The 57671-nt window shown below is 70.2% G+C and carries 24 protein-coding genes (1 of these 24 cut by a window edge); 16 read left to right on the forward strand and 8 right to left on the reverse strand.

All coding sequences use genetic code 11. The features are described 5' to 3' along the window. On the reverse strand, positions 1–221 hold a 221-nt coding region (locus C7C45_RS34545; RefSeq protein ID WP_208641393.1), incomplete at its 3' end, for a hypothetical protein. A gap of 357 nt (positions 222–578) precedes the next feature. On the opposite strand from C7C45_RS34545, the gene C7C45_RS28275 reads away from it, so the two are divergent. Next, the gene (locus tag C7C45_RS28275; RefSeq protein ID WP_110567117.1) at positions 579–1772 is read left to right on the forward strand and encodes a glycosyltransferase; all 1194 of its coding nucleotides are present in this window, start codon (positions 579–581) and stop codon (positions 1770–1772) included. A gap of 94 nt (positions 1773–1866) precedes the next feature. Here the strand turns inward: C7C45_RS28275 and C7C45_RS34550 are convergent, their stop codons facing one another. Further along, complete coding sequence (locus C7C45_RS34550; protein WP_208641394.1) at positions 1867–3801, reverse strand: hypothetical protein; 1935 nt, start codon at positions 3799–3801, stop codon at positions 1867–1869. Positions 3802–4111: 310 nt separating this feature from the next. Here C7C45_RS34550 and C7C45_RS28285 point away from each other — a divergent pair, with 310 nt between their 5' ends. The 10 genes from C7C45_RS28285 (at position 4112) to C7C45_RS35915 (ending at position 44920) form a co-directional block, all read left to right on the forward strand. Next, positions 4112–11053, forward strand: coding sequence for a non-ribosomal peptide synthetase/MFS transporter (locus C7C45_RS28285; RefSeq protein ID WP_110567119.1), 6942 nt, complete (start codon positions 4112–4114; stop codon positions 11051–11053). A gap of 26 nt (positions 11054–11079) precedes the next feature. Further along, positions 11080–11991, forward strand: a complete 912-nt coding sequence (locus C7C45_RS28290; RefSeq protein WP_208641398.1) for a pyridoxal-phosphate dependent enzyme — start codon at positions 11080–11082, stop codon at positions 11989–11991. Positions 11992–12021: 30 nt separating this feature from the next. Next, a complete protein-coding gene (locus C7C45_RS28295; protein WP_110567121.1) occupies positions 12022–12957 on the forward strand; it encodes a fatty acid desaturase family protein in 936 nt (311 codons plus the stop codon). A 350-nt stretch (positions 12958–13307) separates the two neighbouring features. Next, positions 13308–28220 (forward strand): non-ribosomal peptide synthetase, encoded by a 14913-nt coding sequence (locus C7C45_RS28300; protein ID WP_280101407.1) that lies wholly within the window; start codon positions 13308–13310, stop codon positions 28218–28220. Beyond that, positions 28220–28429 carry an MbtH family protein gene (locus C7C45_RS28305; RefSeq protein ID WP_110567124.1) on the forward strand — a complete coding sequence of 70 codons (210 nt, stop codon included), beginning with the start codon at positions 28220–28222 and terminating at the stop codon, positions 28427–28429. The genes C7C45_RS28300 and C7C45_RS28305 overlap by 1 nt, the downstream gene beginning before the upstream one ends. Before the next feature lie 81 nt (positions 28430–28510). After that, entirely contained in the window at positions 28511–41044 is a 12534-nt protein-coding gene (locus C7C45_RS28310) for an amino acid adenylation domain-containing protein (RefSeq protein ID WP_110567126.1), read from the forward strand. Next, a complete protein-coding gene (locus C7C45_RS28315) occupies positions 41041–42306 on the forward strand; it encodes an MFS transporter (RefSeq protein WP_110567128.1) in 1266 nt (421 codons plus the stop codon). The genes C7C45_RS28310 and C7C45_RS28315 overlap by 4 nt, the downstream gene beginning before the upstream one ends. Next, complete coding sequence (locus C7C45_RS28320) at positions 42306–43052, forward strand: thioesterase II family protein (protein WP_110567130.1); 747 nt, start codon at positions 42306–42308, stop codon at positions 43050–43052. Before C7C45_RS28315 ends, C7C45_RS28320 begins: the two co-directional genes overlap by 1 nt. A gap of 432 nt (positions 43053–43484) precedes the next feature. Next, positions 43485–44024, forward strand: coding sequence for a GNAT family N-acetyltransferase (locus tag C7C45_RS28325; RefSeq protein ID WP_110567161.1), 540 nt, complete (start codon positions 43485–43487; stop codon positions 44022–44024). Between the two features lie 47 nt (positions 44025–44071). After that, entirely contained in the window at positions 44072–44920 is an 849-nt protein-coding gene (locus C7C45_RS35915) for an RCC1 domain-containing protein (protein ID WP_110567163.1), read from the forward strand. Positions 44921–45183: 263 nt separating this feature from the next. Here the strand turns inward: C7C45_RS35915 and C7C45_RS28335 are convergent, their stop codons facing one another. Then, entirely contained in the window at positions 45184–45444 is a 261-nt protein-coding gene (locus tag C7C45_RS28335; RefSeq protein WP_091632556.1) for a hypothetical protein, read from the reverse strand. 733 nt (positions 45445–46177) lie between these two features. Then, positions 46178–46462: a hypothetical protein gene (locus tag C7C45_RS28340; protein ID WP_110567133.1), complete on the reverse strand. Its 285-nt coding sequence runs from the start codon at positions 46460–46462 to the stop codon at positions 46178–46180. A gap of 435 nt (positions 46463–46897) precedes the next feature. Here C7C45_RS28340 and C7C45_RS33740 point away from each other — a divergent pair, with 435 nt between their 5' ends. From C7C45_RS33740 to C7C45_RS34555, 3 genes are all read left to right on the forward strand, one after another. Next, positions 46898–47365: a hypothetical protein gene (locus C7C45_RS33740; protein WP_146247425.1), complete on the forward strand. Its 468-nt coding sequence runs from the start codon at positions 46898–46900 to the stop codon at positions 47363–47365. Between the two features lie 534 nt (positions 47366–47899). Then, the gene (locus C7C45_RS28355) at positions 47900–48487 is read left to right on the forward strand and encodes a DUF4760 domain-containing protein (protein ID WP_110567137.1); all 588 of its coding nucleotides are present in this window, start codon (positions 47900–47902) and stop codon (positions 48485–48487) included. 184 nt (positions 48488–48671) lie between these two features. Continuing rightward, positions 48672–48827, forward strand: a complete 156-nt coding sequence (locus C7C45_RS34555; RefSeq protein WP_208641399.1) for a hypothetical protein — start codon at positions 48672–48674, stop codon at positions 48825–48827. On the opposite strand, the gene C7C45_RS28360 is transcribed toward C7C45_RS34555, so the two are convergent. Both C7C45_RS28360 and C7C45_RS33745 read right to left on the reverse strand, forming a co-directional pair. Continuing rightward, the gene (locus tag C7C45_RS28360) at positions 48824–51343 is read right to left on the reverse strand and encodes a S8 family serine peptidase (RefSeq protein ID WP_167454860.1); all 2520 of its coding nucleotides are present in this window, start codon (positions 51341–51343) and stop codon (positions 48824–48826) included. The two genes, C7C45_RS34555 and C7C45_RS28360, sit on opposite strands and share 4 nt — an antisense overlap. Before the next feature lie 114 nt (positions 51344–51457). Beyond that, positions 51458–51733 carry a MauE/DoxX family redox-associated membrane protein gene (locus C7C45_RS33745; protein ID WP_146247426.1) on the reverse strand — a complete coding sequence of 92 codons (276 nt, stop codon included), beginning with the start codon at positions 51731–51733 and terminating at the stop codon, positions 51458–51460. A 920-nt stretch (positions 51734–52653) separates the two neighbouring features. Here C7C45_RS33745 and C7C45_RS28365 point away from each other — a divergent pair. Then, on the forward strand, positions 52654–55182 hold the full coding sequence (locus C7C45_RS28365) for a LamG-like jellyroll fold domain-containing protein (RefSeq protein WP_110567141.1): 2529 nt from the start codon (positions 52654–52656) through the stop codon (positions 55180–55182). A gap of 106 nt (positions 55183–55288) precedes the next feature. Here C7C45_RS28365 and C7C45_RS28370 read toward each other — a convergent pair whose 3' ends face one another. Next, positions 55289–56068 carry an FkbM family methyltransferase gene (locus C7C45_RS28370; protein WP_110567143.1) on the reverse strand — a complete coding sequence of 260 codons (780 nt, stop codon included), beginning with the start codon at positions 56066–56068 and terminating at the stop codon, positions 55289–55291. Positions 56069–56391: 323 nt separating this feature from the next. Continuing rightward, positions 56392–57351 (reverse strand): AraC family transcriptional regulator, encoded by a 960-nt coding sequence (locus C7C45_RS28375; protein WP_110567145.1) that lies wholly within the window; start codon positions 57349–57351, stop codon positions 56392–56394. Positions 57352–57454: 103 nt separating this feature from the next. Here C7C45_RS28375 and C7C45_RS28380 point away from each other — a divergent pair, with 103 nt between their 5' ends. After that, positions 57455–57671 carry the beginning of a Rossmann-fold NAD(P)-binding domain-containing protein gene (locus C7C45_RS28380; protein WP_110567147.1) on the forward strand. The gene runs 641 nt beyond the window's last position, so 217 of the gene's 858 nt are visible here — the first part of the coding sequence; it begins with the start codon at positions 57455–57457; its stop codon lies off the right edge, out of view.

Here is a 57671-nt window from a genome sequence, read left to right on the forward strand (position 1 = left end):
GGGGCGGTGGCGGTGGGCGGTCGCGCCTGGGGTCCGTCGGGCCGCTGGTCTTTGCCGAGGGAGATCAGCGGCGGGATGGCGATCGCGGCGAGGAGGATGACGACCGCCAGGCCGGTGATCCCGGCCCAGACCGGTGGCCGGAGGGAACGTCCCAGCTCCGGTGTTCCGTGCAGGAGCGGATGGAGCGGATCGCGGGTGTCTGTGATCGGATCGTTGGGCACGCTACTCCCCGAGCCCTTGCCCGTGGTCGAGACAAACGGACGGTTTCGCCGTAGACACGGCTGAGAATCTACCAACCGTGACGGATGTGTGAACCGGGGGTTGGCCAGCTGATGCTGACTTTGCCGAAGTCAGGGGAGTTCCCGGGGTCGTGGTAGAGAGCTGTGGCGATGCGTCTGGCGGGAACCGAGGCGGTGGAGGCGAAGGTCCTCGGTGTGTTCCGGCACCGCCCAGGCCGGCGCCTAGTGACCGTCAACGTCCGGCTTCGGGCGTCCCCGCCCCGGGACTTGCGCCGGAATCCGATAGGTGTCGCAGAATCGCTGACCGAGGGCGACACCTACGGAAGCGGGAGACCCGGAGTGCGCGTGTTGTTGTCGACGTATGGGTCACGCGGGGACGTCGAACCGATCGTGGGGCTCGCGCTGCGGTTGCGGGAACTCGGCGCCGAGGTTCTGGTGTGCGCACCCCCGGACGAGGAGTTCGTCGAGCTGCTGGCCGGTGTCGGCGTACCGCTGGTGACGATCGGCCAGCCCTGGCGCTCGTTGGTGCGACCGTCGTCGGCGGCAGAGGCCTCGCGTGCCGTGGCCGAGATGATGGCCACGCAGTTCGAGACGATCGCGGCGGCGGCCGAGGGATGCGACCTGCTCGTAGCTGCCGGCATGGTGCTCTTCGTGACGCCGTCGGTGGCCGAGAAGCTGGGCATTCGGTACGCGTACGTGTCCTTTTGTCCGATCGTGCTGCCGTCGCCGCATCACCCGCCGTGGCCCTGGGGTCGGCCGTTCCCGAGGGGGGTGACGGACAATCGGACGCTGTGGCGGCTGGAGGCGCGGACCTATGACGCGATGTTCGGCGAGCCGATCAACACCCACCGGGCGTCGGTTGGCCTGTCTCCGGTGGACAGGGTCCGCGACCACGTGCTGACCGACCGCCCGTGGCTCGCGGCGGACCCGGTCCTGGGCCCGTGGCGGGAGACGGCGGACCTCGACGTGGTGCAGACCGGCGCGTGGATCCTGCCCGACGAACGCCCGCTGCCGGCCGAACTGGTGGCGTTCCTGGACGCCGGCGCGCCCCCGGTGTACGTCGGCTTCGGCAGCATGCGCGCCCCGCGGGGCATCGCCGCCGTGGCCATCAAGGCGATCCGGGCGCAGGGGCGCCGCGTACTGATCGGGCGGGGCTGGGCCGGGCTGGCTCCGATCGACGACGCCGAGGACTGCTTCGTCGTGGGCGAGGTCAACCAGCAGGCGCTGTTCCGCCAGGTGGCCGCTGTGGTGCACCACGGGGGCGCGGGGACCCTGACGACGGCGGCCCGGGCCGGTGCGCCGCAGGTGGTGGTGCCCCTGGCGACCGACCAGCCATACTGGGCCGGCCGGGTCGCCGACCTGGGCATCGGTGCGGCGCACGCCGGTCCGACCCCGACCGTCGAGTCGCTGTCGGCCGCACTGAGGGCGGCCCTGGATCCCGAGACCCGGACACGGGCGACCGCCGTCGCCGGCACGATCCGCACCGATGGGGCGGCGAGGGCCGCCAGGTTGTTGCTCGACGCGGCAGATTGACCGAAGCCGGCGTGCCGAGCATCCACACGCCGTCGACCCCTTACGGTGGCGCGGGTTGAACCTGCTGGGACGAGTGGCGGACGGCGCTCGGTCATCACGACGTGAGTGCGGCGAAGAGGTTCGGGATCAGCGCAGCGTTGGGGTGGCTCAGAGGCACGGTCAGCACTGGCTTCTCGACGCCTACCTGATGGATCCAGATCATGCCGTTGCGCAGGGACGCAGGGCTGATCGACGCCCAGGGCAGAGAGAAGCGTGGCTTCGCACACGCGATGCCGTCCCGGCTCACCTGCACGCTTCCGCCGACCGTGACGGTCTCACCACGGCGAACCTGGTTGACCAGCTCGTTGAGTAACCGGGGCTCCAGGTACTGCCTGGCCAGGTTCACCAGGAACGTCCACTCCTGCGGCTGTTCCGCGCGGCGGCCTCCTTTCGAGAAGCGCACGGCGACCTTCGGCCCGCCGTAGTACGGGTAACGCCCCACCTGGAAGTCCCACCTGTTGTCGTAGAAGGTGGGGAACAGGAAGCGCTTCTCGGCGACCTGGATCGACGAATAGCTGACCCACTCCACCTGGTCGAGCGTGATCGATTTCCTGCCGTAGGTGATCACCTGTGGGTCGGCGTGCAGACGTGTCCAGCCGAGGGTGGTGTCGAGGACCGGAACCCCGCCGGGCTGCGGCGGCCCCGCGGACGGCATCGGGTCTTGTGGGGGCGTTGATGTGGAGGGCGCGTTCCGGGGGCTGGGGGCTACCACGTCGGGTCGCGGGGCCGGCGCCTGTCGCGTCGGTGGTGGTGTGGGCTGCCGGACGTCGGGCCTCCGCGTCGTCGCACCAGTCTCTCGCGGTGCCGTACGGCGTGCAGGACCGGACTCGGCGGCACTGGCCGTGTGTTCGGAGAGCCATGCCGGCGTGTGGGCGCGTGGGTAGGCGGCCAGGTCCTCCCGGTAGTACTCGGGGGCCAGCAGATGGTCGTCCGGGAAGGGCCGATCGCCGTAGTCGTAGTCCGTGGTCATCTGGGCGCCTGTTCCAGCGCTGTCGCTGACGGTGACCAGCAGACGCCACCACGGCCCGGCCGGCATCCGTGCGGCGAGATGCCGTTGCCGGCGGACCAGCACGGCTATCTGCTCGGGTACCCGAGCCTCGGTGCTCCGACTACCGGACCAGAACCGCAGCTGGGCGACCTCGCCGGACACCGTGAAGGAGAAGACCGCCGCGAAGCGGTCCCACCCCGGCGGACCGAGCAGGGCCAACTGCTGTGCGATCGGGCCGAGCAGCGCCGACGCCCTGGCCGCGATCACCTCGGCCGGGGTGTCGATGGTGAACGAGGCGATGCCTGCGGAGCCTTCCGACGCGGAGTCAAGCCGCATGACCTCGTTCCTGAGGTCGGCCATGAACCCTTCCCCGGCCAGCCGGCGGCGCACGTACGCCTCCTCGGCGGTGAACATCTCCTCCGCCTGCCGCGCAGGGATCGAGCTCGATATCTCCTTCACTCGCCCCGCATCGCTCACCAGGAAGACCGACCTGCCCACCGGCATGTCCAGAAAGGCCATCGGATCGCTTTCGTCGACGTCCACCGGCGCGTACACGCTCCAGCCCGCTTCGAAGCGATCCGCCACAAGCCCGTCGGTGGGGTAGTCCAAGCGGCGTGCCTGGATCCGCTCCACGACAAGCAAGACGACCCGTGCCGCGTCCATCCGCTCGCTTTCCAGCGTCGAGGCATGGTCGAGAGGGTGGTCGGCACGGCCACTGGTGCTGGCCGACGACGGCCCGCGGTAATGCTGCGTGAGGTCGAACCAGAGGCGCACCTCCTCGGCGGTCTCGATGTCGACACCGGCCGCGATCACCGACCAGGAGCCGCTGACGTCCCGCCCGTAGAGGGTGAGGTGGGCGCGGTCATCGCAGACCGACACGTAGTTCGTCCGACAGCTGTCGCCGAATTCGGCGGCTTCTCCGAGGGTGGGCGCTGTGGCGGCGACACGTTCGCCGAGCCGTTCGCCACCGGCGTCGGAGGCAGCCATCGTGTAGCGGGTCATCGATCCTGCTCCTGTCGCGACTAGCGGGTGGGGGCGGGAGCACCTGCCGCACCAGTAGCTGACGATGTCGGCTTGACACCACTCCCACGTCGTCGAGTTCACGCATGGTTCATCACAGACGAGTGTGTGTCAACGATGTTCCCGCAGGCGGCGGCGGTGTTGGCCGGTAGGCCGTGGCGTTTACCAGGTGAACGCCTGCGTGATCAACGTCCTTTCGGGCGTCGGCCGGTGTTCATCCGCGAACCTCACGTGGTCCCTAGGGTCTTGCGCCGGCACGCCTTTCGCTGTCTGCGACACCCGGGAGCCCTTCATGAGTCAGGCCATCGACATCCGCACCTCGCCGGTGGGGGAGGGTCCACTGTGGCAAGCGATCGTTGCGCAGGCCCGGCGCCAGCCCGCGGCTGCGGCGGTGATCGACGGCGCCGGTGACCTGACCTACGCGGAGCTGGTTGCCCGCGTCGAGGAGCGGGCGACAGAGTTGACGGCGGCCGGGGTATCGGGCGGCGACCTGGTGGGGCTGCGCATTCCGCGTAGCCGGGACGCGGTCGTGGCGATGCTGGCGGTCCTGCGGGTGGGCGCGGGCTACGTGCCCATCGATCCGGCCTATCCGGCGGCGCGTCAGGAACTCATCCTCGCTGACGCGAGGCCCCGCGCGGTCATCACCACGGATGGCGTCACCGCGACGGACACAGTGGTCGGAACGGAAGCGCACGAGGCGGCCGGCGGGAGAGCGGCGTACGTCGTGTACACGTCTGGGTCGACCGGGCGGCCCAAGGGCGTGGTCGTGCCGATGTCCGCGCTCGCCGCGTTCTGCGCCGCCGCCCGGCAGCGCTACGAGCTCACCGCCGCCGACCGCGTCCTGCAGTTCGCGTCGCTGAGCTTCGACGCCAGCGTCGAGGAGATCTTCCCGGCGCTGACCTGCGGGGCGGCCGTCGTGCTGCGCGACGACGACATGATCAGTCGCCCCGACCTGTTCCTGGATCGCTGCGCGGGACTCGGCATCACCGTGCTGGACCTGCCGACCGCGTACTGGCACGACCTGGTCGCCGCCCTGGACCGTGCCGAGGCGACCCTGCCCGCCACGGTCCGGCTGGCGATCATCGGGGGCGAGGCCGCGCGGCCCGACGCGGTGCGCCGGTGGCAGCATGCCGCCGGCCCGGGGGTACGGCTGCTCAACACCTACGGGCCGACCGAGACCACCGTCGTCGCCACCGTCGCCGACCTGACCGGCTGGGCCGGCGACGCCGTGCCGATCGGACACCCACTGCCTGGCGTCACCTGTCGCGTACTGGCCGCGGACGGCGCCGAGACCCCCGACGGTGAAGCCGGGGAACTGGCGATCGGTGGAGCCCAGGTCGCCGCCGGGTACCTGCGCCGGCCGGACCTGACCACCGAGCGGTTCCGGCCGGGGCCCACCGGCCGCGAGTACCGCACCGGGGACCGGGTGCGCCGTGCCGCGGACGGGTCGCTGGAGTTCCTGGGGCGCCTCGACGAGCAGATGAAGATCCGTGGTTTCCGGGTGGAGCCGGGGGAGATCGAGGCGGCGCTGCGGACCGCGCCGGGTATCGAGGACGCCGTCGTGGTGCTCGGTGAGCGGGGCGGCCAGGCGCGGCTGACCGGACACGTGGTCGCCGCCCGCGGGATCGACCTGACCGCGGTTCGCGCCGCCCTGGCCGAGGTGCTCCCCGCGTACCTGGTCCCGGCAGCTCTGGTGCGTCACGACCGCCTGCCGCTCACCGTGCAGGGCAAGGTCGATCGGCGGGCTCTGGCCGCGGTTGTCCCGGACGGCCCGGTCGTGGACACCGGCCTCACCCCGGCGCAGCACGCGGTGGCCCGGATCTGGACGGCGGTGCTCGGCATCCCACAGGTACGCCAGGACGACGACTTTCTCGCACTCGGCGGCGACTCACTCGACGCCGTACGAATGCTCAGCGCCCTGCGGCACGAGCACGGTGTGGAGCTGACGCTGAGCCGGCTGTACGCGGCGCCCACCCTGGCGGAGGTGGCGAACCTCGTCACGAGCGCCGGCACCGGCGGGGTGGCCGAGACGGTCACGGTGGCCGAGGGCGTCCCGGTGGCGCTGAGCTCCCTGCAGCGGGACTTCTGGGTCGCCGAGCAGGTCTGCGCCGACCTGCCCGCGCACACCCTGGGCATCCGCTACCGCTTCGCCGAGCCGGTCGACCCCGCCGCGCTGGCCCGCGCCCTCACCGCGCTGGCTCGTCGACACCCACTGCTACGCGCCCGGTTTCCCGACGACGGTGCCGAGCCGCGGATGGTGATCGGCTCCGACGCCCTACTCGAGCTGGTGCAGGGGGAGCCGGTCAAGGCGAAGTTCGACCTCGCCGCCGGGCCGCTCGCGCGGGCGTACCTGGACACCGACCGTACGCAGCTGGTCCTGGTCGTACACCATCTGGTGTTCGACGGCTGGTCCGCCACGGTCGTCGGGGAGGAGTTGGCCGCGCTGTACCACGCCGCCCGTACCGGTGCGGAGCCCGACCTGGCCCCTGCCGTCGCGCTGCCCGATCTGGCGGCGCGGAACACGGCCGCCCGCTCCGACGCCGAGCTGCGGGAGTACTGGCGACAGCGGTTCACGGACGCGGACCTCGACCTGGAACTGCCCGCCGACCGGCCGCGCCCGGTGGCCCGGTCCTTCGCCGCCGCGCGGCTGACCCGTCACGTCGACCCCGCGCTACTGGAGCGGCTGCGCGCCTACGGCCGAGGCGAGCGCGCGAGCCTGTTCATGGTGGTGCTGGCCGGGCTGCAGACGGTCCTCGCCCGCTACACCGGCCGAACCGACGTGACCGTGCTGACTCCGGTCGCCGGGCGCACCGGACCGGGTGAGGCCGCCCTGGTCGGGCCGCTGCTCAACATCCTGCCCATGCGAGGCGACGTGGCCGGCGCACCGACGTTCGCCCAGTTGGTCGCGCGGGTCCGCGACGCCGTCCTGGCCGACCTCGACCACCAGACGCTCGCCCTGCCCGACCTGGTTGACGCGTTGGCGCGGCCCGGCAGCGGCAACCGGAACCGGGTCAGCCCGGTGATGCTCACCGTGCACAACACGCCGACGCCGCGCGATACGGCCGTCCGGTACACCGGGGAACTCGCGCCCGCCGCCACCATGGTGGACCTCGCCGTCGGCCTGGACTTCCCGGCCGACGGACCGCTGCTGACCATCGACTACGCCACCGAACTGTTCGACGAGCCACGGGTGGCGGCGCTGGCCGACCATCTGCTCACCCTGCTGGCCGCCGCCGCGAGCGACCCGGGCACCGAGGTGCTACGCCTGCCGCTGCTGACCGCCGAGGAGCGGCACCGGATCCTGCACGACTGGAACGACGTGGCGGTGCCCGTTCCGGACGCGACGACGGTCCACGAGCTGTTCGAGCGGCACGCCGCAGCCACACCCGACGCGCCGGCGCTGACGTTCCGCGGCGACACGATGAGCTACGGCGACGTGAACATGCAGGCCAACCGCGTCGCCCGGCGGTTGCGGGCCGCAGGTGTCCAACCCGGCGACCGGGTGGCGATCTGTCTGGACCGGGGCCTCGACCTGTTCGTCGCGATGTGGGGCGTGCTCAAGGCAGGCGCGGCCTACGTGCCGCTCGACCCCGCCTACCCGCGCGAACGGCTCGACTACATGCTCGCCGACAGCGGCGCCACCGTGCTTATCGACGCCGCGTACCTGCACGACCCGCTGCCGGAGGACGGCAGCGACCTGCCGCCGTCCGCCGCGGCCGACGACCCGGCCTACGTCATCTACACCTCCGGCTCCACCGGCAAGGCCAAAGGCGTCGTCGTGACACACCGCAACCTGGTGCACGCCGCCGACATGTGGCAGCGCGCCTACGACCTGCGTCCGGAATGGACGTACCAGCAAGCGGCCAGCTTCTCCTTCGACATGTTCGTCGGGGAGACGCTGCGGGCCCACACCACCGGCGGGCGGCTGGTCGTCGTGCCCCGGGAGACGCTGCTCGATCCGGCCGACCTGTACGAGCTGATGCGCACCGAACGGGTCGAGTGCACCGAACTGGTCCCGGCCGTGCTGCGCGGGCTGCTCGCGCACGCTGACCGTACGGGCACGGGCCTTTCCTGGCTGCGGATGCTCATCGGCGGCGGCGAGAAGTGGCACGTGCACGAGTACGAGCTGGCCCGCCGCCTGGTCGGGCCGCACGGCCGGGTGGTCAACGCGTACGGCGTGACCGAGGTGACCGTCGACAACGTCTGGTTCGACGGCTCCGCGGCGCACCTGCCCGCCGAGGCGCCGCTGCCGATCGGGCGCCCGTTTCCCAACAACCGCGTGTACGTGCTGGACGCCCACGGCGAGCCCGTACCCGCAGGTGTCGTCGGCGAGCTGTACCTGGGCGGAGCCGGTGTCGCCCCCGGATACCACAGGCGGCCCGAGCTGACCGCCGAACGTTTCGTCGACGACCCGTACGCCCCCGAACCTGGGGCGCGTATGTACCGCACCGGCGACGCCGCCCGCTTCCACGCCGACGGCACGGTCGATTTCCTCGGCCGCCTCGACGACCAGGTCAAGGTCAACGGTTACCGGATCGAACTGGGCGAGGTGGAGGCGGCGCTGGGTGCCCTGCCGGGCGTCGCGTCGTGCGCGGTCGCCGTGCACACCCCGACCTCGGGTATCGCCCGGCTGATCGGATACGTGGTCACGGCGACCGGCGAGGAGGCCGACGAAGCCGGGCTCCGCGACGCGCTGGGCCGCTCGCTGCCCGTGCACATGGTCCCCGCCCGCGTGCTGACCCTGAGCGCGCTGCCGTTGACACCCAACGGCAAACTCGACCGGCGCCGTCTGCCCGCGCCGCCGCAGACCGGTGCCGCCGTGACCGGCCCCGCGCCGGGGACGCCACGGGAGAAGGCGATCGCCGAGGCTTGGTCTGTCGTGCTCGGTGTCGCCGACATCGGTCTTGACGACAGCTTCTTCGCCCTCGGCGGGGACTCGTTCGCGGCGCTGAAGGTGGTCCGGCAGATCACGCCGACGCCCACGCTGCTCGACCTCTACCAGCAGCCGACCGTACGCCGACTCGCGGCACTGCTGGACAGCCGCGTGGAGAGTCCGCCCGCCCAGCGGCGGATGCTGCACCGGCTCACCCCGCGCGACGCGGACCTCGCCGCCGGTGGCATGACCGTCGTCGGCGTTCCGTACTCGGGTGGCAGCGCGGTCGCCTACCAGCCGCTGGCCGACGCGCTGCCATCCACCTGGGCACTGCTGGCCGTCGAGTTGCCCGGGCACGACTACGCCCGTCCCGACGAGCCGCTGCTGCCCTCGGCCGAGGTTGCCGAGCGGGTGCTCGTCGAGCTGCAGGAGGTCAGCGGACCGGTGCTGCTGTACGGCCACTGCCTCGGCGTCGCCGTCACCATGCAGATCGCACGGCGCGCCGAGGAGGCGGGCGTCGAGCTCGCGGGTGTGGCGCTCGGTGCGGGCTTCCCGACGGCCCGGCTGCCGGGACGAATCTTCGACTGGTTCTACCGGTTCGTGCCGACCGACGCGCTCACCTCGGACCGCGAGTACCTGGCCTACCTGCGGGGCCGCGGCGGCTTCACCGATGTGGACGACCCGCAGCAGCAGGCGTTCGTACTGCGCAACGTCCGGCACGACGCCCGCGACGCCGAGGAGTTCTTCACCACCGCCTACGAGGGGCAGGCCGCCAAACTGAAGGCGCCCGTGCTGGCTGTCGTGGGCTCGCGCGACCGGGTGACCGAGCACTACCAGGAGCGCTTCCACGAGTGGGAGCACTTCGGCGAGGGCGGTGTGCACCTCGCGGTCCTGCCCAAGGCCGGGCACTTCTTCGTCAAGTCGCACGCGCGGCCGCTGGCCGCCGAGCTCGTGGCGTTCGCGGGTGGCGCGACGACCGAACCGGTGCAACAGAACCACCCGGCGGGGCCGGCGCCAAGTCTCGCGCGCTTCGCGACGGTCGCTGCCGGTCAGTTCCTCTCGATGATCGGCAGTGGGCTCAGCGCCCTCGTACTCAGCATCTGGGTCTTCCAACGCACCGGATCCCTCACCGACTTCGCCGTCGTCAACGCGATCGGTCTACTGCCCGGCATTCTCGTCGGGCCCCTCGCCGGCGCGGTCGCCGACCGCTGGGATCGGCGACGGGTGATGCTCGCCAGCGACGCCGTCGCGGGCCTGTCCATGGCGACGCTGGCCGTGGCGGTGTTCGCCGGTGGCGGCCTGCAACTCTGGCAGATCTACCTGGCGGTGTCGGTCACCTCGGTGGCTGGCGCGTTCCAACGGCCCGCCTACCTCGCGGCCGTTGCCCAACTGGCGCCCAAGCGGTTCCTCGGGCACGCCACCGGGATCAACCAGCTCGGTGTCTCGGTCGGCACGGTGTTCGCCCCGCTGCTCGGTGCCGGCCTGATCGCCACCGTCGGCGTTTCCGGCGTGCTGCTCATCGACACCGCCACCTTCGCGGCCGGGGTGCTGTCCCTCCTGCTCGTGCGGTTCCCGAACCTGATGTTCCATCGGCGGGAGGAGCCGTTCCGCACCGAGATCGCCAACGGCTGGCGCTACATCATCCGCCGCCCTGGCCTGCGGGCCGCGTTGCGGTTCTTCATCGTCGACCATGCCTTCTACACGCTCGGCTTCGCCGTCATCACCCCGATGCTGCTCATCGAGCAGAGCCCGTCGGTGCTCGGTCTGGCCCTGGGCGCCGGAGGCGTCGGAGGGCTCGCCGGCAGTGTCGTCATGGGCGTCTGGGGCGGAACGGTCCGCCGCGCCCACGGCCTCATCCTCTTCATGGGCCTGGCGAGCATCGCGATGACCGTCGTCGGGCTCGGCGCCGGCCCGTTGTGGGTGATCGTGGGCATGTTCCTGCTGACCTTTGGTGAGTCGCTCGCCGAGGGGCACTGGATCGCCGTCGTGCAGACGAAGGTCGGCTTCGAGTTGCAGGGCCGCATCCTGTCGATCTTCATCTCGCTGATGATGCTCACGATGCCGGTCGGTTATCTGGTGGTCGGCCCTCTCGCCGAACGGTACGTCCAGCCGTTGCTCGAACCCGGCGGCGCTCTGGCTGGCAGCGTCGGCGAGGTGCTCGGCACCGGACCCGGCCGCGGACTCGCGCTGCTGGTGACAGTCAGTGGCCTGCTGCAACTCGCGTGGGCCGTTCGGGGCTGGCTCGACCGCCGGCTGCGACTGCTCGAGGACGACCTGCCCGACGCCCTCCCACCCGCCGAGATCGGCTCCCGCGACGACCTGCAGCGCGAGGCCGACGCCGCGCTGCCCACCGCCCGCTGACACCCACCCTCGCGAAAGGCCACCACGTGTTCGTCGACACCCACATCGAGCACCCCATCGATGCGTACGGGACCCCCTTGATCGACGCTCAGGACCTCGTACCCGGCGCCCGGATCCTCGTCAAGGACGAGACCCGGTACGCCTCCGGAAGCCACAAGGAACCCGCCGCACGCCAGGTCGTCGCCCAGGCGATCGCCGAAGGTCGACGGCGCATCGTCATCGCCACCTGCGGTAACTACGGACGCGCGATGGCCATGGCCTGCGGTGCCATCGGCATGCCCTGCACCGTCGTGCTGCCCACCGGCTGGAGCGACGGCGGCGCCTTCATGCGCTCGGCCGGCGCGGACGTGCACCTGGTCGACGGCAATTACGAGGACGCGGTCGACGAGTCCAGGCGACTGGCCACCCTCGACGGCGCGGTCGACGGCAACGTCGACGGTCCCTACGTCGAGGCGGTGTTCACCGGCCACGGCACCGTCGCCCACGCACTGCACGCCGAGCTGGACGAACCGCCAGCGGCGCTGTGGATCCCGGTCGGCAACGGCACCACCGTCATCGCCGTCCACAAGGCGCTGGGTCAGCTCGGGTGGGACGTGCCGCTGCACGGCGTCGGCTCGGCCGGCAACAACCCGCTGGTGACGAGCTGGCCGGGACCGTACCGGATGCTCGACCCGGACGGGGTCAGCACGACCGACCACAACCAGCCGCTGGTCAACTGGCATGCACTACAGGGCCCTGAGGCCCTCGACGCGATCAGAGCCAGCGGCGGTGCCGTACACGCGGCCACCGACGACGAACTGCTCACCGCGCGGCACCTGCTCGCCGGGTACGGAGCCCAGCCCACCGCCGCCGGCTCGGTCGCCCTCGCCGGGCTGCTCGCGCACGCTCGCCGCACCGTGTTGACCGGAACCCACGTCGTCCTGCTCAGCGGCCGCTGAACCCACCCACACCGCCTCCGAGGAAGAACCATGACGCTCACCGCCGTGCCCGCGTCCATCCCCGCCCCCGCGCCCAGCCTGCTGTTCGCTCGCGCCCGCACCACCGGCGCCGACGAACGCGTCTTCCTCGGCAAGCTCGGTGTCCTGGCCCTGATCACCGCGGCCGGGGCCACCCTCGCCCTGCGTCCGGAACCGCTCGCGGTCGTCGCAGGCGTGCTGCTGCTAGCCGCCATGTACACCCACGCGGTCGAACTCCAACACCAGGTACTGCACCACTCCGCGTTCCGCAGGGCCTGGCCGCATCGCCTGGTCGGGGTGCCACTCGGCCTCCCACTGTTCGTCGTCTACAGCCACTACCGGGTACGACACCTGCAGCACCACCGCTTTCTGGGCACCCCGCACGACACCGAGTTCTTCGGGTTCGACACACGCCAATCGCTGACGTTCGCCACGCTGCTGCGCGGTTCGTTCGACTACCACCGCGTCCTGGTCGTGCTACGGGACGTCGTCCGCAGCGCGGCCGGCCGGTGGAACTACGAGTTCGGTGACATCAGCCCGAAGATGCGGCGTCACGTCGTGCAGGAGCACCTGGTCCAGGGCGCCGCAGTTCTCGCCGCCACCGGTCTGGCCCTCGCCGGTCTCGGTGAGTACGTGTTGCTGCTCTGGGTGCTGCCGGTCGTCGCCGCCGTGCCGATGCACTTCCTCGTTGAGCTGCCCGAGCACATTCTCTGCGACACCGAGACGACCAACGTGCTCCACAACACCCGTTCGATCCGTGGCAGCTGGTTGAGTACCTGGTACACCAACGGCAACAACCTGCACATCGAGCACCACGCCGCGATGAGCGTACCCATCAACCAGCTCCCCGCCCGGCACGAGGAAACGAGGCGGCTCGCCACACACGTCGAGCGGACCTACGCCGACTTCTACCGCACGCTATGGCAGGCGCTGCGCGCCCCGAAGTAGCACCCCGAGCGGCCGCGAGAGGACTGTTGGGTTGGCTTTGACCTTTGGGCAGTTGGTCGAGCGTGGCCCGGGGTGTCCCTCGTCGGCCGCTTTGTGGTCATAGGGCACCGCATCGCATCCTCGCCGGGGCGGCAACCAAGTATTGATGCCTCGTACTATTTACGAGGAGGCAAAACTGGAGGCGACAACCAGGAGCTGGATATTCCGGGAAGGGAAAGCAGGCCGGGCCGACGCGCGTTTTCCCAGTGTTCACCTTTCGTCTGTGGTGTTCCGGCTGACCGCTAGAAGGATGGTGGCTTCCGTCTCGTGTCGCCGAGGAGAGTTGCATGCCGGACCGCAATTTCGAGCTCATGGCTGGTCAGCTCGGGATCTGGCATGCCCAGCAAATGCGCCCCCAGAGTAATTTGTATCACATTGCCGAATGCATTGAAATCCGCGGCGATTTGAACGTCGGTATCTTCCGGGATGCGCTGCGCCGGGTGGTCGCCGAGGTCGACGCTTTTCACCTTCGGTTCGACGTGGACGAGTTGGGGCGGCCGCGCCAGCGGTTCGAGCCGCCTGCCGGCTGGTCGCCGGTGCTTGTCGACCTGACCGGCGAAGCGGACCCCGAGGCCGCTGCGCAGGCGTGGATGCGCGCCGACGTGGTGGGTGCCGCCGGTCTGGACGACGGGTCACTGTTTACGCTGGCGCTCCTGAGCGTCGGAGCTGACCATCACTACTGGTATCAGCGCACCCACCACATCATCGGTGACGGGTTCGGTGGGGCCATTGTGGCTGCCCGCGTCGTCGACCTCTACTCGGCGCTGCTCACGGGTGTCGAGCCGGACTCACCGCCGCCGCCCTCGATGCGTGTCCTGGCCGAGATGGACTCCGCCTACCGCAGCTCGGACGCGTTCGGGGCCGACCGCGAGTTCTGGACGAGTGAGCTCATCGGAGCGCCTGAACCGATCAGCATGAGCGGTCGGCGGGTGGTCCCGTTCCCGGACCGGCTCGCGCGGCACACCGACGAGCTGCCGCCTGCGGAGGCGAGCGAGCTGCGGGCCGCGGCGCGCCGTCACGGCACGGCGCTGACCGTGCTGGCGGTAGCGGCGGCGGCGCTGCTGCTGCACCGCTCCACCGGGGCCAGTGACGTCCTGGTCGGGCTTCCGGTCGCCGCGCGTACGGACAGTCTCCAGCGAAGCACGCCGGGAATGGTGGCCAACGTGCTGCCGATTCGCCTCGCGGTCGCCCCCGGTGACACGGCGGCCGAGTTGGTGCGGCAAACCTCGCGGGTCGTCCGCAGCGCGCTGAGGCACCAGCGTTACCGATACGAGGATATGGTGCGCGACCGGCCAGCGGGCAGCCGGCACGGTCTTTACCCGCTGCTCGTCAATGTCATGGAGTTCGATTACGACTTCCGCCTCGGAACAGCTCGCACCGACGCCCACAACGTCGCCGGGCTGCACTTCGACGATGCATCAATCTCCATCTACCGGCGAGCGTCGGACAGCGCGCTGCGCATTGTCGCCGATGTCAATCCCGAACTCTACGACGAGTCGTCGACAAGGCGGCTGACGCGTGATTTCCGGACTGCTCTGTCCTGGCTGGAGAGCAATGACCCGAAGCGGCCGATTGGCCAATTCACGCTCCTGGCGGACGGCGAGCGTGACCTCATCCTGCACGCGTGGAACGACACGGCCCGCGAGGTTCCGTCGGCGTCCCTCGCGGAGATGGTCGAGGCGCAGGTGGCCGCGTCGCCAGGTGCGCTTGCTGTCGATGGCATGTCGTACGCGGAGCTCAACGCGCGGGCGAACCGGTTGGCGCGTCAGTTGGTGGCCGACGGTGTCGGGCCGGAGTCGATCGTCGGGGTCAGGTTGCCGCGGTCGCCGGAGTTGGTCGTGGCGCTGCTGGCGGTCCTCAAGGCGGGCGGCGCCTACCTGCCGATCGATCCGGACTATCCGCCGGAGAGGATCGCGTTGCTCATCGAGGAGGCCCGGCCGGTCACGGTGATCGACGAGGTCGCCGTGCCCGACGGCCCGGACCACAACCTCGACGTACGTGTGCTGCCCGAACATCCGGCCTATGTCATCTACACGTCCGGCTCGACCGGCCGCCCCAAGGGTGTGGTGATCCGCCACGGTGGTGTCGTGAATTACCTGGCCCGGGCGAGCGAGGTCTATCCCGGGCTCTCCGACGACGTGCGGTTCCACTCATCGATTTCCTTCGACACCACTGTCACGTCGGTGTTCGGGGCACTGGTTTCCGGTGGCCAGGTCGTCACCGACGAGCGCACGACCGCCTTCCTCAAGGTCACGCCGAGCCATCTGGGTGGGTTGTCCGAAGCGCCGGGCAAGCTGCTGATGGTCGGTGGTGAGGCTCTGCGTTACGACCAGCTGCCGCCTGGTGTGCCGGTGATCAACAGCTACGGTCCGACCGAGACGACCGTGGCGTGTACCGACTTCACGGTCGATGGCCCTGGTGACGGGGTGGTGCCGATCGGCCGCCCGATGTGGAACACCCGCGTCTACGTTCTGGACGCCGCACTGCAACCCGTCCCACCCGGCGTGCGGGGCGAGCTGTACGTGGCGGGCGCGGGCCTGGCTCGCGGCTATCTCGGCCGTCCGGCGTTGACGGCGGAGAGGTTCGTGGCGTGCCCGTTCGGCGACGGCGGCCGGATGTATCGCACAGGTGATCTGGCCACGTGGCGGGCTGACGGTGTGCTGGAGTTCCTGGGCCGCACCGACGACCAGCTGAAGGTCCGCGGCTATCGGATCGAGCTGGGTGAGGTCGAGGCCGTGCTGGCCACGCACCCGTCCGTGCGCCAGGTGGCGGTCGCCGTGCACGGCCAGCAGTTGGTGGCCTATGTGGTGCCGTCGGTGGACCCGGCCGACCTGCGCGAGCATGTCGCCGGCCTCCTGCCCTCCTACCTGGTCCCCGGCGCGTTCGTCGCTCTGGACGCGTTGCCGTTGACGATCAACGGCAAGGTCGATCGTCACGCCCTGCCCGCCCCCGACTTCACCGCGGCCGTCACCGCGCGTGCCCCCCGCAGCGTGCGTGAGCAGATCGTGTGCGAAGCCTTCGCCGACGTGCTCGGCCTGGAACGGGTCGGCGTGGACGACAACTTCTTCGAGCTGGGCGGCCATTCGCTGCTGGCCGTCCCGTTGGTCGAACGGCTCCGTGGGCGGCAGGTCGCGGTCGACGTGCGTACGCTGTTCCTGCACCCGACTCCGGCCGGCCTGGCGGCAAGCACGGCTCGTGCCGATGTGGCGGTGCCTGCTCGTCGTCAGTTGTCCCGTCCGTTGACGGCGGACATGTTTCCGCTGGTGGATTTGAGCGCCGAAGAGGTGGCGCTGCTGCCCGCCGACATCGTGGACGTCTACCCCCTCTCCTCGCTACAGGAGGGCATCTACTTCCACCACCTGATCAACCCGGACAACGATGTCTACGTCCTCTCGGCCGAGCTGCGGTTCGACTCGTCGGCCCGACTTGACGGCTTCCTCGCGGCGTTGCAGCAGGTGGTCGACCGGCACGAGATCCTGCGCACCTCGATCCACAGCCAGGGCTTCCGCCGCCCGGTGCAGGTGGTGCATGAGCGGGCGATCGTGCCGGTCACCTACGGCGGTGAGCCGCCCGCCTCGATCGACCTGAGCTGGGCACCGTTGCTGCGCGTCCACGTCACCGGAGACCGGGCGCTGCTGCGGATCCACCACATCGTGCAGGACCACACCGCCCTCGACGTACTGCTCGGCGAGGTGCGCGCCGTCCTCGACGGGACCGCTGCCGACCTGCCGGAGCCGGTCCCGTTCCGTGACTTCGTGGCCCTGGCGCAACTGGGACTCACCGAGGAGGCGCACGAGAGACACTTCGCGGCCCTGCTCGGCGACGTGACCGAGCCGACCGCGCCGTACGGGCTGCTCGACGTCCAGGGTGACGGGACCGGCCTCGACGAGGCGTCACTGCCCCTGGACGCCGACCTGTCCGCGCACATACGAGGGGTCGCGCGCCGGCATCGGGTCAGCCCCGCCGCGGTGTTCCACGGCGTGTGGGCGCGCGTGCTGGCAGCGATCACCGGACGCGACGACGTCGTCTTCGGCACGGTCCTGTTCGGACGCAGCGGCGCCGGCGGCGGCGAGCGCGCCCCGGGCCTTTTCATCAACACCCTTCCGGTACGCGTCGACACGCGCACCGCCTCCCTCGAAGACCTGCAACGGCAGCTGACCGACCTGCAGGTGCACGAGCACACCCCGCTGGCCCTCGCCCAGCGCACCGCCGGCGTAGCCCCGCTGTTCACGACCTTGTTCAACTTTCGGCACAGCGCCCGCGACGGCCTTGCCCTCGACGGCGTCGAGGTGCTGCGCGCCGAGGAGCGCACCAACTATCCGATCGCGGTGACCGTCGACGACTACGGCGACACCTTCGCGTTCACCGTCCAGGCAGCTCGGCCTGCGGACGCCGAGAAGCTCTGCGCGATGCTGCACACCGTCGTCGCGGCGGTGGTCGCGGGCACGCCGCTGGGCAGCGCCGACGTGGTCACCGCCGCCGGCCGCGCCGAGCTGGTCGCCGCCGGGCAGGGGACCCGCCGCAACGTGCCGCCGGCCGTCCTGCCCGCCACGGTCGAGCGGCACGCGGCCGCGACGCCCGACGCGACCGCCCTCGTCTGGCCGGCCGGGCGGATGTCGTACGGGGAACTGAACGCCCGGGCGAACCGGCTTGCCCATCGCCTGATCGCCCAGGGTGTGGGCCCGGAGACCGTGGTGGCCGTGCTGCTGCCCCGCTCGCCCGACCTGGTCGTCAGCCTGCTCGCGATCGTCAAGGCCGGCGGCGCCTATCTTCCGATCGACCCCGGCTATCCGCAGGCCCGCATCGACTACCTGCTCGCCGACGCGAGACCGACCGTGGTGATCGACGCGGTGCCCGAACTGGGTGACGAGGACGACGGCAACCCCGGCGTCGACGTGCGGCCCGACCACCCCGCCTACGTCATCTACACCTCTGGCTCGTCCGGGCGTCCCAAGGGAGTCACGGTGCCGCACCGGGGCGTCGCCCGGCTTGTGCGGGACACCGACTACGTGACGATCGGCCCACGCGACGTCGTCGGCCAGCTGTCCTCGGTGTCGTTCGACGCCGCGGTGTTCGAGGTCTGGGGCGCGCTGCTGAACGGCGCGGCTCTGGCGCTCGCTCCGCAGCGGGTGCTCGACGGCGCCGCGCTGCGCGCGTGGATCGCCGGCGCGGGCGTCACCACGGCGCTGCTGCCGACCGGGCTGTTCCACGAGATCGTCGACACCGACGTGGCGGCCCTGACCGGGCTGCGCACCGTGCTGGCCGGCGGCGACACGCTGTCCGGGCCGCGGGCCCGCCGTGCGCTGGCCGCCCTGCCCGGGGCGCGTCTGCTCAACGCGTACGGGCCGACTGAGACCACGGTCATCGTCACCGCTCACGAGGTGCGCGCCGACGAGACGGCGTCCGGCGTGCCGATCGGTCGCCCGATTGCCGACACCCGGGTGTATGTGCTGGATTCGCGTCTGCGGCCGGTGCCGCCGGGGGTGCCGGGCGAGCTCTACGCCGCGGGTGACGGCCTGGCGCGCGGCTATGCGGGCCGTTTCGGGCTGACCGCGGAACGGTTCGTGGCCGACCCGTTCGGCGGCCCGGGGGAGCGGATGTACCGCACCGGCGACCTCGTCCGCTGGGACGACGCCGGCCGCATCGAGTTCCTGGGACGGGCCGACGCGCAGGTCAAGGTCCGCGGCTTCCGCATCGAACTGGGTGAGGTCGAGGACGCTGTTGCCGGGCACCCCGGCGTGCGCCAGGCCGCCGTCGTCGTGCACGGGCAGAACCTCGTCGCGTACGTGGTCCCGGCCGTCGACCCGGCTGAGGTGATCGCGCACGTGGGAAGCGTTCTGCCCGCCCACATGGTGCCCGTCGCCGTGGTCGGGCTCGACGCGCTGCCGCTCACCGTCCACGGCAAGCTCGACCGCAAGGCTCTACCCGTCCCGCAGTTCGCCGCCACCGCCGCCGGCCGGGCGCCCACCACACCGGCCGAGGAACTGCTCTGCCAGGTGTTCGCCGAGGTCCTCGACCGCGACGTCATCGGCGTCGACGACAACTTCTTCGAGCTGGGCGGTCATTCTCTGCTGGCCGTGCGGCTTGTCGAACGCCTGCGCACACGCGGCGTTCCGGTCGACATCCGCACCCTCTTCACCGCTCCGACGCCGGCCGGCCTGGCCGCCACGGCCGGCCACGGCGACATCGACGTACCGCCGAACCTCATCCCGGCCGACGCCGAGCGCATCACCCCCGAGATGGTCCCGCTGGCTGGCCTGAACACCGCCGACCTCGACCGGATCGCCGCCCACATTCCCGGCGGCGCGGCCAACATCGCAGACATCTACCCGCTCGCCCCGCTGCAGGAAGGCATCTTCTTCCACCACCTGATGGGCGGCGGCCGCGACGACGTCTACGTCATCCCGGTGACGCTGGCCTTCGACAGCAGGGCCCGGTTCGACGCCTTCGCCGTGGCCCTGCAACGGGTCATCGACCGGCACGACATCCTGCGCACCGCGATCGTGTGGGAGGGCCTGCCCGAGCCGATGCAGGTGGTGCAGCGCGCAGCCCGCCTCAGCGCCGAAACCGGGATGGACCTCAGCCGGGCGCCGCTGATCCGCATGCAGGCGATCGACGAGCCGGGGACCGGCCGAGTAATCGCCCGGCTGCGGATCCACCACCTCGTCCTAGACCGCACCGGGCTCGACACCGTCCTGGCCGAGGTGCGCGCCTTCCTCGACGGCGAAGCCGACCGGCTGCCCGAGCCGCTGCCGTTCCGCACCTTCGTCGCGCAATCCCGGCTGCGGGTCTCCCCGGACGAGCACCGCCACCACTTCGCCGCCCTGCTCGGCGACGTCACCGAGCCGACCACCCCGTTCGGCCTGACCGACACCAGCGTCGACCCGGCCGGCCTCCGCCACGACAGTCTCGTCCTCGACGCCGGGCTGGCCGCTCGGCTGCGCGAACAGGCCCGACTGCACTCGGTCAGCCCAGCCACGCTCTTTCACGTCGTCTGGGGGCAGGTGCTCGCCGCTGTCTCCGGCCGCGACGACGTCGTCTTCGGCACCGTGCTGCTCGGCCGCCTGCAGGCCGGGGCGGGCGCCGACCGGGTGCCCGGCCCGTTCGCCAACACCCTGCCCGTACGCATGCGGGCCGATGGTGACGTCGCCGGCGCGGTGACCGCGATGCGCGACCAGCTTGCCGCGCTGATAGCGCACGAGCACGCGCCGCTCGCCATTGCCCAGCAAGCCAGCGGGGTCACGCCGCCCGCGCCGCTGTTCACCGCGATCCTCAACTTCCGTCACGCCGGCGCGGCCACCGGCGACGACCGCCACGGCCTGACCGGCGTGGAGATCGTCGAGCGGGGCGGCGGCACGAACTATCCGCTCACCCTGTCGGTGGACGACACCGGGGACGGCTTCACCATCGGCGTGCAGAGCGCCGTCGCAGCCCCGCTCGGCGCGATGGTCGCGAAGGCCGCCGAGGGGGTCGTGGCTCGGCTCGAGGGCCGGGGCACCGGCGACCTCGACGTGCTCGACGAGGCCGAGCGTGCGCTGGTGCTGCACGAATGGAACGACACGGCCGTCGACGTTCCCGGCCGTACGCTGTCGTACCTGATCGAGGAACGGGCGGCCGCCCAGCCCGACGCGGTCGCGGTCGTCTTCGACGGGCGGCCGGTCACCTATCGGGAGCTGAACGAGCGGGCAAACCGCCTGGCCCGCCTGCTCGCCGCGCAGGGTGCCGGCCCGGAGCGCGTCGTCGCGGTCGTGCTCGACCGGTCGGTCGATCTGGTCGTCACGCTGCTGGCCGTGCTGAAGACCGGTGCTGCCTACCTGCCGGTCGATCCGGACCACCCGGCCGAGCGGATCGCGGCGATGCTCGCTGACGCCGCCCCCGCCGTGGTCGTCGACGGACTCGTCGACGCATCCATGATGGACGACGGCAATCTGGCCGTCGAGGTGTTGCCGGAGAACCCGGCCTACGTCATCTACACCTCCGGTTCCACCGGGCGGCCCAAGGGCGTGGTCATCGACCACCGCGGCATCGTCAACCGGCTCGCCTGGATGCAGGCCACCTACGGGCTGACCACCGCCGACCGGGTCCTGCAGAAGACCCCGTACGGCTTCGACGTGTCGGTCTGGGAGTTCTTCTGGCCCCTGATCGAGGGCGCCACCCTGGTGGTCGCGCGGCCCGGCGGGCACCGCGACCCCGCCTACCTGGCGGACCTGATCGTTCGTGCGGGGGTGACCGTCGCCCACTTCGTGCCGTCGATGCTGCGGGAGTTCCTGCACGAGCCGGCCGCCGCGGCGTGCCAGGGCCTGCGTCAGGTCTTCTGCTCCGGCGAGGCGCTGCCGGCCGACCTGCACGGATCCTTCCGCGCGCTGTTGCCCGCGTCGCTGCACAACCTCTACGGCCCGACCGAGGCATCCGTCGACGTCACCGCGTGGACCGCCGCCGCCGGAGAACGGCCCGCGGTGATCCCGATCGGCCGTCCGGTGTGGAACACCCGCGCCTACGTGCTTGACGCCCGGCTGCGGCCCGTCCCGGTCGGTGTGCCCGGCGAGCTCTACCTGGCCGGCGTGCAACTGGCCCGCGGCTATCTCGGCCGGGCCGCGCTGACCGCGGAACGGTTCGTGGCCTGCCCGTTCGGCGACGGCCGCATGTATCGCACCGGCGACCTGGCCCGCTGGGGCGCCGATGGCAACCTCGAATATCTGGGTCGCACCGACGACCAGGTGAAGGTGCGCGGGTTCCGCGTCGAGCTGGGCGAGATCGAGGCCGCGCTGGCCGCCCAGCCCGGCGTGCGCCAGGCCGCGGCAGCCGTGGACGACCAGCGGATCGTCGCGTACGTGGCACCCCCGGTTGACGACGCCGAGCTGATCGGCGCGCTGCGCGCGACGCTGCCCGACTACATGATCCCGGCGACGGTGGTGAGCCTGGACGCGCTGCCCCTCACCGTCAACGGCAAGCTCGACCGGCGGGCGCTGCCCAAGCCGTCGTACGCCGCTGTCACCGCCTACCGGGCACCAGCCAACGCCCGCGAAGAGCTGCTGTGCCAGGCCTTCGCGCAGGTGCTCGGCACCGAACGCGTCGGCCTGGACGACGACTTCTTCGCACTCGGCGGGCATTCGCTCCTCGCCACCCGCCTGGTCAGTCGGCTGCGCGCGATGCTGGGCGTGGAGGTGCCGATCCGCGACGTCTTCGAGGCGCCCACCGTGGCCGGGCTGTCCGCCCGGATCAGCGGGGCGGGCGCGTCCCGCCCGCCGCTGACGGCCCGGCCCCGGCCGGAGGTCGTCCCGCTGTCGTACGCGCAGCAGCGGCTCTGGTTCCTGCACCGCCTGGACGAGACGAGCGCGGCCTACCACATGCCGATCGTCCTGCGCCTCACCGGCTCCCTGGACGAGAGTGCCCTCGAAGCCGCCCTGAACGATGTCGTGGCCCGGCACGAGGTGCTGCGTACGGTCGTCGACGGGCCCGCCAGCCAGCGGGTCCTGGAACCGGCCGTCCGGATTGTGGTCGCCGCGCTCGACGATTCCGCCATCACCGACGCGATCGGCAAGCCGTTCGACCTCGCGCACGATCTGCCGCTGCGGGCGTGGCTCTTCCGCGGTGACGGCGACGAGACCGTGCTGGTGTTGGTGCTGCACCACATCGCCGGGGACGGCTGGTCGATGGGGCCGCTCGCCCGCGACCTGTCCGACGCCTACCGGGCCCGCCTCGCCGGCCACAAGCCGGACCGGGCGCCGCTGCCGGTGCAGTACGCGGACTACGCCCTGTGGCAGCACGACCTGCCCGTCGACGGCCAACTGGAGTACTGGCGCAAGGAACTCGACGGGCTGCCCGAGCAGCTGACCCTGCCGCTCGCCCGGCCCCGGCCCGCCATCGCCTCGCACCGGGGCGGAATCCTGCGGCTGCACCTGAACGCCGACCAGCACGACCGCCTCACCGAACTGTGCCGCGCCCGGGGCGTCACGCTGTACATGGCGTTGCAGGGCGCGCTGGCGGTGCTGCTGTCGCGGCTCGGGGCCGGCACCGACATCGCGGTCGGCACGCCGATCGCCGGGCGCACCGACGAGGCCCTCGACGACCTGGTCGGCTTCTTCGTCAACACGCTCGTCGTGCGCACCGACCTGACCGGGCGGCCCACCTTCGCGACAGTGCTCGAGCGGGTGCGCGAGACAGTGCTTTCCGCGTACGCCAACCAGGACGTTCCGTTCGAGCGCCTCGTCGAGGAGCTGGCGCCGTCCCGGTCGACTGCCCGCCACCCGTTCGTGCAGGTGCTGCTGTCGGTTCGCAACCAGCCCGCGCCGGTCCTCGACCTGCCCGGGGTGCGGGTGTCGCCCATCCCGCTGGAGCAGGTCGGTCCGGTGACGTCGCGGTTCGACCTGTCCTTCGAGTTCGCCGAGGTGCCCGGCGGCGGACTGGACGGCCGGGTCACGTACGCGACCGATCTGTTCGACGCAGCGTCGGCCCAAGATGTCGCCGACCGGCTGACGCGCGTGCTCGACGCCGTGGTGGCCGACCCGGACCGGCCCGTGGACGGCCTCGACCTACTGTCGCCCGCCGAACACGACCAGATCGTGTACGGCTGGAACGACACCGCCCGCCAGGTCGGCGAGACCACCCTGCACGGGATGGTCGAGGCGCAGGCGGCGGCGACCCCGGAGGCTCTCGCGGTCGACGACCTGTCGTATCGGGAGCTCAACTCGCGGGCGAACCGGCTGGCCCGGCACCTGGTGAGCGAGGGCGTCGGCCCGGAGTCGATCGTCGCCGTGCGACTGCCCCGGTCGCCGGAGTTGGTCGTGGGACTGCTGGCGGTACTCAAGGCCGGTGGGGCGTATCTGCCGTTGGACCCGGCCCAACCGGCCGAGCGCATCCTGGACGAGGCGCGTCCGCACATCGTCATCGACGAGGTCCTCGTGCCGGACGAGCCTGATCACAACCTCGACGTGCGGGTGTTGCCGGAGCATCCGGCGTATGTCATCTACACCTCTGGTTCGACCGGCCGTCCCAAGGGCGTCGTGATCCGGCATGCCGGCGTCGTCAACTACCTGGCGAGGGCTTCGGCCGTCTATCCGGGGCTGACCGATGAGGCCCGGTTCCATTCGTCGGTTGGGTTCGACACGACGGTGACGTCGGTGTTCGGTGCCCTGGTCGCGGGTGGCCGCGTGGTGACCGAGGAGCGGCGGACGGCGTTCTTGAAGGTCACGCCCGGTCATCTGGCCGCTCTGTCGGAGATTCCGAGCAAGGTCCTCATGGTGGGTGGTGAAGCGCTCCGCTACGACCAACTCCCCGCCTCGGTGCCGGTGGTCAACAGTTACGGTCCGACGGAGACGACCGTGGCGTGTACCGACTTCATGGTCGACGGCCCTGGCGAGGGCGTCGTGCCGATCGGCCGTCCGATGTGGAACACCCGCGTCTACGTGCTCGATGCCGCGCTGCGTCCGGTTCCGCCCGGTGTGGCGGGGGAGTTGTACGTCGCGGGCGCCGGTCTGGCGCGGGGTTATCTCGGCCGTCCGGCGTTGACGGCGGAGCGGTTCGTGGCGTGCCCGTTCGGGGGTGGCCGGATGTATCGCACCGGTGATCTGGTGACGTGGCGGCCGGATGGTGTGCTGGAGTTCCTGGGCCGCACCGACGACCAGGTGAAGGTGCGCGGCTACCGGATCGAGCTTGGCGAGGTCGAGTCCACGATCGCGAAACACCCGTCCGTTCGTGAAGTCGCGGTCGCTGTTCATGCCCAGCAACTGGTCGCCTACGTCGTGCCCCCGGTCGACGCCGCCGACCTGCGCGCCCACGTGGCCCGCACCCTGCCCGACTACATGGTCCCCGCCGCCGTCGTCGCCCTGACCGAGCTGCCGCTCACGGTCAACGGCAAGGTCGACCGTCGCGCCCTGCCCGCCCCGGACTACGCCGCAGCCGTCACCGACCGGGCACCACGTGGGCACCGCGAGCAGATCGTGTGCGAGGTCTTCGCCGCCGTCCTCGGCCTCGACCGGGTCGGCCTGGACGACGACTTCTTCGCCCTGGGCGGCCACTCCCTGCTTGCGGTCGCCCTGGTCGAGCGGCTACGCGACCGGCAGATCGCCGTCGACGTCCGCACCCTTTTCCTCCACCCGACCCCGGCCAGCCTGGCCGCGAGTTCCGGCCGCGCCGAGGTTCCGGTCCCGCCGCGCCGCCCGCTGTCCCGTCCGTTGACGCCCGAGATGTTTCCGCTGGTCGACCTCACCGGCGACGAGGTGGCCCTGCTGCCCGACGACGTGGTCGACGTCTACCCCCTCGCGCCGTTGCAGGAGGGCATGTACTTCCACCACCTGATGAACCGGGAGAACGACGTCTACGTCCTGCCGGTCGAACTCGCCTTCGACTCGCGCCAACGCCTCGACGCCTTCGTGGCCGCCCTGCAACAGGTCGTGGACCGGCACGAGATCCTGCGCACCTCGATCCGCAGCTTCCGCGAACCCGTCCAGGTGGTGCACGAGAAGGCGACCATCCCCGTCACCTACGGAGACGAACCGTCGGACCCGATCGACCTGAGCCAGCCGCCGCTCGTGCGCGTCCACGTCACCGGTGACCGCGCCGTCGTGCGGATCCACCACATCGTGCAGGACCACACCGCCCTCGACGTGCTGCTCGGCGAGGTACGCGCCTTCCTCGACGGAACGGCCGGTCACCTGCCCGAGCCGGTGCCGTTCCGCGACTTCGTGGCCCGCGCCCGACTGGGCGTCGGCGAGGACGAGCACGAGAAACACTTCCGCACGCTGCTCGGCGACGTCGAGGAACCGACCGCCCCGTACGGCCTGCTGAACGTCCAGGGCGACGGCTCCGGCATCGCCGAATCGTCCGAGACGCTGCCCGCCGAGCTGTCCGCGGCGATTCGCGAGACGGCCCACCGGCACGGGGTCAGCCCCGCCACGCTGTTCCACGCCGTCTGGGCCCGGGTGCTGGCCGTCATTGCCGGCCGCGACGACGTCGTCTTCGGCACCGTCCTGTTCGGGCGCATGGGCTTGAGCGGCGGCGAGCGTACCCCCGGCCTGTTCATCAACACCCTGCCCGTACGCCTGGACACCCGCACCGTGACGGCGGCCGAGGCCGTGGCCGAGATGCGACGGCAGCTCGCCGACCTGCAATGGCACGAACACGCGCCCCTGGCCGTGGCCCAGCGGGCCGCCCCGATCAGCCCGCTGTTCACCACCCTGCTCAACTACCGACACAGCACCCCGGGCAGCGTCAGCGCCGCGCTCGACGGCGTCGAGGTGCGCAGCGTCTATGAACGGACCAGCTACCCGATCACGGTCATGGTCGACGACCTGGGCGACGACTTCGCGGTCACGGTGCAGTCGGCCGACCCCAAGCCGCTGCGCGCCATGTTCGTCGCCGCGGCCGCCCGCCTGGTCACCGCCCTCGACCACGGTGGCCCGTTGCACCAGATCGGCGCGGTCGTCCCGCCACCGGCCGCCCCGGCCACGCCCGAAACCGTACGGCCGGTCGCCCTGCACCGTCTGTTCGAGGAGCGTGCGGCGGCCACCCCGGCAGCGACGGCGCTCGTCGCCGGAGACGAGCGGCTCTCCTACGGGGAACTGAACGTCCGGGCGAACCGCCTGGCCCGCCTCCTCGTCCGCCGCGGCGTCGGCCCCGAGTCGCTGGTCGCGGTCGCACTGCCCCGTACGACCGATCTGATCGTCACCCTCCTGGCGGTGCTCAAGGCCGGCGGCGCCTACCTGCCGATCGACCCCGACTACCCGGCCGACCGCCGGGCGGCGATGATCGCCGATGCCCGCCCGGTCGTGGTCGTCGACGTTCCGCTGGACGCCTCCGGTGAGGACGGCACCGACCTCGGCGTCGCCGTGCGGCCCGAGCATCCCGCCTACGTCATCTACACCTCCGGCTCCACCGGCCGCCCCAAGGGCGTGACCGTCACCCACCACAACGTCGTCCGGCTGTTCGGGCGCACCGAGCAGTGGTTCGGGTTCGGCGCTGACGACGTGTGGACCCTCTTCCACTCGTACGCCTTCGACTTCTCGGTCTGGGAGCTGTGGGGCCCGCTGCTGCACGGCGGCCGGCTCGTGCTCGTGCCCGGCGACGTGGCCCGAACTCCGACCGCGTTCCTCGACCTGCTGGTGCGCGAAGCGGTGACGGTGCTCAACCAGACGCCATCGGCCTTCTACCAGCTCATCGAGGAGGTGCGGCGCCGGCCGGGCGTGGCGGCGGGTCTGCGGCTGCACACGATCGTCTTCGGCGGCGAGGCCCTCGACGTCACCCGGCTGCGCGGCTGGTCGGCCCCGGGGCTTCGGCTGGTCAACATGTACGGCATCACCGAGACCACGGTCCACGTCACGTACGCGCCGCTGACCGCCCACCGACTCGCCTCGCCCGCGGCCGAGAGCCCGATCGGCGTTCCGATCCCCGACCTGGCCACCTACGTGCTCGACCGGCACCTCCACCCGGTGCCGCCCGGCGTGCCCGGCGAGCTGTACGTCGCCGGCGCCGGTCTCGCCCGCGGCTACCTCAACCGGCCCGGCCTGACCGCCACCCGGTTCGTCGCCGACCCGTTCGGGGGCGGCCGCATGTATCGCACCGGTGACCTCGTCAAGCAGGGGCCGGACGGCGAACTCGTCTACCTCGGCCGCACCGACCTGCAGGTGAAGGTGCGGGGCTACCGCATCGAACTTGGTGAGATCGAGGCCGCGATCGTCGCGATGCCGTCGGTGGTCCAGGCCGCCGCGGTGGTCCGCGACGACCGCGTCCTCGGCTACGCCGTGCCGGCCGTGGGAGAGACCGTGACGGCCGACGAGGTGCGAGCCGCTGCGGCGCGGATCCTGCCCGCCCACATGGTTCCCGCGGCGGTGGTCGTGCTCGACCGGCTGCCGCTGACCGTGAACGGCAAACTCGACCGCAAAGCCCTGCCCACGCCCGACTTCCGTGCCACGACGACCGCCCGCCGCGCTCCGGCCACCGACCGTGAACGGCAACTCTGCGCCGCCTTCGAGGAGGTACTCGGCGTCACCGGCGTGGGCGTCGACGACAGCTTCTTCGACCTGGGCGGCCACTCGCTGCTCGCCACGCGGCTCATCGCCCGCCTGCGCACCGAACTCGGCGTCGAGGTGCCCATCCGGGCGCTGTTCGACGCGCCCACCGTCGCCGGCCTGGCCGCGGCCATCGGCGACACCCCACCCGCCCGCACCCGACCCGCGCTGAAGCCCCGCTCCCGGCGCGGCGACACCCCTACCGAAAGGCGACAGTGATGACCAACCCGTTCGAAGACCCCGAAGGCCGCTACCTCGTGCTCGTCAACGACGAGGGCCAGCACTCGCTGTGGCCGGTCTTCATCGACGTGCCCGACGGCTGGAAGGTCGTGCACGGCGAGGCCGACCGCCAGGACTGCCTCGACTACGTCGAGAAGAACTGGACCGACATGCGGCCGAAGAGCCTGATCGCCGCCACTGAGAGCTGACGAAACCCTTTTCCGTCCGGATGGGCGGCCCGGTGGCCGCCCATCCGCTGTGTCGTGCCACTTTCCAGGAGAGCGTTCCCGATGATTCCCCTGTCCTTCGCGCAGCAGCGGCTGTGGTTCCTGAGCCGGCTCGAGGAATCAGGTGCGACCTACAACATCCCGATGGTGCTGCGCCTGCGCGGTGCGCTCGATCCGGGTGCCCTGCACGCGGCGCTGACCGACGTGGTCGCCCGGCACGAGGTGCTGCGCACGATCTTCCCGGAAGCGGCGGACGGTACCCCGTTCCAGCACGTGCTCGAGGACTGGTCGGTCCCGATGCCGGTCGAGGCGGTCACCGAGGCTGCTCTGCCCGCCGCGATCGCCCGCCAGGTCGGGCACACGTTCGCGCTGGCGACCGAGATCCCGCTGTCCGCGAGGCTGTTCACCCTCGCCGTCGACGACCACGTGCTCGCCCTGGTCGTGCACCACGTGGCCGGCGACGGCTGGTCGATGGGACCACTCGCCCGCGACCTGTCGACGGCCTATCAGGCCCGGTGCTCGGGTACCGCGCCCGACTTCGAGGAACTGCCGGTCCAGTACGCGGATTACGCGCTGTGGCAACGGGACCTGCTCGGTGAGGCCGACGACCCGGACAGCGTGCTGACGACCCAACTCGACTACTGGCGGCGCGCCCTCGACGGCATCCCGGACGAACTGACCCTGCCCGGCGCCCGGCCGCGCCCGGGCGTGGCGTCACATCGCGGCGGCGTCGTCGAGGTCACGCTTGACGCCGGTCTGCACGCGCGGCTCGGCGCGTTCGCCCGCGGCGCCTCGGCCACGCCCTTCATGGTGCTGCAGGCCGGGCTGGCCGTCCTGCTGTCGCGCCTGGGCGCGGGCCCGGACATCCCGTTGGGCATGCCGGTGGCCGGACGAACCGACGACGCCCTCAACGACCTGGTCGGCTTCTTCGTCAACACGCTCGTCGTCCGGGTGCGCGTGGCCGGCGCCTTCACGGATGTCGTGCACCAGGTGCGGTCGGCAATGCTCGACGCGATGAGCCACCAGGACGTGCCGTTCGAGCGGATCGTCGAGGACCTCGCGCCGGCGCGTTCGCTCGCCCGGCACCCGCTGTTCCAGGTGATGCTTGGCATGCAGAACACCGCCACTCCGACGCTCGACCTACCGGGCGTCGAGGCCTCGCTGCTGCCAATCGGTTCGGCACCGGCCAAGTTCGACCTCGACCTGTCCTTCACCGAGCCGCCGGGCGGTGGGCTGCGCGGCCGGATCACCTATGCGGCCGACCTCTTCGACGCCGAAGCCGTGCAGGACCTCGCCGATCGGCTCGTGCACCTGCTCGACCGTGCCCTCGACCGGCCCGACCTTCCGGTCGGGGACCTCGACATCCTCACCGTGGACGAGCGCCACCGGATCCTTGTCGGCTGGAACGACACGTCCCGCTCCTATACGCCGTCAACGGTGCCGGGGCTGTTCGAGGCTCAGGCGGTGGCGACCCCGGACGCGCCCGCCGTGGATGCGGTCACCTATCGCGAGTTGAGTGAGCGGGTGGGCCGGCTGGCCGGCATTCTGGCCGCGCGTGGAGTCGGCCCGGAGACACGTGTCGCGGTCGTCTTGCCGCGCTCGGTCGACCTCGTCGTCGTCCTGCTTGCCGTGCTGAAGGCCGGCGGCGCGTACGTGCCGGTCGATCCGGACTACCCGGCCGATCGGATCGCCTTCGTCATCGCGGACGCCCGACCGGTTCTAGTGATCGACTCGTCGTTCGACCTGGGGGCTGACGGGCCCGTTCTCGAGCCGGTGCAGCTACTGCCTTCGCATCCGGCGTATGTCATCTACACCTCGGGCTCGACTGGTCGGCCCAAGGGTGTGGTCGTCAGCCATGCGGCGGTGGTCAATCAGTTCGGGTGGATGCAGCGCACGTACGGGCTGACCGCGACCGATCGGGTGCTGTTGAAGACGCCGGTCGGGTTCGACGTGTCGGTGTGGGAGTTGTTCTGGCCGCTCGTCACCGGCGCGTCGATGGTGGTTGCCCGACCGGGCGGGCACCGTGATCCGGCCTACCTGGCGGGTGTGATCCGGGATGCCGGGGTGACGGTCGTGCAGTTCGTGCCGTCGATGCTGCGCCACTTCCTGGACGATCCGGACGCGGCGTCCTGCCGTTCGTTGCGGGTGCTGATCTGCATCGGTGAGGCACTGCCGGGCGACCTGGCCGACGAGGCGCAACGCGTGCTCGGCTTGCCCGTGCAGAACCTCTACGGGCCGACCGAGGCGACCATCGCCATCACGAGTTGGGTGTGCGCCCAGCCGGCCAACCCGATGCCGATCGGCACACCGATGGACAACTCGCGTGTCTACGTGCTCGACAGGTCGATGCGGCCGGTGCCTCCGGGCGTGCCGGGGGAGCTGTATCTCGCTGGAATCCAATTGGCGCGCGGCTACTGGGCTCGGCCGGGGCTGACCGCCGAGCGGTTCGTCGCCGACCCGTACGGCCGGGGTGGCCGCCTCTACCGCACCGGCGACCTCGCGATGTGGCGGCTGGACGGCGAACTCGTCTACCTGGGCCGCACCGACGACCAGGTGAAGTTCCGAGGCTTCCGGATCGAACTGGGCGAGATCACAGCGATCCTCTCCACCCACGCCGACGTGCGGCAGGCGGCCGTGGCCGTCCACGACGACCGGCTCGTCGCCTACGTCGTCGGCGACCTCGACCCGGCAGCACTGCGCGCCCACGTGGCGGCCGCACTTCCGGAATACATGGTGCCGGCCGCCGTCGTGGCCCTGGACTCGTTGCCGCTGACCGCCAACGGCAAACTCGACCGCAAAGCCCTGCCCGCGCCCGATTTCGCCGCTTCCACGACCCGTCGCGCCCCGGCCAACCGCGACGAGGAGCTGCTCTGCCAGGCCTTCGGCGAGGTGCTCGGGCGCGACGACGTCGGCGTCGACGACAACTTCTTCGACCTCGGCGGCCACTCTCTGCTCGCCACCAAGCTCGTCAACCGCATCCGCTTTCTGCTCGGGCGCGAGACGACGGTGCGGGACCTGTTCAACGCTCCCACCGTCGCCGGCCTGGCGGGCCGGCTCGCGGCCCCCGGCCGTACGGGGATTGCTCGAAGGTCTCGCCCCGAAATCGTGCCCCTGTCGGCCGCCCAGGAACGCCTGTGGTTCCTCAACCGCCTCGAAGGGCCGAGCCCGACCTACCACCTGCCGATGGTGCTGCGCCTGATCGGCCCGCTCGACCGCGACGCGCTTGCCGCCGCGCTGACCGACGTGGTGACCCGCCACGAGGTGTTACGCACGGTCTTCCGGACCGTCGACGGTGTGCCGTGCCAACGAATTCTGCCGCCGTCCCCGGTCGAGTTCACCGACGGCGTGCCGGTCTTCGACCTGACGACCGACATCCCGCTGTGGGCAAACCTCACGTCGACCGTCCCCGACGAACACCTGCTGACGCTGGTCGTGCACCACATCGCGGGCGACGGCTGGTCACTCGCACCGCTGGCCCGCGACATCTCGACCGCCTATCAGGCCCGACTGGGCGGCACCGCACCCTCGTGGAACCCACTGCCGGTGCAGTACGCGGACTACGCGCTGTGGCAACGCGATCTGGACCTGTCGAGCCAGCTGGCTTACTGGCGGGACGCCCTCGCCGGGCTTCCGCTTGAGCTTGCGCTGCCGGCCCGCCGCCCCCGGCCCGCCGTCGCGTCCCACCGCGGCGAGATGATCGACCTGAACCTCAACGCCGCGCTCTACGCCCGCCTCACCGCCTTCGCCCGGGCCGAGAACGTCACGCCGTTCATGGTGATGCAGTCGGCGGTCGCGGTGCTGCTGTCCCGTTTGGGTGCGGGCTTCGACATTCCCCTGGGTACGCCGGTGGCCGGGCGCAACGACGAAGCCCTCAACGACCTCGTCGGCTTCTTCACCAACACCCTCGTGCTGCGCGTCGCGGTCGGCGGCACCTTCGCCGACACGGTGCGTCGCGTCCGGGAGACGAGCCTCGACGCGTTCGCCCACCAGGATGTGCCCTTCGAGCGGATCGTGGAGGAGTTGGCCCCGGACCGCTCGCTCGGCCGGCACCCGCTGTTCCAGGTGCTGCTGGCGTTCCAGAACAACGAGACCCCGGTGCTCGACCTGCCCGGACTCGCCGTCGAGCCGGTCACCCCCGGCTCGCTGCCGGCGAAGTTCGACCTCGACCTCACCTTCGCCGAGACGGCCGACGGCGGGCTACGCGGCCGTCTCGTCTACGCGACCGACCTGTACGACGCCGACGTGGCCCGCGCGCTCGCCGACCAGCTCGTCCGCCTGCTCGACCTGGCGCTCGACCGGCCCGACCGCCCGGTCACCGCGCTCGACCTGCTGACCGACGCCGAGCGGGCACAGGCCGTCGACGACAGCACCTGGCCGGTGCCCGCCGTCCTCGCGCCCCAACTGGTCGAGGCATGGGCCGCCGAGACCCCGGACGCGCCCGCCGTCGACCGGCTCACCTACCGCGAGCTGAACACGCGCGCCAACCGGCTCGCCCACTACCTGATCGGCCGCGGCGTCGGCCCGGAGGCCCTGGTTGCCCTGCGACTTCCCCGCTCGGCCGAGCAGGTCGTCGCGTGCCTGGCGGTCCTCAAGGCCGGCGGTGCCTACCTGCCGATCGATCCCGCCTATCCGGCCGAGCGCATCGCCTTCATGCTCGCCGACGCCCGCCCGGCCGTGATCCTCGACGGCCCGGTTGACACGTCCGCCTTCCCCGCCACTGACCCCGGCGTCGAGGTGCGGCCCGACCATCCCGCCTACGTCATCTACACCTCCGGCTCCACCGGCCGGCCCAAGGGCGTCGTCGTCGCCCACGGGGGCCTGGCCGCCCTCGCCGCCGCCCAGCGCGAGCACTTCGCCGTCGCCCCACGCAGCCGTGTCCTCCAGTTCGCCTCGCCCAGCTTCGACGCCGCCGTCTCGGAATGGGCGATGACGTTGTGCGCGGGCGCCCACCTCGTCGTCGGGACGAAGGACGACCTGATGCCGGGCGAGGCGCTGCGCCGCACCGTCGCCGAGCACGCCATCACCCATGTGACGCTGCCCCCGGCTGTGCTCGCCGTCCAGGACCCGGCCGGCTTCGAAACGGTGACCACGCTGATCTCGGCCGGCGAGGCGCTGCCGGCCGACGTGGCCGAGCGCTGGCGGCCCGGCCGTCGGTTGATCAACGCGTACGGCCCGACCGAGGCCACCGTGTGCGCCACCGCGAGCGAGCCGCTGACGGTTGGGGAGAGGCCCTCGATCGGCGTTGCGATCGCCGGGGTACGCGCGTACGTGCTGGACGCCGGTCTGCGGCCGGTGCCACCCGACGTGCCCGGCGAGCTGTACGTGGCTGGTCTCGGACTGGCCCGCGGCTACCTTGGTCGGCCCGGCCTGAGCGCCGAGCGTTTCGTCGCCAACCCGTTCCGCCGCGGCGAGCGCATGTACCGCACCGGTGACCTGGCCCGCCGTCGCCCCGACGGCATCCTCGACTTCCTCGGCCGCACCGACTTCCAGGTCAAGGTGCGCGGCTTCCGTGTTGAGCCCGGCGAGGTCGAGGCCGCGCTGCTCGGTTTCGCGGGGGTGCGGCAGGCGGCCGTGCTGGCCCGCGCCGACCGGCTTGTCGCCTACGTGGTCGGCGACATCGACGTGGCGGCGCTTCGCGCGCATGCGGCGCGAACCGTGCCGGAGCACATGGTGCCCGCCGCCGTGGTGGTGCTGGAGGCGTTGCCGCTGACCACGAACGGCAAGCTCGACCGCGTTGCCCTGCCCGACCCGACCTTCGAGACTGGCCACCGGGAACCGGCGACGCCCCAGGAGGAACTGCTCGCTCGGGCGTTCGCGGCCGTGCTGGGTCGCGAGCGGGTCGGCGTCGACGACAACTTCTTCACGCTCGGCGGGCACTCGCTGCTCGCCACCCGCCTGGTCGCCCGAATCCGGTCGGTCCTCGGCGTGGATGTGCCGCTACGGCAACTGTTCGAGGCACCGACGGTGGCTGCGCTCGCCGGGCGGCTCTCCCTCGCCGGAGGATCGCGGCCCGCCTTGACGCCGCGAGCCCGGCCCTCGACCGTGCCACTCTCCTTGGCGCAGCAACGGCTGTGGTTTCTCAACCGGCTCGACGGGGCTGCCGCCTACAACATCCCAATGGTGCTGCGCCTGACCGGGCCGCTCGACCGGGACGCCCTCGCCGCCGCGCTGACCGACGTGGTGACCCGTCACGAGGTGCTGCGCACGGTGTTCCCGCTGGTCGACGGGGTGCCGGGCCAGCGCGTCGAGCCGCCGTCGGTCGCCTTCCGCGAGGTGTCGCCGGCCGAGCCGTTCGACCTGACCACGGAAGTCCCGCTGCGGGTCGGGCTGACTTCGATCGGGCCGGACGAGCACCGACTGGCGCTGGTCGTGCACCACATCGCCGGCGACGGCTCGTCGTTGGCACCGCTCGCCCGGGACATCTCGACCGCGTACGCGGCCCGGCTGCGCGGCGCCGTGCCCTCCTGGACTCCGTTGCCGGTGCAGTATGCGGACTACGCCCTGTGGCAGCGCGAGCTGGACCTGTCGGAGCAGTTGGCGTACTGGCGGGACGCCCTTGCCGGGCTTCCGCCGGAGCTGACCCTGCCGGCGAGCCGGCCCCGCCCTGCGATTGCCTCGCACCGCGGGGCAGCGGTCGACTTCGCGGTCGACGTGAACCTGCACGCCCGGCTCACCGAGTTCGCCCGCACCGAAGGTGTCACGCCGTTCATGGTGATGCAGTCGGCGGTCGCCGTGCTGCTGTCGCGCCTGGGTGCAGGGTCCGACATTCCCTTGGGTACGCCGGTGGCCGGGCGCGACGATGAGGCCCTGCACGACCTCGTCGGCTTCTTCGTCAACACGCTCGTCCTGCGGGTCGAGGTCGGCGGCACCTTCTCGCAATTGGTGCGCCGCGTACGTGAGTCCACGTTGGATGCCTTCGCCCACCAGGATGTGCCGTTCGAGCAGGTCGTGGAGGAACTGGCCCCGGCCCGCTCGCTCGGCCGACACCCGTTGTTCCAGGTGATGCTGACGTTCCAGAACACCGAGACGCCCGTGCTCGACCTGCCCGGCCTCGCCGTCGAAGCCATGCCAGCGGGTACGACGCCGGTCAAGTTCGACCTCGACCTCACCTTCGCCGAGAAGACCGGCGGCGGGCTGCGCGGGCGGATCGCGTACGCCACCGACCTGTTCGACGCCGACGTGATCGAGGCGATGGCCGGGCGGCTGGTGCGCGTGCTCGACGCGCTCATCGCCCGGCCGGAGCAGCCCGTGGATGCGGTCGACGTGCTGTCGGCCGGGGAGCGGGAGCAGATCCTGGACGGCTGGAACGACACGGACGTCGCCGTTTCGTGGTCCTCGGTCGCCGAGATGGTCGAGGCGCGGGTCGCGGCGGCGCCGGACGCGCCGGCCGTCGACGGGATCACCTACCGGGAGCTGAACTCGCGGGCCAACCGGTTGGCGCGGCGGCTGGTCGCGGATGGGGCCGGGCCGGAGTCGATCGTCGCGGTGCGACTGCCCCGGTCGGCCGACCTGGTGGTCGCGCTGCTGGCGGTGCTGAAGGCGGGGGCGGCCTATCTGCCGATCGACCCGGACTATCCGGCCGAGCGGATCGGGCTCATCCTCGACGAGGCGCGACCGATTGCGGTGATCGACGAGGTGGTCGTGCCGGACGGGCCCGACCATGACCTCGGCGTGCGGGTGTTGCCGGAGCATCCGGCGTATGTCATCTACACCTCTGGTTCGACCGGCCGTCCCAAGGGCGTCGTGATCCGGCAGGCGGGGATGGTCAACTATCTGGCTCGGGCTTCGGCCGTCTATCCGGGGCTGGCTGATGAGGCTCGGTTCCATTCGTCGGTTGGGTTCGACACGACGGTGACGTCGGTGTTCGGTGCCCTGGTCGCGGGTGGCCGCGTGGTGACCGAGGAGCGGCGTACGGCGTTCTTGAAGGTCACCCCGGGGCATCTGGCTGCTTTGTCCGACATTCCGGAGAAGCTGCTCATGGTGGGTGGTGAGGCGCTGCGCTATGACCAGCTTCCCGCCGGGGTGTCGGTGGTCAACAGCTACGGTCCGACGGAGACGACGGTGGCGTGTACCGACTTCATGGTCGACGGCCCTGGTGACGGTGTTGTGCCGATCGGCCGTCCGATGTGGAATACCCGCGTCTACGTGCTCGATGCCGCGTTGCGTCCGGTTCCGCCCGGTGTGGCAGGAGAGTTGTACGTCGCGGGCGCCGGTCTGGCGCGGGGTTATCTCGGCCGTCCGGCGTTGACGGCGGAGCGGTTCGTGGCGTGCCCGTTCGGCGGAGGCGGCCGGATGTATCGCACCGGTGATCTGGTGACGTGGCGGCCGGACGGTGTGCTGGAGTTCCTGGGCCGCACCGACGACCAGGTGAAGGTGCGCGGCTATCGCATCGAACTCGGCGAGGTCGAAGCGGCGATTGCCGCGCACCCAGAGGTCCGACAGGCCGCGGTGACCGTGCACGGCCAGCAGGTCGTGGCCTACGTCGTGCCGGCCGTCGACCCGCAGGAGCTGCGCCGGTTCGTGGCCCGCACGCTGCCCGACTACATGGTCCCCGCCGCCGTCGTCGCCCTGACCGAGCTGCCGCTCACCGTCAACGGCAAGGTCGACCGTCGCTCCCTGCCCGCCCCGGACTACGCCGCAGCCGTCACCGGCCGGGCACCACGTGGGCACCGGGAACGGGTCGTGTGCGAGGTGTTCGCCGATGTGCTGGGCCTCGAGCAGGTCGGTGCCGACGACGACTTCTTCGCCCTCGGCGGGCACTCGCTGCTCGCCATCACCCTCATCGAGCGGCTGCGCGAGCGAGATGTCACGGTCGACGTCCGCACGCTGTTCCTCAACCCCACGCCCGCCGGTCTCGCCGGCAGTACGGGCCGGGCCGAGGTGGCGATCCCGCCGCGCCGTCCACTGTCCCGTCCGTTGACGCCCGAGATGTTCCCGCTGGTCGACCTCACCGCCGACGAGGTGGCCCTGCTGCCCGACGACGTGGTCGACGTCTACCCCCTCGCGCCGCTGCAGGAGGGCATGTACTTCCACCACCTGATGAACCGGGAGAACGACGTCTACGTCCTGCCGGTCGAACTCGCCTTCGACTCGCGACAACGCCTCGACGCCTTCGTGGCCGCCCTGCAACAGGTCGTGGACCGGCACGAGATCCTGCGCACCTCGATCCGCAGTTTCCGCGAACCCGTCCAGATCGTCCACGAGAAGGCGACAATCCCGGTCTCGTACGGGGAGAACGTGCCGATGGACCTGACCCAGGCCCCGTTGCTGCGGGTCAACGTCGTCGGTGACCGGGCGGTTGTGCGGATCCACCACATCGTGCAGGACCACACCGCCCTCGACGTGCTGCTCGGCGAGGTGCGCGCCTTCCTCGACGGAACGGCCGGTCACCTGCCCGAGCCGGTGCCGTTCCGCGACTTCGTGGCCCGCGCCCGACTGGGCGCCGACGACCACGAGGAGCACTTCCGAGCCGTGCTGGGCGACGTCGAGGAACCGACCGCACCATACGGCCTGCTAAACGTCCAGGGCGACGGCTCCGGCGTCACCGAGGCGTCACGGGCGCTGCCCGCCGAACTGGCCGCCGCCATCCGGGAGGCCGCTCGCCGCCACCGCACCACCCCGGCGGTTGTGCTGCACGCCGCCTGGGCGCACGTGTTGGCCGCGATCACCGGGCGGTCGGACGTGGTGTTCGGAACCGTCCTGTTCGGACGCATGAGCGCCGTGGGCGGGGAGCGGACGCCGGGGCTGTTCATGAACACGCTGCCGCTGCGGATCGACGTCGACGCTTCGAACATGGTGGACCACGTGCGCGAGCAGCTGGCAGACCTGCAGGCGCACGAGCACGCGCCGCTCGCCGTCGCCCAGCGGGCCGCCCCCGCCAACCCTCTCTTCACCACGCTGCTGAACTACCGGCACAACACGCCGGCGCCGGGAACCGGCGGGCTCGACGGCATCCGATTGCTGAGCGTGCGGGAGCGCACCAACTACCCCATCGCCGTGATGATCGAGGACGGCGGAGCAGGATTCATCGTCACCGTTCAGGCGGCTGCGCCCGCCTCGCCGCGGCTGCTGTGCGACATGGTCGAGACCGCGGTCGCCGGGCTGGTCGACGGGAAGCGGCCCGAGACGCTTCCGGCCATACTGCGCGACGAGATCCTGCACGGCTGGAACGACACCACCCGGTCCTGTCAGCCGGCGACCCTGCCCGAGCTCTTCGAGACCCAAGCGGCGGCAACCCCGGACGCGCCGGCCGTGGATGCGGTCACCTATCGGGAGTTGAGCGGGCGGGTGAGCCGGTTGGCCGGTGTGCTGGCCGCGTTTGGAGTCGGCCCGGAGACCCGGGTGGCTGTGGTATTGCCCCGCTCGGTGGACTTGATTGTCGTTCTGCTGGCCGTGATGAAGGCCGGCGGCGCGTACGTGCCGATCGACCCGGACTATCCGGCCGACCGGATCGCCTTTGTCATCGCGGACGCCCGGCCCGTGCTGGTGATCGACGAAGACTTCGACCTGAGTGCTGAAGGCCCTTCGCTCGGCCCGGTGGATCTGCGTCCCTCGCACCCGGCGTACGTCATGTACACGTCGGGTTCGACGGGTCGTCCGAAAGGTGTGGTGGTCACGCATGAGGCGGTGGTCAACCAGTTCGGGTGGATGCAGCGCACGTACGGCCTGACCGCCGACGACCGGATGCTGTTGAAGACCCCGGTCGGGTTCGACGTGTCGGTGTGGGAGCTGTTCTGGCCGCTCGTCACCGGCGCGTCGGTGGTGGTTGCCCGGCCCGGCGGCCACCGCGATCCGGCGTACCTGGCGGGTGTGATCCGCGATGCCGGGGTGACGGTCGTGCAATTCGTGCCGTCGATGCTGCGGTTGTTCCTCGACGATCCGGCCGCGGCGTCGTGCCGCAGCCTGCGAGTGCTGATCTGCATCGGCGAAGCCCTACCGGGCGAACTGGCCGAGGAAGCCCACAAGGTACTCGGTCTGCCGGTGCAGAACCTCTACGGGCCGACCGAGGCGACCATCGCGGTCACCGGCTGGGAATGCGATCAGCCCGGCGCCGCCCCGATCGGCACACCGATGGACAACACCCGCGTCTACGTGCTCGACAAGTCCCTTCGGCCGGTGCCCCCGGGCGTACCGGGGGAGTTGTATCTCGCGGGAATCCAACTGGCCCGCGGTTACTGGGACCGGCCGGGGCTGACCGCCGAGCGGTTCGTCGCCGACCCGTACGGCCGCGGCGGTCGTCTCTACCGCACCGGCGACGTCGCCATGTGGCGGCCGGACGGCGTGCTGGACTTCCTGGGCCGTACGGATGATCAGGTGAAGTTGCGCGGCTTCCGGATCGAGCTGGGGGAGATCGAGACCGCGCTGCGCGGCTTCGGCGAGGTGCGGCAGGCCGCTGTGGTAGTCCGTGACTCGCGGCTCGTCGCCTACGTGGTCGGGGCGGTCGACCCGGTGGCGTTGCGGGCGTACGTGGGATCGACGCTGCCCGAATACATGGTGCCCGCGACCGTGGTCCTGCTGGACGCGCTGCCGCTGACGGCGAACGGCAAACTCGACCGGCGAGCGTTGCCGCTCCCCGACTTCGCGGTGGCCACCGACCGCCGAGCGGCCTCCACGCGCGAAGAGGAAGTGCTCTGTCAAGCCTTCGCTGCCGTGCTCGGGCTCGACGAGGTCGGTGTCGACGACAACTTCTTCGACCTCGGAGGCCACTCTCTGCTCGCCACCCGGGTCGTCCAGCGAGTCCGCGCTAGCCTCGGGGTCGAGCCGTCCCTAGCCGACCTGTTCCGCTACCCGACGGCCGCGCTGCTCGCCCCCAGACTGGGCGCGCACCGCCGGCCCGACCCGTTCCGGCCGGTCCTCCCGCTGCAGACCGAGGGCACTCTCGCGCCGCTGTTCTGCCTGCCTCCGGCGAGCGGTCTGAGCTGGAGCTACGCCGGCCTGGTCGAGCATCTTGACGACCGGCCGATCTACGGGTTGCAGGCCCCGATGCTCGACGGCGAGCACCCCGGCGGCAGCATGGACGAGGCGGTCGCCTGGTATCTCGAGCAGCTGCGATCGGCGCAGCCCACCGGCCCCTACCATCTGCTCGGCTGGTCGGCCGGGGGCAACATCGCCCACGCGCTCGCGGTCGAACTGCAACGCCAGGGCCAAAAGGTCGCGCTGCTCGTGCTCCTCGATTCCTATCCCGGTGCAGAGGGCCACGAGGCAATCGCCGCGTCGGAGCACGATCTGCTGGCGGCGCTGCTGCGCGCAGCGGGGGCGAGCCCGGGGGAGGAGACCCTGACGGTGCCCGGGGCGGTGCGAGCCCTGCGCGACGCCGACCTGCCCTGGCCGGTCGGCGAACAGCACGTTCGCGCCTTCCTGCGCAACACCCGCAGCAATCTGCGAGTGCAGCACAGCATCGTGCCGGGGCTTTTCGACGGCGACATCGTCCACTTCACCGCCCTGCAGGGACGCTTCACCCCCGAGCAGGCGGAGCAGAGCTGGCAGGCGCATGCGACCGGCGGCGTTCAGGCGTACCCGGTCGCCTCCGACCATGCGGGCATGTGCGCTCGCGGTCCGCTCGGCGAGATCGGTGACGTCCTTGCCGGTCTACTGTGAGGGCCTTCCTGGTCATCTGGCTGGGCCGGGTGATCGGCGTCGTCGGAGCCAAGGCGAGCGCGTTCGCCCTCAGCCTGTGGGTCTATCAGCAGACCGGCTCGATCACCCAGTTCTCGCTGAGCCTGTTCGTGAGCTTCGTGCCGGGGCTGCTGCTGTCCCCGGTCGCCGGCGTCCTCATTGACCGCCACAGCCGGCGGACAATTTTGGCGGGCGCCGACACGGCCGTCCTCGCGGCAGGGGTGGCTCTGCTGGCCGCACAGGCCACGGGCCACCTCGCGGTGTGGCAGATCTACGCCGTCGTCGCCGTCCAGTCGGCCTGTGCCACCTTCCAATGGCCGGCGCTCTCCGCCGCCGTCACCGACCTCGTAGCGCCCGACCAGCGCAGCCGCGCGGCCGCCATGACCCAGACCGGACTGTCGGTCGCACAGTTGCTCGGCCCGACCCTGTCCACAGCGCTGATGCACACCGGCGGCCTGTCCGCGGTCCTCGTCGCCGACACCACCACGGCGCTGGTCGGACTGCTGACCCTTGCCGTTGTCCGCATCCCGGGCACCGCCACCAGAGGTCCCAGGGCACGGCCGGGCTATCGGGCCGAGCTCCGGGTGGGCCGCCGACTGATCGGCGCCGACCGCCACCTCACCTACCTGCTGCGCCTGACAGCCGTCCTCTTCGCTTGCCAATCGGCCGCGCCTGTCATCATGCTGCCGCTGATCGTGGCGGGAATCCCGATCGAGCGGCAGAGCCTGTCCGTCGCGGCGGTCAGCACGGCGGCCGGGCTCGGGCTGGCCGCGGCGAGCCTGGCGATGGCCGTCCTGCCGCAGCCTCGCATGCCCCTGGTATGGGCCCGCACGGCCACGGTGGTCAGCGCCGTCGCCGCTTTGGTGGCCGGCTTGGTTCCCGGCGGCACCGCGGTGCTCACCGCCGCCGCGTTCGTCTTCTCGGCCGGGGTGCCCGTGGTCGTTTCCAGCAGTCAAGGCGTCTGGCAGGAGGCCACGGAACCCGGCGTGCAGGGCCGGGTGTTCGCGCTGCGGCGAATGGTGGTCCAGGCCGCGACGATGGCCGGTCTGCCGCTGGCGGGACTGCTGATGGCGTACGTCGGCACACCGCTTGTCACCCACCTGGCCGGACCTCTCCGGGCGGTCTTTCCCACCGGCTCGGGCCTGCTGTTGTGCTGCGTGGGCGTCACTCTGCTCACGGTGTCCCTGCCCAACCCCCACCCCCGGCCAGTTCTGGCCGACGATCCGTTTGGAGTCGCCACGTAATGGCCCTCGGCCCCTGGTTCCGCCGCTTCCAGCCGACCGGGACCCCAGCTCACCGCCTGGTCTGCTTCCCGCACGCGGGCGGCGCGGCGAGCTTCTTCTTCCCCACCGCCCAGGCGCTCGCCCCCGTCGCCGACGTGCTGGCCGTGCAATACCCCGGTCGGCACGACCGCCTGGCCGAGCCCGGCCTGACCGACATCGGCGCGCTGGCTGACGCGGTGTACGCCGCGATGATCGACCTGCCGGCGATTCCGCTCACCCTGTTCGGCCACAGTATGGGAGCCGTCGTCGCCTACGAGGTGGCCCGCCGCCTCCGCCGGGCCCAGCCCGGCGCGGCACTGCACTTGGTCGTCTCGGGCCGCCGAGCGCCGCACCTGGGCCGCCGCGACGATCCCCGCCTGGACGACGACAAGGCCCTGCTGGCTCATGTGCGAGCGCTGGGCGGCACGGCGGACGACCTGCTCGACGACGCCGACCTGTGCGAGCTGATCCTGCCCGCGCTGCGCGCCGACTACCAGGCTGTCAGCGCCTACGAATGGGCCGCCGACGGGCAGCCGCCGCCGTGCTCGATCACCGCACTGACCGGCGACCAGGACCCGTACGCCACGCCCTTCGAGGTCGAGGCCTGGCGGCAGCACTCCAGAGACCCATTCGTCCTTGAGGTCCTTCCTGGCAAGCACTTTTACCTGGTCGACCAGACCGCCGCAGTGCACCGGATCCTACGAGACCGGCTGACCCGGACTGAGTGAGCCCGTTTCATCCGGCGTAGCGGTCTGCTTGGACGCCGTGCCCGCCCGCAGCAATTGGATGATCTCCATGTGGAGATCATCGCGGAGTTCGGCGCGGCAACTTCCGCCAGGGAACCACCGGACGCCGTTTCGATGATCGTCGTCGAGGTGGCATGCTGAGTGGTGGTGGCGTGCGACTGCGGGACGATGTTCTCGATCAGTTACTGCTTATCTGCACTTGGGTGGGGAAGCAACTGAAGACACGATCCGTGTCGCATGAATTGGGTCTGCCTTGGCCCCACGTCATGGTCAGAATCTCAAGCGCGGCGTCACTCAGGGTAGTTGATAGACGCCGAGCGCCACCTCGGTCACCTGCCCGCTTCTGTCGATGTGCGGACGTTCACATGGGCGGCATGGCGGCCTTGGGTGCAACTGCATGAGAGCATAAAGATCATGGAGGTCAGGACCGGAACCGCACAGGACACCTTACGTGTCGCAAGCCTGCACACCGACAGTTGGCAGGCAGCGTATGCCGGACTGATGCCGGCCAGCTACTTGGACGGCCCGCTGCGGGACCAGCAGGCAGACATGTGGAAGAGCCGGCTGGCGGCCGCGAATCAGCGCGACGGAGACACGGATGGCGGCCACCTGCTGATCGCCGAGCACGGCATCGACCTACTCGGCTTCGCCTACCTCATCCCCGGCCCCGACGGACGGATCCTGCTCGACAACCTGCACGTCGATCCGGCATGCACCGGCGGCGGTATCGGACGCTACTTGCTACGGCACGCCTTTACCTGGGCGGCTACCACCCACCCTGGCCAACCCGTGTATCTGGAAGTGCTACGCGACAACACCCGCGCGATAGCCTTCTACACCAAGGCTGGCGGGCACGCCACAGCGGCCCGCATGGTGCGCTTCCCCGCGGGGTTCGAGTTGCCCGAGATTGAATACACCTGGGATGCAGAAGCCATCAGCGCCTACGCTGCATGAAGCGGGCTGGATCTACCCAGGGTCATGTAATCCGTAATGCTGTGCACATGAGTAGTCCTGTCATCGCCGCTGGACGGCGACACTCGTTGGGGCTGTGTGCCGACGGTGCCGTGGTTGCGGCCGGCACGGGGACATCTGGTGAGTGTCGAGTCGAAGACTGGATCCAAGTGGTCGCCGTGGCGGCGGGCAACGTGCATACGGCGTCGAACACTGGACGGTCCCACAGCGTCGGCCTCCGCGCGGACGGCACTGTGATGGCGAGGGGCTGGAACGGTGACGGACAGTGTGACGTCGCGTCATGGCGCGACGTCATCCTTGTCGCCGCGGGCTGGCGCCGCACCTTGGGGCTAGTTGGTGACGGCACCGTGCTGGCTGCCGGACGGCTCCGCGAGGGAGCATGCAACGTGAGCCAATGGCGTGAGATTGTAGCGTTGGCTTGTGGCGACTGGCATTCGGTGGGCCTCAGAGCCGATGGGACCACCGTTGCCGTGGGGAACGATCGCCGTGGGCAGTGCGCGGTCGACACGTGGCGTGACGTTGCCGCCGTCGCCGCCGGCTACCTTCACACGGTCGGTCTCACCAACGACGGACGCGTCTTTGCGGTCGGGGATCAATCGGCGGGCGCCTGTGACGTCAGTGCTTGGAGGGACGTTGTGGCAGTGGCGGCTGGGAGCTACCACACCGTCGGAGTCACCGCAGGTGGCCGAGTCGTGGCCGTGGGCAGCAAAGATTCCGGCCAGTGCGACGTAGCCGACTGGCGTGAGATCGTCGCGGTGGCGGCCGGATCCACCCACACTCTCGGACTACGCGCGGACGGGACAGTTGTCGCCGCCGGAAACAACGAGCACGGTCAGTGCGACATAACCGGCTGGGACGCGATCCGGTCGCCTAACTAGATGCTGCACGGAGGCTTGCACTGCTGCCGGTCCCGGGCCAACATCCTCATCTAGCCGCAATCCGGGTGCTCGCTACCCATACCGCGGTGACACTCGGTAGTCGGGAAATGAGCCGCCTGGTGGGGCCAGATGAGACCGTCACACCAGCCGCCCGACGGGCGGCGGCGGGGCCAGACCGCGCCGTCCGGGTGGGGCCGAGCGGGACCGTCAGAATCAGTGCACAAGCGCCTCAACGCGGCGCTCGCCGCCTGAACACGCCCGGGCTAGTCGTCGTTCGGCAGGTACCAGCCGTGTTCGCGGCGCCTGGTGGTTGCGTCCGGGTTGTCGCGCTCGTAGGCCTCGTTGGCGCGGCGCGTCATCTCTTCGTCGTAGCGGTGCAGCTCGTTGTAGAGGTTCGACGCCTCGCCGACATTGTCGCTGGACACATAGCGCTGTCGCAACGCCTCGCGCTCGTCTTCGAGTTCCGCGTCGGACATTGGGCGGAGGCTACCCAAGCCGCGTGCGATGGAGTCGAAGATGCCCATGCGCAGATGCTGACACGCCGGGGGTTGGCGGGCAAGGAAGCTGCATAGGCCCCACTCCGAATCGGTCCAGCTACGACCGCCAGGTGACGCGCACCGTGTCCGGCTCGAACCCCTTGCGCCCACGTGGCGCGTAGCACTGAGACCGGGACGGGATTGCGCACCGGGCCACGACCGTGACGAGCGTGGAACTGGTAGAACCCGCTGACCACCGATAGCGCGTGGTTGATCGTCGACGGCGTATAGCCCGCCTGCAGAGCCGACTTGCCCGTCTTCGGATTCGCCGACCCGGCAGGCGGCGCACCCGGATCCGACCGCTGCCTCTGCGGATTCTTGGCCGAGCGGAGCCAGCCGACCAACACTGCGACCTCGGCCTCGGTCGCCTCATGCCAGCCCATCTGCAGAGCCCACAACAGCCGGAACCACCGCAGCAACCCGAACGCGTAACTGCGGCAGGTCAACGGGCTGCAATCGCTCAGCGCGAGTTCACGGAGATAGCCAGTCGCCGGCTCGACCGCGGCTCCCCGCGTATCACGTACGACGAACGGCGGATGCAGTAAGGAGGTGTCCACCACCGAACCGACCGGCGGGACTGTGCCGCGCCCCTCTATCAACACCATGGCACAAGCCCCCGTTGACGCCGACCGATGGCCCTCGCCACCGAAATCGGCTCACACATCGTGCTACAGCCGCCACCTTCTGTTGGGGGCGGCGTGTTGGAGGCGGGTGGCCTTGCTCAGGCGGTGTGCTCGGCGACCAGATGCCCGTCGACATAGGCCCTGATCTGCTGCGGCCGGAAGCCGGCGAAGAGAAGCTTGCGCTCCTTCTCGATGAGCACCGAGTGACGTTCCTTCTGGCCGACCACAAACTCGTACCGCTTGACCAGCTCGACCGACAGGACTCGCAGCTCCTGGCGGACGGGCTGACCGTCTACCAGGATCGACAGGCTTCCCCAAAACTTGCTGAACGAGAACGTCACCTCGTGCCGCTCCTGGACACCGACGTGAAAGTTGAACTTCACCAGCCGAATTCTGCCGTACGGGTACAGGCGGTGGTAGCCAGCCGTGCGTCGTCCGGTACTGAGCGAAGGCCCGGAATACCCGGTGGAGCGGAATCCGGCCAGGGTATGCCTCAATGTCGGAACGATCACCCCGTGTGCGTGAGGACCCCGCCGTCGCCTGGCCCCTGCGGCAGCCAGCGGATCGACGAAGAAACCAAGCGTTCGCGTGGTCGAGGCCGCGACCACTGCTGGATCCGCTCCGTCGGCCGACAAGACCGGGGGTCAGCCGGCCGGACCAGCGAAAGGCGGTGGCGCCGCTTTCCAGCCGCGCAACGCCCTTGACCATCCCGGCATACCGATCGGTCCGGTCGATCATGCAGCCGGGCTCGCCTGAAGCGAGCTGACCGTCAAATCCCCCCGAGTATCGAGGGCTATCGCGGCAGTACTGTGCGCGCCATGATCCGGAAAGCCATGATCGTAGTGCCCCTTTGCCTGCTCCCCCTCACTGCTTGCGGCAGCAACGCCGATAAGCCGGAAGCCGCTCCGTCCTCGACATCACCAGCTCCTGCTGCCGGCACGGCGTCGGCTGCGGCGGCTAGCCCGACCGCTCAAGGCGTCAGCGAGGAGGCGGAGCTTCGCCAGGCGGTGGTGGCGTACTCGGATGCCTTCCTCGACGCGAAGCCTACGGTCGGCTACGAGCTGTTCTCGGCCAGGTGCAAGGAGCGGGTGACCCTCAGCGAGTTCACCGGCATGCTTACGGCCGCCAAGCAGATGTACGGCAAGGCGATGCCAATCAAGACCTTCGAGGCGCAGATTTCAGGCGAGCTGGCCCGAGTGACCTACACCTATGACGTGCCTGCCCTGAACCAAAATAAGGAGCCGTGGGCGCGGGAAGCCGGCAAGTGGAAGCAGGACGACTGCTGAGCCTTGCACCAAGCTCCGCGCAACCCGCGCTAGCCTGAGCGATCGTTGGCGGGGTTCCGGTGGTGGTCCATCGGCGAGGATGACGCCGAAGCTATACCTCACCACCGGAACCTCAAACACCCCGCAGGTAGTAGGCGGTGGCCCAATGTTGCGACACTGGACCTGTCCAACATTCGGCTTCCTGACGGGCGACCCGCTGGGCAGCGCCTCACCGCCCACCTCCGCGCCGCCGGGTTCTCCTACAACTCCCGTCGCCGCCGGATCAGCTGCACCGGCCGCCGTGACGCCCGCCTCCCGTACAGCTACCTCGGCGCCGACGATCGCGCTGGTGCCAACTACACCGGACAACCCGCCGTGCATTCCCACTACGCCCAAGACCACTGACCACACCGACAGCGTCCAAACATGCTGCTGAATAGGGTGCCGCGTCCGTGACGGTGCGTCCAAGCGACCCATGTGGCCTGTGGTCGCGCCAGTCCGAAGCGCGGGGATGCAGCCATCGACACTCGCCTCAACCTATTACCCTCGGGACTTGTGATAGCTGACCTGGCGAATGTCGTCGCGGCGTGCGGCTCTGCGATCGCGGTTGTCGTGACGGTCGTATTCGCGTTACGCCAGCTGCGCTCGGCGCAGACCGCCAACCAGACCCTCGTCGCGATTGAGCTGCTGACCCGAGACCGATCCAGCGACGAGTTTCTACGCGCCGAGGACTTCGTCCTCAATGAGCTGACCGTCCGACACCCGCCACCCCATGTCAGCGTCAGTGACCTGCCGGCCGAGGCCCGTCACCATGTGGTCCGACTATCCCTGTACTACAACGGTCTGGGTCAGATGCTGGCTTTTGCGGCGGTCGATCCGAGGCTCCTTGTGGGTACGGTCAGCTACCGCTCTCGGCAGGCCTGGCGCGTCCTGGAGCCCTACATCCTCGCCGAGCGTGCCCAGCGCGGCGAGACGTACCTGTCCCACTTCGAGCACCTCGTCCACATGGCCACGCACAATCCGTGGGCGATGGCTGTACGCAAGTTCAATCTGAAGCGCTTCGGCAGCTATCCCGCCGAGCTCGGCATGAACGACGGTTCGACGGACGAGTCGCGCCGAGCGTCATCGGTGGTGGGGCAGTAGGCCGTGTCGGCCCAGCGACAGGAACCCCCATTCCCGCTGTAGGCGGATCGCGATAGGTAGGCGACCTCGTTCTGGTCCCGACGAGGGTTCCGATGGCGGTCGCGTGGGCGTGGTGGACCGGGCAACGTCCTGTTAGCCCGCCCTCGTTTACCCCCCGAAAACCTCCGCCCGAGGTTGACACCCCGTGACAAGAAACATCTCTGCCTGTTCCCTGGTTCACGAGCTGCCCTTGCGCTTGCGCAATGGTGGCAGCTTCGTCGAGGCGGCCACGTTGGGCGAAGGCCTGGCCAGCCAGGTTCGGGCGAACCTGAGCCTGGCCGGCCAGGCCATGTGCGGCTAGACGTCGCCGGACCGTGCCCCGGGCAGCGTTCGCACGACGGTCAGCGTCACCGCGCCGTCCCGGTAGGACACCCTGAACATGTGGTGGCCCGCGTTCAGCACCCGCCGTTCCGGCAGGGAACGGAAGTGGCCCTTGATCGAGTCCCCGCTCATGATCGTCAGTACCGTGCGCGGAGTGAGGCGCGCGCGAATGTCCAGGGCGAGCTCGCCGTCCAGCACCAGGTCACCCGCGGCCCGCACGCTCGTGTAGTCGTGGTCGCCGGAGATGGTGATGGCGAGGCGACCCGCTCGGCTGACGGTCACGTCGCCGCCGACGTTCAGGACGTTGCCCGGCGCGACGTCGGTGAGAGTGAAGGACGCCGCGGACGCCGCTTCCCCGGACGACAGACCGGGCTGCAGAACACCGCTGTGGACCTCGATGCTGCCTGCCACGAATCCGCTGCCGCCGAGCGTGCCGCCCTTGACGTCGATCGAGCTTGCGTGTGAGCCGGTTATCGAAAGCTTGCCGCCTTCAACCGTCGTGCCGCCCTCGTAGGTGTCGTCGCCCGTCATGACCAGCGTGCCGCGGCCCTGCTTGGTCAGAGAAGCCGTGTAGAGGCGTTTGGCGATGTTGTTCCGAATGTAGGCCGCCCGCTGGTCCATCCATTCCTTGCGCCACTTGACGGCGTCCGCATAGGTGATCTTGTCGTACAACTCGGGATGGCCGTTGGTGATGGCTTGGATGTAGGGATCAGCCAAAATGCCCTGAAGCATGAAGGCCTGTTCGCTAAGCGCGCCGTCCGGGTTCAGTACGTTGGGGCTGAATTCACCGGCGTAGGCAATGCCCTGCTCCTTGTAGCCCGCCAGCCACTCCAGATCTTCCCTTTCCCTTTCCTTGATCGCGATCTGGCTGATGTCGTTCGACCAGACGTCCAGGGGTGCTTTATCCATCTTGTAGGTCATGGGGCCCAGGAGCTGGCCGGGGCCATACATGCCTTTGGCCAGATCGGGAATCCCCCAGCCCCAGCGTTCGTCCGGAAGGCCGTCGGGAGCGGTCCAGGCGATGGATGCGCCGGAGGGGGAGGTTTGCCCGGTGCCGAGGAATCTCACACCGTCGGACATCTTGTTGTTCGCCGTGGTGAACATCAGTTCACGGACCTGCTTGGCGTCCATGTTCGGATAGCGGGAGAGCAGAACCCCCATCACCGCTGTCGCAACGGGCGTCGCCGGAGACGTACCGCTCGAGTTTGAATAGCTGGTGTCACCACCGCTGTTCGTGGTCCGAACACTGTTTGAAGGGGTAGACACGGTCCACCATTTGGCGAGCCCCGCCTCGTTGAACCCGGACTGCTTTGAGTATTCGGGACTGTCCGCAGTGGGTGGTTGCACCCCGCCGACGGATACCCACTGCTTCTCCGCCAAGGGATTGAAGAAGGGGTACGCCGGGCGAAAATACGGGTTGCTCCAGTCGTTGTTGCCGGCCGACCTTACGTTGACGGTACCGCTGTCCTTGATAGCGTCCCAGATGGCATCCATGAATGAGCGTCCGGGGTGCTTCGGATTGTATTGAATTCCGGCTTCCGAATAGCTCTTCTTGAAGAAGAAATACTGGTACTCCAGATCCTTCAGGAACTCGTTGGGGATAATGGTCGCCATTGCCGTGGCGCTGGTGCTGTCTTTGCCGCGCAGTTGGTAGGCGTTGGTGAGGTTGCCATTGACTCCAAGGTCGTTCCCTAGGCCGTCAAATCGGGTCCTGTCGATAGTCTGAACATAAGAGCCCCAACTGCTGTTGATGACCTGGGCGCCTGCGTCGACCAAGGCCTTGTTGGCGGTACGCCAGTACACGTAATCGTGGAAGGGGCCGTGGGACTGGGTATCGGAGCCGCCGGTCATGGCGACATGCATCGTCGACCCAAAGGCGATGCCGTGCTGGTCTTTGACATCACGGATGCCGGAGGTGACCCCAAGCATGCCGGTCCCATGCGCGAAGTCACTTGTTCTCGCCTGATCACCGGCCACAGTGAACGGCTGGCCCGCAGTAAACGGGTTCGCCGGGGTTGCTGCGTTTCGGTACCCGAAGCCGGACGTGCCGTAGACACCCTCCGCTCGCACCGGAACGATCAGCCTGGTCTGAAACGCTTCGTGTGTGGTCCGGTAGCCCGAATCCATCATGCCCAGCTTGACGCCCTGCCCGCGGTATCCCAGGGCGTAGGCGGTGGACGCGTTTACCGCGACGAGCTGCCATGGGGAATCGACCGCTGTGCCGGGGTTGGAAGGATTGTGGCCGGTGTAATAACCATACTCCGGGGTCTCCCAACTGGCTTTAGCGGCATCTAGTTCCCCTGGCCTCGTGGCGACGAAGCCGGGGTCTCCCGGGTACGCCGGCCCGCCGCCCGTATGGCCAGGGGTCGATGTCGGACCAGTCTTGGATGATGCCGAGGCGAACCCGGCCGGAAACAACGCGATGCTTCCTCCGGCAGCAAGGACACCTCCCAGCCGACGCAGAAACTGCCGCCGACTAACGAACCTCATGCTCATCTCCGACTCCTCCGATGGGTCGATATCTATAACGGGCCGGGGGCGGCCTGTTGCGCCCAGCGCCATGGTCTACACGCGCTGGTCGAGACAAAATGATGTGCCGTTCTGCCGCTTCTACCAGGCGGCGGATGTCGACGGCTTTGCTCGGGATCCCGACTGCGGCGCGAGCCGAAGCACGAACGTCGGGTGCCAACTGCTGATGAGGCTGTCGCCGAGGATGACTTCGACGCCGGAAACGCTCCATGCCAGTGGCTCGACCAAGGCAGACGGCGCAAGCCGGGAACCGGCAACGGCCATTGCGAACCGACGCGGTGCGCGCACCTTTGCGGCGGCAGCCGCGATCAGCAGGAACCCCGGCCACGTCAGAACGGCGAACTGGAACGCTCCCACAAGTGGGCCTCCCTATATGTTCACCAAATTAGACTGCGACAGAAGTCCGTCGTCAAGAGGGCAAAATCTGTCCACCAGAAGCAGTTTGAGCGACCGTCTATATGGATTGACATAACTGTTGTGCGCCGGGCCGTGGGCTGCGTCCACGGAAGTCGTGTACGACTTGCCCGTAATGGGCTTGTTGTGCAGATGAGAGACGGCGCTCCTGCGCTCGGCCACCGCACGCGCGTAGGACGAGCGTCCCGCGTCCGCGATCAGTCCCTGCCGAGCAGCCCAGTGCGCCAAAGTCGTCCACCGCGCGGCTGCGCTCCTCATCGACTCGCAGAAGACCGACCGGATCCTTTCGGCGAGGTCCCCGCCCCACACCGCGGGACGGGGACCTCTCGTCGAGCGATCAGTTCAGCCGCGCCGTCTCGTTGGCCGGCGCCCCTTACCTCCGGCGGCATCGGAGCAGCGTGACGGCGGTTGTCCCGTCCACGGTGAGGGCACCGTCCGAGGCGAGTTGGCGCCGGGTTGGTGGCCGTCTGCGTCGGCATCCCCTTCGGCACACCCGACCGCAATGGACCCTTCCCACGGCGGAGCCATCACCGACGATGGCGTGGAACGCCGGGCGTTCGCCGACTGTCGGTACGACCGTCCACTGAGCCCGGCGGCCGGGTTTCCGCCCGGCCCGTCAACGCCAGGGTTGCCCGCTGTTCGAGCGTGTTCGGTGGTGGCCGAATCGGCTCAGTCGTGTCGATATCTATTGACATCGCTGCCGGAACAACGTTGTCTTGTGTTCAGCCGTGACCTGCGCGTGGTGGGATCCGGCAGCGGGTCCGTCCTGCCTCGGGAACATCGACCAGTGACCCGACCGCCCACCCTCGGAGCGCACCACTGGCAGCCGCCGCCCCCGTCCGCACTCCCGAAGGGCCGACCGCATGACCCGACGCGCCTCCAGCCGACGCTGGCCATTCCTCGCCTTCGCCACCGCGGCCGTCCTGGTCGCGACCACAGCGCCGACCGCCGCGACCGCCGCGCCCCAACCCGACGCCGACACCGGTTGGACGAAGGGAACACCGCCGCTCTCCACGCCGTGGACGGATGACGTCTCACCCACCAACGCGCTGCCCGAATATCCGCGGCCGCAGCTGACCCGGTCCCGCTGGCAGAACCTCAACGGCGTGTGGGAGTTCGCCGGTGCGGCCGCCGGCGAGGCCCCGCCGGTCGGCGAGCAGTTGGCCGAGCGGGTGTTGGTGCCCTACCCCATCGAGTCGGCCCTCTCCGGCATCCAACGGCACGAGGACCGGATGTGGTACCGCCGGACCTTCACCGTGCCCGAGCGGTGGCAGGTCGGCCGGGGTCAACGCCTGGTGCTGCACTTCGGCGCGGTCGACTACGACTCGAGGGTGTGGGTCAACGGCCACCAGGTGGCGATGCACCGGGGCGGCTACGACGGGTTCGACGCCGATGTCACCGACGCACTGCGGCCCGGCGGGCAGCAGGAGCTGATCGTCTGGGCCGAGGACCTGACCGACGCGACGTTCCAGCCGATCGGCAAACAGCGCCGGGTCGGCGACCGGGGCATCTTCTACCAGGGCAGTTCCGGCATCTGGCAGACGGTCTGGATGGAGCCCGTCTCGGCCACGGGTGCCATCGACTCGCTGAACCTGACGCCCGACCTGGGCGACAAGTCCCTGCGGTTGCGCGCGAACCCCACCTCCGGGGCCGAGGGCCTCACCGTCGAGGCCGTGGCGTACGACGGCCACAAGGCCGTCGGGCGCGTCTCCGGTCCGGCCGGGACCGACCTGACGATACCCATCGCCAAGCCCAAGCTGTGGTCACCCGACTCGCCTTTCCTCTACGACCTCCGGGTACGCCTGTTCGACGGCCGCAAGCGGGTCGACGAGGTCGGCTCCTACTTCGGGATGCGCGAGATCGGCAAGGCGAAGGGCGCCGACGGCAAGCTTCGCATGACGTTGAACGGCAAGATTCTCTTCCACATGTCCACCCTCGACCAGGGCTTCTGGCCCGACGGGCTGAACACCGCCCCGACGGACGATGCGTTGCGCTTCGACCTGGAGCAGCACAAGGTGCTCGGCTTCAACACCGTCCGCAAGCACATCAAGGTCGAGCCCGGTCGCTGGTACTACTGGGCGGACCGGCTGGGGCTGATGGTGTGGCAGGACATGCCCGCGACGAAGCCCGGCCGCCCGACGGTCGAGTGGCAGCGGCAGTGGGAATCCGAGCTCGGCGAGATGATCCGCGAACACGCCGCGCATCCGTCGATCGTGGTGTGGGTGCCGTTCAACGAGGGCTGGGGTGAGTGGGACCGGGGCGCCACCGGCCGCATCGCCGACTCGGTGAAGCAGCAGGACCCAACCCGGCTCGTCAACGCGCACAGCGGCGTGAACTGCTGCGACTCCCTCGGTGACTCCGGACGCGGGGACATCATCGACCACCACCAGTACCTCGGTCCGGCGTCGCCACTGCCCACCGCCGACCGGGTGGCCGTCGATGGAGAGCACGGCGGGATGGGCCTCGAGGTCGACGGTCACATGTGGTTCGGCGAGGGCGGCGCGTACTGGATGGCGCCGGACTCCGAATCGCTGACCCGACGGTACGTGGAGAACCAGCGCGACCTGCTGCGCATAGCGAACACCTGCGGGGTGTCGGCCGGTGTCTACACCCAGATCACCGACGTCGAGCACGAGGTCAACGGCTTCTTCACCTACGACCGCCGCGTCGAGAAGATGGACTTCGACCAGGTGCGCGCGGTGAACGAGGCGGTCATCCGCTCGGCCGACGGTACCGGCGCGAACGTTCCTCCGCCGCCGCCCGGCACGCCCGGCCTCACCGGAGTCGGCTACTGGCCGCTGGACGAGAACGCCGGCGACACGGCCAACGACGAGGCGGGCAACAATGACGGCCGGCTGGTCGCCGCGCCCACCTGGACGGCCGGCAAGACGGGTTCGGGCCTGCTGTTCAACGGCAGCAACCAGTACGTCGACACCGGCAGGACCATCCTCGACACCACCGCCAGCTACTCGGCCTCAGCGTGGGTGCGGCTCGACAGCGCGGGTGGCGCCTTCCAGACGGTGGTGAGCCAGGACGGCGCCTCGAACAGCGCCTTCTACCTGCAGTACTCGGGCGCTGACCGACGGTTCGCGATGAGCTTCGCCGGGGTGCGGGCCCTCGCGCCGACCACCCCGGTCGCCGGGCAGTGGTACCACCTTGTCGGTGTCCGGGACGCGGCGACGGGCCAGCTGCGCCTCTACGTCGACGGGCAACTCGCCGGGCAGGCGAGCGCCTGCCTCGGCGACGGTTCCACCGGGCCCCTGGTCATCGGCCGCGGCAAGTTCGGCGGCAACCCCGTCGACTACCTCGACGGCACGATCGACCAGGTGCACGTCTACGACCGCGCGCTGAGCGCCGCCGAAGTGACGGCGCTCTACGAGTCCGGAAAGTAGCACCGCGGGTTTCCCGGGAGGGGGCGACGACGTCCCCTCCCGGCCCGTGCCAGCGAACGAACATGCCACGTGACCTGGGCGGACGAGGTTTCCGGCAAGGGCAGAGTCAGGCGGGCCGGGCGCGGGCGTAGACGTCGCCCGAGTTGGCCTCGTGGGGCAGCGCCCGCAGGTACGCCGCCACCTCGCCCGCCGACCGCCAGCCATCAAGGGCGAACGCCATCTCGTCGCCGAGCGCCACGGTGAACGTGGTGAAGCCCAGCCAGGTGAGCCGGTCCAGGCAGTGCGCGGCCAGGTCCCGTTCGATGGTGGTGAACTCGAAGGACAGCGCCGGCAGGGGGCGGCTCAATCCGGCCAGCACGGCGTCCTCGAACCCCTCCACGTCGATCTTTACGAAGCCCGGCACGCCGTGCGCCGCGACCAGGGTGTCGAGTGTGGTTCCGGCCACCTCGATCTCGACGTCCCAGATCTCGTCCTCCCAGCCGCCGGCCCCACCGGCGGCCTGCAGGAAGCCCGCCGACGCCGTGGAGATCGTCGGGTTCGCCGAGTTGACGTGCAGCCGCACCGGCCCGGTACACGCCCCGCACGCCGCCTCCACCACGGTCACCCGGTCGTCGTCCGCGTAGAGCGCGCGCAGCGCCCGGGTGCAGAGCGGTTGCGGCTCGACGGCCACCACGCGGGCGCCCAGCCGCCGGAAGCTGCCGAGCCGGTCGCCCACGTGCGCGCCGACGTCGAAGACCAGGTCCCCTGGGCGGACCAGGGGCGCGTAGAACGCGTCCATCGCCGCCTCGCGGGCCGGGTCGCCGTAGTACGCCTCCAGGGAGCGGCGCAACCCGGACAGGGTCGGGTCCGCCTTGAGTGCCTCCACCGCGCTGAGGTCATCGACCACTGGTCTGACCGTAGTCGCGTCCGGAGCAACGCGAGGGCGATTCGCGTCCATTTGCCGGGCACCCCTGGATGCCGGCCTCCAAGGATGGCTTAGGCGGGGATCGTGGCCCGCCACAGCGTGGGCTGGCGGTTCGACCTAGCCGGGCGCGCCGACGAGGTGCCCGAGCGCGCGGTCCGGACCGCCGACGCCGCCGGCGTGTGGGTCCGCATCGCCGACTTCAACGCTGAGGAGGCTGCCCCCCACAGGGCTCGGAGTAACAGTGCTATCACACAGAGGATATCCGCAGCGGCGACCACGGATGCCCACGGCCAGCCTCGGCACGGTCATCCTGCTGGAGCGAGGTTAGGCGACCCGATGTCCTGCCGGTGTTCGGCCGGGCTGAGACCGCGTACCCGTTTGAAGGCCGCGCTGAGTGCGAATGAGCTGCCGTAGCCGACCTGGCGGGCCACCGTGCCGATGGTGATGTCCGGATCGCGCAACAGGTCGGCGGCCAGCGCGAGCCGCCAGTTGGTGAGGTACGCCATCGGAGGCTCGCCGACCAGTTCGGTGAACCGGCGGGCCAGCACGGCCCGTGAGATACCAGTGCCGGCCGCGAGGGTGGCCACCGTCCAGGGCTTTGCAGGGTGGTCGTGCAGGAGCCGCAACGCCCTGCCGACCACCGGGTCGCCGTGCGCTCGATACCAGGCAGGCGCCGCCGCCTCCGGCCGGGAGAACCAGGCCCGGAGTACGGCGATGAGCAGTAGGTCGAGCAGCCGGTCCAGGACCACCTCCTGCCCCGGCTCGTCCTTGGTCATCTCGTCGCTGAGCAACGGGACGAGCGGGCTGTCCAGTGCTCCGGCCGGCAGCGCCAGGAGATGGGGCAGGACCCGCAGCAGCCGTTGGCTGACCTCGCCCTGCAACTGGTACGTGCCACTGAGCAGCACCGCGGTTCCGTCAGCGCGTTCGCCCCAGGCCCGGACACCCAGGTCCATCACTTCGCACAACTCATCCCCGGCGGGCGTGGTGGTGCGCTCTCCGGGATGGATCACTGCCTGCGGCGCCGTGGCCGGGTCGTCGGCGATCGTGTATGGCTCCGGGCCACGGATGATCGCGACATCGCCGACGCCCAGCGGCACCGGAGTACCCCGGGCCGGCACCACCCACGCCGTGCCACGCAGCATGGTGACCAGAGTGAGTGGCGCGCGATCCTGGATCCGTACCGACCAGGGCGGGTCGAACACCGACCGCATCAGGAACGCACCGCGCGCCCTCGGCCCGTCCAGCAGCCCCGCGAGCGCATCCATGCGCTCAGGTTAGCCCTCTGACGTGGACGGTCGAGACGCCGGGACATGCGATCGAGAGTCTCGCTCATTCCCGGTGCGCTCGCCCTCGACTTGACTGATTGGCATGACGAAGAACGTTGATGAGCAGCCAATCCTCGTACTGGGCGGCACCGGCAAGACCGGCCGACGAGTGGTGGACCGGCTCGCCAAACTCGGCCGGCCGGTGCGGGTCGGCTCCCGCTCCGGCGAGCCGCCGTTCGACTGGACCGACCAGCGCACCTGGGCACCCGTAATCGACGGGGTTTCGTCGGTCTACCTGGTGTACTACCCGGACCTGGTTG

This window comes from Micromonospora arborensis, from assembly GCF_003205615.1.
GTDB classification, from domain to species: domain Bacteria; phylum Actinomycetota; class Actinomycetes; order Mycobacteriales; family Micromonosporaceae; genus Micromonospora; species Micromonospora arborensis.

Bases quoted from the DNA above. Each gene is read 5' to 3' on its own strand.
- C7C45_RS34550 (WP_208641394.1), bottom strand. From the start codon at position 3,801: ATGACCCGCTACACGATGGCTGCCTCCGACGCCGGTGGCGAACGGCTC.
- C7C45_RS28285 (WP_110567119.1), top strand. From the start codon at position 4,112: ATGAGTCAGGCCATCGACATCCGCACCTCGCCGGTGGGGGAGGGTCCA.
- C7C45_RS28295 (WP_110567121.1), top strand. From the start codon at position 12,022: ATGACGCTCACCGCCGTGCCCGCGTCCATCCCCGCCCCCGCGCCCAGC.
- C7C45_RS28300 (WP_280101407.1), top strand. From the start codon at position 13,308: ATGGCTGGTCAGCTCGGGATCTGGCATGCCCAGCAAATGCGCCCCCAG.
- C7C45_RS28305 (WP_110567124.1), top strand. From the start codon at position 28,220: ATGACCAACCCGTTCGAAGACCCCGAAGGCCGCTACCTCGTGCTCGTC.
- C7C45_RS28310 (WP_110567126.1), top strand. From the start codon at position 28,511: ATGATTCCCCTGTCCTTCGCGCAGCAGCGGCTGTGGTTCCTGAGCCGG.
- C7C45_RS28320 (WP_110567130.1), top strand. From the start codon at position 42,306: ATGGCCCTCGGCCCCTGGTTCCGCCGCTTCCAGCCGACCGGGACCCCA.
- C7C45_RS28325 (WP_110567161.1), top strand. From the start codon at position 43,485: ATGGAGGTCAGGACCGGAACCGCACAGGACACCTTACGTGTCGCAAGC.
- C7C45_RS35915 (WP_110567163.1), top strand. From the start codon at position 44,072: ATGAGTAGTCCTGTCATCGCCGCTGGACGGCGACACTCGTTGGGGCTG.
- C7C45_RS28335 (WP_091632556.1), bottom strand. From the start codon at position 45,444: ATGGGCATCTTCGACTCCATCGCACGCGGCTTGGGTAGCCTCCGCCCA.
- C7C45_RS33740 (WP_146247425.1), top strand. From the start codon at position 46,898: ATGATCCGGAAAGCCATGATCGTAGTGCCCCTTTGCCTGCTCCCCCTC.
- C7C45_RS28360 (WP_167454860.1), bottom strand. From the start codon at position 51,343: ATGAGCATGAGGTTCGTTAGTCGGCGGCAGTTTCTGCGTCGGCTGGGA.
- C7C45_RS28365 (WP_110567141.1), top strand. From the start codon at position 52,654: ATGACCCGACGCGCCTCCAGCCGACGCTGGCCATTCCTCGCCTTCGCC.
- C7C45_RS28375 (WP_110567145.1), bottom strand. From the start codon at position 57,351: ATGGATGCGCTCGCGGGGCTGCTGGACGGGCCGAGGGCGCGCGGTGCG.